The 56,281-nt window shown below is 68.6% G+C and carries 55 protein-coding genes and 1 pseudogene (1 of these 56 cut by a window edge); 33 read left to right on the forward strand and 23 right to left on the reverse strand.

All coding sequences use genetic code 11. The features are described from left to right. Positions 1-73: 73 nt before the first annotated feature. The 5 genes from ABZX92_RS02100 to ABZX92_RS02120 all read right to left on the reverse strand — a co-directional run bounded on the left by ABZX92_RS02100 (position 74) and on the right by ABZX92_RS02120 (position 5,978). Positions 74-844 (reverse strand): ABC transporter permease, encoded by a 771-nt coding sequence (locus ABZX92_RS02100; RefSeq protein WP_355552628.1) that lies wholly within the window; start codon positions 842-844, stop codon positions 74-76. Next, the gene (locus ABZX92_RS02105) at positions 841-1,794 is read right to left on the reverse strand and encodes an ABC transporter ATP-binding protein (protein ID WP_355552631.1); all 954 of its coding nucleotides are present in this window, start codon (positions 1,792-1,794) and stop codon (positions 841-843) included. Before ABZX92_RS02105 ends, ABZX92_RS02100 begins: the two co-directional genes overlap by 4 nt. Before the next feature lie 3 nt (positions 1,795-1,797). Further along, a complete protein-coding gene (locus tag ABZX92_RS02110; protein ID WP_355552638.1) occupies positions 1,798-3,237 on the reverse strand; it encodes a GuaB1 family IMP dehydrogenase-related protein in 1,440 nt (479 codons plus the stop codon). A gap of 25 nt (positions 3,238-3,262) precedes the next feature. Then, positions 3,263-4,045 carry a GNAT family N-acetyltransferase gene (locus ABZX92_RS02115; RefSeq protein WP_355552641.1) on the reverse strand — a complete coding sequence of 261 codons (783 nt, stop codon included), beginning with the start codon at positions 4,043-4,045 and terminating at the stop codon, positions 3,263-3,265. A 403-nt stretch (positions 4,046-4,448) separates the two neighbouring features. Beyond that, complete coding sequence (locus ABZX92_RS02120; protein ID WP_355552644.1) at positions 4,449-5,978, reverse strand: ATP-dependent DNA ligase; 1,530 nt, start codon at positions 5,976-5,978, stop codon at positions 4,449-4,451. A gap of 90 nt (positions 5,979-6,068) precedes the next feature. Between ABZX92_RS02120 and ABZX92_RS02125 the strand changes: the two genes are divergently transcribed. Next, positions 6,069-6,212, forward strand: coding sequence for a hypothetical protein (locus ABZX92_RS02125; protein ID WP_355552647.1), 144 nt, complete (start codon positions 6,069-6,071; stop codon positions 6,210-6,212). A 123-nt stretch (positions 6,213-6,335) separates the two neighbouring features. On the opposite strand, the gene ABZX92_RS02130 is transcribed toward ABZX92_RS02125, so the two are convergent. Then, positions 6,336-7,679 (reverse strand): PLP-dependent aminotransferase family protein, encoded by a 1,344-nt coding sequence (locus tag ABZX92_RS02130; RefSeq protein ID WP_355552650.1) that lies wholly within the window; start codon positions 7,677-7,679, stop codon positions 6,336-6,338. Between the two features lie 47 nt (positions 7,680-7,726). Here ABZX92_RS02130 and ABZX92_RS02135 point away from each other — a divergent pair, with 47 nt between their 5' ends. After that, positions 7,727-8,629 carry a DMT family transporter gene (locus ABZX92_RS02135; protein ID WP_355552653.1) on the forward strand — a complete coding sequence of 301 codons (903 nt, stop codon included), beginning with the start codon at positions 7,727-7,729 and terminating at the stop codon, positions 8,627-8,629. A 179-nt stretch (positions 8,630-8,808) separates the two neighbouring features. On the opposite strand, the gene ABZX92_RS02140 is transcribed toward ABZX92_RS02135, so the two are convergent. Genes ABZX92_RS02140 through ABZX92_RS02155 form a run of 4 tightly spaced genes read right to left on the reverse strand, consistent with a single transcriptional unit; the run spans position 8,809 to position 12,794 of the window. Then, the gene (locus ABZX92_RS02140; RefSeq protein WP_355552656.1) at positions 8,809-9,399 is read right to left on the reverse strand and encodes a hypothetical protein; all 591 of its coding nucleotides are present in this window, start codon (positions 9,397-9,399) and stop codon (positions 8,809-8,811) included. Next, entirely contained in the window at positions 9,396-10,199 is an 804-nt protein-coding gene (locus tag ABZX92_RS02145; protein ID WP_355552658.1) for a hypothetical protein, read from the reverse strand. The genes ABZX92_RS02140 and ABZX92_RS02145 overlap by 4 nt, the downstream gene beginning before the upstream one ends. A gap of 10 nt (positions 10,200-10,209) precedes the next feature. Further along, entirely contained in the window at positions 10,210-10,764 is a 555-nt protein-coding gene (locus ABZX92_RS02150; RefSeq protein ID WP_355552661.1) for a hypothetical protein, read from the reverse strand. Between the two features lie 56 nt (positions 10,765-10,820). Further along, positions 10,821-12,794 (reverse strand): thioredoxin domain-containing protein, encoded by a 1,974-nt coding sequence (locus tag ABZX92_RS02155; RefSeq protein WP_355552664.1) that lies wholly within the window; start codon positions 12,792-12,794, stop codon positions 10,821-10,823. A 55-nt stretch (positions 12,795-12,849) separates the two neighbouring features. Here ABZX92_RS02155 and ABZX92_RS02160 point away from each other — a divergent pair, with 55 nt between their 5' ends. From ABZX92_RS02160 to ABZX92_RS02175, 4 genes are read left to right on the forward strand one after another with little or no spacing between them, the layout of a single operon-like run. Further along, positions 12,850-14,187: a 3' terminal RNA ribose 2'-O-methyltransferase Hen1 gene (locus tag ABZX92_RS02160; protein WP_355552667.1), complete on the forward strand. Its 1,338-nt coding sequence runs from the start codon at positions 12,850-12,852 to the stop codon at positions 14,185-14,187. Beyond that, entirely contained in the window at positions 14,187-16,646 is a 2,460-nt protein-coding gene (locus tag ABZX92_RS02165) for a polynucleotide kinase-phosphatase (RefSeq protein WP_355552669.1), read from the forward strand. Before ABZX92_RS02160 ends, ABZX92_RS02165 begins: the two co-directional genes overlap by 1 nt. Further along, positions 16,643-17,257, forward strand: a complete 615-nt coding sequence (locus ABZX92_RS02170; protein ID WP_355552671.1) for a nucleotidyltransferase domain-containing protein — start codon at positions 16,643-16,645, stop codon at positions 17,255-17,257. The genes ABZX92_RS02165 and ABZX92_RS02170 overlap by 4 nt, the downstream gene beginning before the upstream one ends. Continuing rightward, the gene (locus ABZX92_RS02175) at positions 17,254-18,012 is read left to right on the forward strand and encodes a nucleotidyltransferase domain-containing protein (RefSeq protein WP_355552673.1); all 759 of its coding nucleotides are present in this window, start codon (positions 17,254-17,256) and stop codon (positions 18,010-18,012) included. The genes ABZX92_RS02170 and ABZX92_RS02175 overlap by 4 nt, the downstream gene beginning before the upstream one ends. Before the next feature lie 38 nt (positions 18,013-18,050). Here ABZX92_RS02175 and ABZX92_RS02180 read toward each other — a convergent pair. Then, a pseudogene (locus ABZX92_RS02180) lies at positions 18,051-18,230 on the reverse strand (hypothetical protein); the annotation flags it as partial. A 29-nt stretch (positions 18,231-18,259) separates the two neighbouring features. Next, the gene (gene mca, locus ABZX92_RS02185; RefSeq protein WP_355552675.1) at positions 18,260-19,129 is read right to left on the reverse strand and encodes a mycothiol conjugate amidase Mca; all 870 of its coding nucleotides are present in this window, start codon (positions 19,127-19,129) and stop codon (positions 18,260-18,262) included. A gap of 95 nt (positions 19,130-19,224) precedes the next feature. Here mca and ABZX92_RS02190 point away from each other — a divergent pair, with 95 nt between their 5' ends. Both ABZX92_RS02190 and greA read left to right on the forward strand, forming a co-directional pair. Beyond that, a complete protein-coding gene (locus ABZX92_RS02190) occupies positions 19,225-19,647 on the forward strand; it encodes a DUF4307 domain-containing protein (RefSeq protein WP_355552677.1) in 423 nt (140 codons plus the stop codon). A 186-nt stretch (positions 19,648-19,833) separates the two neighbouring features. Continuing rightward, on the forward strand, positions 19,834-20,328 hold the full coding sequence (greA, locus tag ABZX92_RS02195) for a transcription elongation factor GreA (protein WP_177320718.1): 495 nt from the start codon (positions 19,834-19,836) through the stop codon (positions 20,326-20,328). A 28-nt stretch (positions 20,329-20,356) separates the two neighbouring features. Here greA and ABZX92_RS02200 read toward each other — a convergent pair whose 3' ends face one another. After that, the gene (locus ABZX92_RS02200) at positions 20,357-20,827 is read right to left on the reverse strand and encodes an Lrp/AsnC ligand binding domain-containing protein (RefSeq protein ID WP_355552679.1); all 471 of its coding nucleotides are present in this window, start codon (positions 20,825-20,827) and stop codon (positions 20,357-20,359) included. A gap of 113 nt (positions 20,828-20,940) precedes the next feature. On the opposite strand from ABZX92_RS02200, the gene hppD reads away from it, so the two are divergent. Next, positions 20,941-22,122: a 4-hydroxyphenylpyruvate dioxygenase gene (gene hppD, locus ABZX92_RS02205; RefSeq protein WP_355552681.1), complete on the forward strand. Its 1,182-nt coding sequence runs from the start codon at positions 20,941-20,943 to the stop codon at positions 22,120-22,122. Positions 22,123-22,176: 54 nt separating this feature from the next. After that, a complete protein-coding gene (locus ABZX92_RS02210) occupies positions 22,177-22,425 on the forward strand; it encodes a hypothetical protein (protein WP_355552684.1) in 249 nt (82 codons plus the stop codon). A gap of 60 nt (positions 22,426-22,485) precedes the next feature. Here ABZX92_RS02210 and ABZX92_RS02215 read toward each other — a convergent pair whose 3' ends face one another. From ABZX92_RS02215 to ABZX92_RS02225, 3 genes are all read right to left on the reverse strand, one after another. Beyond that, entirely contained in the window at positions 22,486-23,631 is a 1,146-nt protein-coding gene (locus ABZX92_RS02215) for a cystathionine gamma-synthase (protein ID WP_355552687.1), read from the reverse strand. A gap of 104 nt (positions 23,632-23,735) precedes the next feature. Then, the gene (locus ABZX92_RS02220; protein WP_355552690.1) at positions 23,736-24,812 is read right to left on the reverse strand and encodes an RDD family protein; all 1,077 of its coding nucleotides are present in this window, start codon (positions 24,810-24,812) and stop codon (positions 23,736-23,738) included. A gap of 88 nt (positions 24,813-24,900) precedes the next feature. Further along, on the reverse strand, positions 24,901-26,271 hold the full coding sequence (locus tag ABZX92_RS02225) for a cystathionine beta-synthase (RefSeq protein WP_355552693.1): 1,371 nt from the start codon (positions 26,269-26,271) through the stop codon (positions 24,901-24,903). A gap of 118 nt (positions 26,272-26,389) precedes the next feature. On the opposite strand from ABZX92_RS02225, the gene ABZX92_RS02230 reads away from it, so the two are divergent. The 3 genes from ABZX92_RS02230 (at position 26,390) to ABZX92_RS02240 (ending at position 28,974) form a co-directional block, all read left to right on the forward strand. Continuing rightward, positions 26,390-27,262: an SGNH/GDSL hydrolase family protein gene (locus ABZX92_RS02230; protein WP_355552696.1), complete on the forward strand. Its 873-nt coding sequence runs from the start codon at positions 26,390-26,392 to the stop codon at positions 27,260-27,262. Between the two features lie 91 nt (positions 27,263-27,353). Next, positions 27,354-28,574 carry an acetyl-CoA C-acetyltransferase gene (locus ABZX92_RS02235; RefSeq protein WP_355552699.1) on the forward strand — a complete coding sequence of 407 codons (1,221 nt, stop codon included), beginning with the start codon at positions 27,354-27,356 and terminating at the stop codon, positions 28,572-28,574. 190 nt (positions 28,575-28,764) lie between these two features. Continuing rightward, a complete protein-coding gene (locus tag ABZX92_RS02240) occupies positions 28,765-28,974 on the forward strand; it encodes a hypothetical protein (RefSeq protein WP_355552702.1) in 210 nt (69 codons plus the stop codon). Here the strand turns inward: ABZX92_RS02240 and ABZX92_RS02245 are convergent. Beyond that, a complete protein-coding gene (locus ABZX92_RS02245) occupies positions 28,971-29,297 on the reverse strand; it encodes a hypothetical protein (RefSeq protein ID WP_355552704.1) in 327 nt (108 codons plus the stop codon). The two genes, ABZX92_RS02240 and ABZX92_RS02245, sit on opposite strands and share 4 nt — an antisense overlap. Before the next feature lie 68 nt (positions 29,298-29,365). Next, positions 29,366-30,172: a Bax inhibitor-1/YccA family protein gene (locus ABZX92_RS02250; RefSeq protein WP_355552707.1), complete on the reverse strand. Its 807-nt coding sequence runs from the start codon at positions 30,170-30,172 to the stop codon at positions 29,366-29,368. Positions 30,173-30,489: 317 nt separating this feature from the next. On the opposite strand from ABZX92_RS02250, the gene ABZX92_RS02255 reads away from it, so the two are divergent. From ABZX92_RS02255 to ABZX92_RS02265, 3 genes are read left to right on the forward strand one after another with little or no spacing between them, the layout of a single operon-like run. Further along, a complete protein-coding gene (locus ABZX92_RS02255; protein ID WP_355552710.1) occupies positions 30,490-31,878 on the forward strand; it encodes a hypothetical protein in 1,389 nt (462 codons plus the stop codon). Continuing rightward, entirely contained in the window at positions 31,863-32,567 is a 705-nt protein-coding gene (locus ABZX92_RS02260; RefSeq protein ID WP_355552713.1) for a class F sortase, read from the forward strand. The genes ABZX92_RS02255 and ABZX92_RS02260 overlap by 16 nt, the downstream gene beginning before the upstream one ends. Positions 32,568-32,624: 57 nt before the next feature. After that, the gene (locus tag ABZX92_RS02265; RefSeq protein WP_355552716.1) at positions 32,625-33,773 is read left to right on the forward strand and encodes a polysaccharide deacetylase; all 1,149 of its coding nucleotides are present in this window, start codon (positions 32,625-32,627) and stop codon (positions 33,771-33,773) included. On the opposite strand, the gene ABZX92_RS02270 is transcribed toward ABZX92_RS02265, so the two are convergent. Beyond that, on the reverse strand, positions 33,770-34,546 hold the full coding sequence (locus ABZX92_RS02270; protein WP_355552719.1) for a hypothetical protein: 777 nt from the start codon (positions 34,544-34,546) through the stop codon (positions 33,770-33,772). The genes ABZX92_RS02265 and ABZX92_RS02270 overlap by 4 nt on opposite strands. Before the next feature lie 122 nt (positions 34,547-34,668). On the opposite strand from ABZX92_RS02270, the gene ABZX92_RS02275 reads away from it, so the two are divergent. Next, positions 34,669-36,828, forward strand: a complete 2,160-nt coding sequence (locus ABZX92_RS02275; protein ID WP_355552721.1) for a hypothetical protein — start codon at positions 34,669-34,671, stop codon at positions 36,826-36,828. Between the two features lie 127 nt (positions 36,829-36,955). Here the strand turns inward: ABZX92_RS02275 and ABZX92_RS02280 are convergent, their stop codons facing one another. After that, positions 36,956-37,993 (reverse strand): PQQ-dependent sugar dehydrogenase, encoded by a 1,038-nt coding sequence (locus ABZX92_RS02280; RefSeq protein WP_355552724.1) that lies wholly within the window; start codon positions 37,991-37,993, stop codon positions 36,956-36,958. A 182-nt stretch (positions 37,994-38,175) separates the two neighbouring features. Beyond that, a complete protein-coding gene (locus ABZX92_RS02285) occupies positions 38,176-39,183 on the reverse strand; it encodes a PQQ-dependent sugar dehydrogenase (protein ID WP_355552727.1) in 1,008 nt (335 codons plus the stop codon). Between the two features lie 269 nt (positions 39,184-39,452). Here ABZX92_RS02285 and pqqA point away from each other — a divergent pair, with 269 nt between their 5' ends. From pqqA to ABZX92_RS02360, 15 genes are all read left to right on the forward strand, one after another. Continuing rightward, the gene (pqqA, locus tag ABZX92_RS02290; protein WP_355552730.1) at positions 39,453-39,575 is read left to right on the forward strand and encodes a pyrroloquinoline quinone precursor peptide PqqA; all 123 of its coding nucleotides are present in this window, start codon (positions 39,453-39,455) and stop codon (positions 39,573-39,575) included. A 96-nt stretch (positions 39,576-39,671) separates the two neighbouring features. Continuing rightward, positions 39,672-40,367 (forward strand): pyrroloquinoline-quinone synthase PqqC, encoded by a 696-nt coding sequence (pqqC, locus tag ABZX92_RS02295; protein ID WP_355552733.1) that lies wholly within the window; start codon positions 39,672-39,674, stop codon positions 40,365-40,367. Next, positions 40,364-40,642 (forward strand): pyrroloquinoline quinone biosynthesis peptide chaperone PqqD, encoded by a 279-nt coding sequence (gene pqqD, locus ABZX92_RS02300; protein WP_355552735.1) that lies wholly within the window; start codon positions 40,364-40,366, stop codon positions 40,640-40,642. The genes pqqC and pqqD overlap by 4 nt, the downstream gene beginning before the upstream one ends. Continuing rightward, entirely contained in the window at positions 40,635-41,714 is a 1,080-nt protein-coding gene (gene pqqE / locus ABZX92_RS02305; protein ID WP_355552738.1) for a pyrroloquinoline quinone biosynthesis protein PqqE, read from the forward strand. The genes pqqD and pqqE overlap by 8 nt, the downstream gene beginning before the upstream one ends. After that, the gene (pqqB, locus tag ABZX92_RS02310) at positions 41,711-42,592 is read left to right on the forward strand and encodes a pyrroloquinoline quinone biosynthesis protein PqqB (protein ID WP_355552741.1); all 882 of its coding nucleotides are present in this window, start codon (positions 41,711-41,713) and stop codon (positions 42,590-42,592) included. The genes pqqE and pqqB overlap by 4 nt, the downstream gene beginning before the upstream one ends. Positions 42,593-42,731: 139 nt before the next feature. Then, a complete protein-coding gene (locus ABZX92_RS02315; protein WP_355552744.1) occupies positions 42,732-43,550 on the forward strand; it encodes a hypothetical protein in 819 nt (272 codons plus the stop codon). Beyond that, positions 43,547-44,479 (forward strand): polysaccharide deacetylase family protein, encoded by a 933-nt coding sequence (locus tag ABZX92_RS02320; protein WP_355552747.1) that lies wholly within the window; start codon positions 43,547-43,549, stop codon positions 44,477-44,479. Before ABZX92_RS02315 ends, ABZX92_RS02320 begins: the two co-directional genes overlap by 4 nt. A gap of 13 nt (positions 44,480-44,492) precedes the next feature. Next, the gene (locus tag ABZX92_RS02325; RefSeq protein ID WP_355552750.1) at positions 44,493-45,659 is read left to right on the forward strand and encodes an O-antigen ligase family protein; all 1,167 of its coding nucleotides are present in this window, start codon (positions 44,493-44,495) and stop codon (positions 45,657-45,659) included. Next, positions 45,634-46,695 (forward strand): glycosyltransferase, encoded by a 1,062-nt coding sequence (locus tag ABZX92_RS02330; protein ID WP_355552753.1) that lies wholly within the window; start codon positions 45,634-45,636, stop codon positions 46,693-46,695. The genes ABZX92_RS02325 and ABZX92_RS02330 overlap by 26 nt, the downstream gene beginning before the upstream one ends. Then, positions 46,692-47,561 (forward strand): hypothetical protein, encoded by an 870-nt coding sequence (locus ABZX92_RS02335; RefSeq protein ID WP_355552756.1) that lies wholly within the window; start codon positions 46,692-46,694, stop codon positions 47,559-47,561. The genes ABZX92_RS02330 and ABZX92_RS02335 overlap by 4 nt, the downstream gene beginning before the upstream one ends. Then, on the forward strand, positions 47,558-47,752 hold the full coding sequence (locus ABZX92_RS02340; RefSeq protein WP_355552759.1) for a hypothetical protein: 195 nt from the start codon (positions 47,558-47,560) through the stop codon (positions 47,750-47,752). Before ABZX92_RS02335 ends, ABZX92_RS02340 begins: the two co-directional genes overlap by 4 nt. Beyond that, positions 47,749-48,981, forward strand: a complete 1,233-nt coding sequence (locus ABZX92_RS02345; RefSeq protein WP_355552762.1) for a glycosyltransferase 87 family protein — start codon at positions 47,749-47,751, stop codon at positions 48,979-48,981. The genes ABZX92_RS02340 and ABZX92_RS02345 overlap by 4 nt, the downstream gene beginning before the upstream one ends. Beyond that, positions 48,978-50,381 carry an oligosaccharide flippase family protein gene (locus ABZX92_RS02350; RefSeq protein WP_355552765.1) on the forward strand — a complete coding sequence of 468 codons (1,404 nt, stop codon included), beginning with the start codon at positions 48,978-48,980 and terminating at the stop codon, positions 50,379-50,381. The genes ABZX92_RS02345 and ABZX92_RS02350 overlap by 4 nt, the downstream gene beginning before the upstream one ends. Positions 50,382-50,392: 11 nt before the next feature. Next, complete coding sequence (locus ABZX92_RS02355; RefSeq protein ID WP_355552768.1) at positions 50,393-51,448, forward strand: glycosyltransferase; 1,056 nt, start codon at positions 50,393-50,395, stop codon at positions 51,446-51,448. Then, positions 51,445-52,500 (forward strand): glycosyltransferase family 4 protein, encoded by a 1,056-nt coding sequence (locus ABZX92_RS02360; RefSeq protein WP_355552771.1) that lies wholly within the window; start codon positions 51,445-51,447, stop codon positions 52,498-52,500. The genes ABZX92_RS02355 and ABZX92_RS02360 overlap by 4 nt, the downstream gene beginning before the upstream one ends. Here the strand turns inward: ABZX92_RS02360 and ABZX92_RS02365 are convergent. Beyond that, positions 52,445-53,860 carry a putative glycoside hydrolase family 15 protein gene (locus ABZX92_RS02365; RefSeq protein WP_355552774.1) on the reverse strand — a complete coding sequence of 472 codons (1,416 nt, stop codon included), beginning with the start codon at positions 53,858-53,860 and terminating at the stop codon, positions 52,445-52,447. The two genes, ABZX92_RS02360 and ABZX92_RS02365, sit on opposite strands and share 56 nt — an antisense overlap. Next, entirely contained in the window at positions 53,839-55,251 is a 1,413-nt protein-coding gene (locus ABZX92_RS02370; RefSeq protein ID WP_355552777.1) for an exopolysaccharide biosynthesis polyprenyl glycosylphosphotransferase, read from the reverse strand. Before ABZX92_RS02370 ends, ABZX92_RS02365 begins: the two co-directional genes overlap by 22 nt. A 268-nt stretch (positions 55,252-55,519) precedes the next feature. Between ABZX92_RS02370 and ABZX92_RS02375 the strand changes: the two genes are divergently transcribed. Beyond that, a protein-coding gene (locus ABZX92_RS02375) for a glycosyltransferase (RefSeq protein ID WP_355552780.1) crosses the window boundary here: on the forward strand, positions 55,520-56,281 show its 5' portion. 75 nt of this gene lie beyond the right edge of the window; 762 of the gene's 837 nt are visible here — the first part of the coding sequence; it begins with the start codon at positions 55,520-55,522; the stop codon falls past the right edge of the window.

The raw sequence follows: 56,281 nt of genomic DNA on the forward strand, positions 1-56,281 counted from the left end.
CAGGATCACGGCGATCTGCGTGAACGCGCGGGAAGGACCGCCGGGCAGGTCCAGGAAAGCGCCGTTCGTGGTTTTAGTCGAGCGCGCGTTTCATGAAGCCGCGCAAGCCAAGACCGCCGAAGCCCGCGATCGCGACCACGAGCACCAGCAGCGAGATCGGCAACGGGATGTGCGGCACGTCCGGCACCAGCTCCGCCCGCATGCCCTCGCTCACGTACGTCAGCGGGTTGAGCGCGCAGATCACCTTGAACCACAGCAGGTTGTCACTCAGCGACGGCCACGGGAACTGCGCGGAACCCGTGAACAGCAACGGGGTCAGGATGACCGCGAACATGATGTTGACGCGCCGCGCGGGAACCGACGTGCCGATGACCATGCCGACCGAACCTCCGGCGAGGCAACCGAGAACGATCACCAGCAGCGCGCCGGGAATCCCCTCCCACGGCCACGAGACGTCCAGCATGATGAACCCGACCGGCACCATCAGCAACGCCGCGAAGAACCCGCGGATCGCGCCGAACACGATCTTCTCGACCGCCACGAGCGGGATGGAGATCGGCGCGAGCAGCCTGTCCTCGATCTCCCGCGTCCAGGAGAAGTCGAGCACCAGCGGCAGTGTCGTGTTCTGCAGAGCGCCGAGGAACCCGTTCATCGCGATGATGCCGGGCAGGAGCACGTGGGCGAAGTTCCCCTGGACGTACCCCACGTCCCCGAGCACCTTCGCGAAGATGAAGAGGGTGAAGAACGGCTGGATGATCACCTGCGCGAGGAAGCTCGGCAGCTCGCGGCCCGTGACGAAGACGTCGCGCCACAGGATCGCCTGGAACGTCCTGAGTTGGCTCACCGCAGCTCCCTGCCGGTCAGGTGGATGAAGACGTCTTCCAGGCTGGGCTTGCCGATCGCGACGTCGCTGACGAGGACGTCGAGGTCCCGCAACACGTTCAGCACCGCGGGCAGCGTGACCGAGGTGTCCACGTCGGTGTAGACGCGGAACATGCTGCCGACCTCCTCGACGCGCTGAGCTCCGTCCACTTCGGACAGAGCTTGGGTGATCTTCGCGGGCTCGTGGCCGTTCAGGCCCACCGTGACGCTGACCGTGTTGCTGCCGGGCAGGCTCTTCGTCAGCTCGGCAGGCGTGTCGAGGGTGAGCAGCTTGCCGTGGTCGACGATGCCGACGCGGTCGCACAGCTTGGTCGCCTCGTCCATGTCGTGCGTGGTCAGCACGACCGTGACACCGTCCGCGTGCAGTGCGGCGACGCGTTCGTGGACGAAGAGCCTGGCCTGCGGGTCGAGGCCGGTGCTCGGCTCGTCGAGGAACAGCACCTTCGGACGGTGCATCAGCGCGCGGGCGATCATCAGCCGTTGCGCCTGCCCGCCGGACAACGTGTCGACGAGCGCCTTCTCGTGGTCCTTCAGGCCCATCCGCTCGAGGATGTCGTCGGCGAGCTTCTTGCGTTCCGCCGGCCCGATGCCGTGGTAGGCCGCGTGGAACAGCAGGTTCTGCTTCGCGTTGAGCGAGCGGTCGAGGTTGTTTCGCTGCGGCACGACAGCCAGCAGCTGCCGTGCGCGCTTCGAGTCGGCGACCACGTCGACGCCCTCCACGAACGCCTGCCCCGCGGTGGGGCGGACGCGCGTGGTCAGGACGCCGACCGTGGTCGTCTTGCCGGCCCCGTTAGGGCCGAGCAGGCCGAAGACCTCACCGCGGCGGACGGTGAAGCTCAATCCGTCCACCGCAGGTTTTTGTCCGGTTTTATAGACTTTGCGGAGATCTCTTACTTCTACCGCTTCGTCCATATCTCACCATCCCCCTGGGAGCGGCCTTCCCTCCGCGAATCCAGCCGCCGACTGGATGCCGAGAACCGCCTTGTCGTGGAATTCCTCCAGCGAGTTCGCACCGGCATACGTGCAGGCCGAGCGCACACCGGACGTTATCGCGTCCAGCAGATCCTCCACGCTCGGACGCACCGGGTCCAAGCGCATTTTCGAAGTCGAGATGCCTTCTTCGAAGAGGCCCTTCTTCGCCCGATCGAACGCGTTGTCGCTCCGCGTACGGGCGGTCACGGCGCGCTTCGACGCCATTCCGAAGGATTCTTTGTAGAGGTTTCCGCGCTCGTCGCGCTGCAGGTCACCGGGCGACTCGTACGTCCCCGCGAACCAGCTGCCGACCATGACGCTGCTGGCCCCCGCCGCGAGCGCCAGCGCCACGTCGCGCGGGTGCCGCACGCCGCCGTCCGCCCACACGTGCTTGCCGAGCTTGCGCGCCTCTTTCGCGCACTCCGCGACCGCGGAGAACTGCGGCCTGCCGACGCCGGTCATCATCCGCGTGGTGCACATCGCGCCCGGTCCGACGCCGACCTTGATGATGTCGGCGCCCGCCTCGACCAGATCCCGCACGCCTTCCGCCGTGACGACGTTGCCCGCAGCCACCGGGACGCTCGGATTCGCCTCCTTGACGGCCTTCAACGCCGCGATCATCTTCTCCTGGTGACCGTGCGCCGTGTCCACGACCAGCACGTCCACCCCGGCCTTGATCAGCGCTTCCGCCTTGGCCCGCACGTCGCCGTTGACCCCGACCGCGGCCGCGATGCGCAGCTGGCCGTCCTCGTCCGTGGCGGGCTTGTAGACCTCGGCCCGCAACGCCGTCAGCTCGGTCAGCACGCCGCTGAGCCGCTGCTCCTCGTCCACCCCGAGCGCGATCTTGTGCGCGCTGTGGTGGAGCTGGTCGAACACGTCCTGCGGCTTGGTGCCGAGTGGGAGCTGCAGGACGTCGGTGTTCATGACGTCGCCGAGCCGCGCGAACCGGTCGACACCCGTGAGCGCCGCCTCGTCCACGACGCCGATGGGCCTGCCGCCGTCGTCGATCACGACAACCGCGCCGTGGGCCCGCTTGTGCAGCAGGTTCCACGCGTCCGCCACCGCGTCGCCGGTGGTGAGCGTCAGCGGGGTGTCCCAGACCGGATGCCGCTCCTTGACCCACGCGATGATCTCCGCGACGGCCTCGGTGGGCACGTCCTGCGGGATGACGACGAGCCCGCCACGCCGCGCGATGGTCTCCGCCATGCGCCGCCCGGCCACCGCCGTCATGTTCGCGACGACGATCGGGATGGTGGCTCCCGTGCCGTCCGAGGTGGACAGATCAACGCCGAACCGCGACTCCACGGCGCTGCGGCCGGGGATCAGGAAAACGTCGTCGTAGGTCAGGTCGTAAGAGGGTCGATGCCCTTCGATGAACCGCACGTGCTTCCACGATACCCGCAGCGTCTCAGTTGGGCTGCCAGACGTAACCCGTGGTCGTGGTGACCTTCACGAACCCGAGCCGCTCCAGGATCGGCCGGCTGTCCTCCGAGGCGTCGACCTGCAGGTACTTGAGTCCGCGGCGGAGCGCCACCTGGGCCCGGTACGCGATGAGCGCGCGATAGATGCCCCGGCCACGCCACTCCGCGAGGGTGCTGCCACCCCAGAGGCCGCCGAACTCCGTGCCCGCCACGATCTCCAGCCGCGCGGACGACACGACGCGCCCGTCCGCCTCGGCGACCACGATGACGGTGTTCGGGTCGTCCTTCTTCTCGGTCAGGTAGGGGGTGAGGAAGCCGACGTCCTTGCCGAACGCCTCGGTCGACGACGCGACCATCCTGTGGATGTCGTCCTGGTCCCTGGTCTCCCGCAGCACGATCCCGTCGAGGTGAACGGGGGTGACCATGTCCTCGGCCAGACCGATGACCACGGTCTCCGTCTCTTCCGGCGCGAACCCAGCGGCCTTCAGCCGTTCCGGTAGCTCGGCCGGCAGGTCGTGGCTCCACGTCTTCCACTCGACGCTCTGGTCGCGCGCGGCGAAGAAGTCGCGTTGCCGCGCGACGAGCTCGTCCAGTTCGGCACCGGTGATGCCCAGGTCGGGCGCTCCGGCGACGAAACCTCGCCGACGCGGCCACGACACCCGGAACAATGGGCCGTCCCGCTCGACCGTGGCATCGGGTTCGGGGAAGGTCCACTCGGCGGAGCGAGCCTGGTCGTCGAAGGCGCGCAGCAGCGCGGCAGCGTCAGTCATTGGTGCGACGCTATTGGTGATCACCGGTGAGCCGCACGCGAATTTCAGCCTCTCCGCGCGTCCACGACCTGGCGGTGAGGCCATTTCTCGGTCAGCACGCGCTTCAGCGTCGGGTTCCTCCACCTCGATCACGCGCGCCAGTTCGCCGGTCGCTCAGGCACGGCGTTGAGCAACCTGCCCGTGAACGTGTACCCGACACAGGGGTCGCCACCCTGTTGTGCGGTTCGGACCATCGTCTCCGGGCCGCCACCGTGTGCCCGGTGTCGAGGTCGATCGGCAGGATCACGCGTGCCGCGGTGCCGTAGCCCTTGGGCGACGACGAACATCTGGCTCTCGAAGACGATCCTGGCGTCAGAGACCTCTGGTCAGGGCTCGACCACGTTGGGCAGGCTTCCAGCTGACGTCAGGCCTCGGGCTTCGGTTGTGCGGTGGGCAGAAGTGCCCGCACCTCCTCGATCGTCGTGGCCTCTGACGGGTCCTTGTCCGGGCGGTAGCGCACGACGCGGGCGAACCGCAGCGCGACGCCACCGGGATAGCGCGGCGAGACCTGCACGCCGTCCAGCTCGATCTCGATCACGAGCTCCGGGCGGACCATGACCACCCAGTCGTTCTGCTCGGTCGCGATCTCCTGCAGGGCCTTGGTCTGCCAGGTGAGCAGCTCGTCGGTGAGGCCCTTGAACGTCTTGCCGACCATCACCGGCGGGCCGCCGTCCGGGTCGCGGGCGCCCAGGTGCAGGTTCGACAGCCAGCCACGCCGGCGGCCGCTGCCCCACTCGACGCCGAGCACGACCAGGTCGAGCGTGTGGACCGGCTTCACCTTCTGCCAGGCGCGGCCACGCCGGCCTGCCGCGTACGGGGAAGCCAGCGACTTCACCATCACGCCCTCGTGGCCGGCGCCGAGCGATGCCGCGACCACCGAGGCCGCCTCCTCGGGCGACGGGTCCAGCTCACCCGGGATGACGTGCTCGCCCGCGACCTGCCGCAGGGCCACCAGGCGGTCGCGCAGCGGCTCGTCGAGCAGGTCCTTGCCGTCGAGGTGCAGGCAGTCGAAGAAGTACGGGTGCAGGAGCAGCTCGCGCTCGTCCTGCGCGCCGAACCGGCTCATCGTCTCCTGGAACGGGCGGGGTCTCCCCTCGTCGGTCAGCGCCAGCGTCTCGCCGTCGAGCACCACCGACGTGCACGGCAGGCCGCGGACCAGCTCGACCAGCTCGGGCACCGTCTTGGTGATCTCGCGCAACGTGCGCGTGAAGATGTGGACCTCATCGCCCGAGCGGTGCACCTGAATGCGCGCACCGTCGAGCTTGTGCTCCACCACGCAGCTGCCGAGCTCGGCCAGCGCCTCGTCGAGCGACTCCGCGGGCGAGGCCAGCATGGGGCGCAGCGGACGGCCGACCTCCAGCCGGAACGCCTCCAGCTCCGACGCGCCACCGGTGAGCGCGGCCACCGCGGTCTCCGGTAGTCGGCCGGACAGCATGAACGCGCGCCGCACCGTCTCGCCCGGCACGTCCGCGGCCGAGGCGATCGCGTCCAGCATCACGCCCTCCAGCGCGCCTTGACGCAGCTCGCCCGTCAACAGGCGGCGTAAGAAGTCCTGCTCAGCTTCAGTTGAACGGCCGAACAGCTCCACCAGCAGGTCGACCCGGCGCTGCGCCGAGCCCTTGCCGGACGTCGCGGCCACCTCGGCGAGCGCGGCGTCGACCTCGGCCACCGTGAGCCCGGCCTGCTCGACCGGCGGCACCGACAGGTCGAAGACCGTGCGCCAGCCCGCGCCGATGCGGCCCTGACGCGGCGTGCCTATGAGGAACGACACCACCGCGAGCACGACATCGGCCGACGCCCCGCGCAGCAACGCGGACAGCGCCTTGACCTTGGCCAGGCGCGACCTGGTCGCCGCGACGGCGGCCGACGTGTCGACTACTTCGGAAAGAAGCACGTACTCATGGTGCACCCGAGCACTGACATTTTCTGGAGTCGGCGGCTAGGCTGGCCGCGACAACCGTTCTGCCTGGGGGTTTACCACGCCATGCGTGCTTTCAAGATCATCGCTGCTGCCCTGCTGTTCGCTGCCGTCGCGGCGCTGACCGGACCGGCCATCGGCGAGGCCCGCGAACACATCCTGGGCGCGGCGGACGTCGACACCAACGCCATGCGCGAGCACATCCTCTGACAGTTGCCTCCCAGGCGTTGGCTCTGTCGGCGTCTGCAAGTACCGCCAACTCTTGATCAAATCGCCGCTGACCACACCCAACCAGCCTGGAACCGGCGCGGCGCGGCCAGCCGAATCAACCGGCTAGGCCGCTGCGATCTCCCGGACCGCCTCGCGCAGGCGGTCCGGCGTGAGCGCCGCGTAGCCCAGCACCAGCCCGGGCCACATCGGCGTGCGCGTGTACTGCGCCAACGCCCACACGTGCACCCCACGTTCCTCAAGCCTGCCCTTCAGCGCGAGGTCGTCCGTCCCGTCCGGCATGCGCAACACGACGTGCAACCCGGCCGCAACGCCGATGGGCTGCCACGCAGGCAGGTACTCCGCCACTGCGTCCAACAGCGCGTCCCGACGCTTCCGGTAGAGCGCGCGCGTACGGCGCAGATGGCGGTCGTAGCCACCTGTCCGCAACAGGTGCGCAAACGCCGCCTGCGGGATCGTCGCGGTGCCCATGTCGTTGTACTTCTTGCGGTTCACGATGCCCTCGCGCAACCGCTCCGGCACCACCAGCCACCCGAGCCGCAGCGCCGGCGCCAGCACCTTGCTCGTCGTCCCCTGGTACACGACGTGCTCCGGCGCCAGCGCCTGCAACGCCCCGAGCGCGGGCCGGTCGTACCGGTGCTCGGCGTCGTAGTCGTCCTCGATGATCAGCCCGTCCCGTTCGCGCGCCCACTCCACCAGCGCCCGCCGCCGTTCGGGATGCAGCACCACGCCCAGCGGAAACTGGTGCGCCGCGGTGACCAGCACCGCCTGACAGTCCGTTTTGGACAGAAGGTCGACCCGGATCCCCTTGTCGTCCACCGGAATCGGCACGGTCTTTAGCCCGTGAGACCGCAACATGTCCTCGCCGCCGAAGTGGCTGGGCTCCTCGATCGCGATGCTGCCCGTGAGGAGGCGCGCCGTGAGCTGCAACCCGTCCGCCGCGCCGTTGGTGATCACCGCATCCCGCGCGACGACCGCCCGCACCCGCGCCAGGTAGTCGACGATCTCCTTGCGCAGTCCCACAAAACCAGCCGGGTCCGGGTAGGCGAGGTCGTCATCCGGCAACTCCGCGAGCGCCGCCCGATGCGCGGCGACCCATTCGGCACGCGGGAAGGCACCCAGCGCCGGCAAGCCGGGCCGCAGGTTGAACCGCCACCGCTGCGGCGGCTCCGGCACTCCGCACACCTCGGCGGGCCCGAGGCTCGCGACCGTGGTCCCCGAACCCTTCTTGGTGGTGAGGAACCCTTCCGCCACCAGCTGCGTGTAGGCCGACGTGACAGTGCCGCGCGCGACCCCGAGCTGCGCCGCGAGGTCCCGGCTCGACGGCAGCCGCGTCCCCGGCGTGAGCCGCCCGTCCCGGATGGCCCTGCGCAGCTCGACCTCCACCCCACGCCGCCGCTGGTGCCCCGGCAACAGCAGCTCGCGAAAAGTGGTCCAGTTCGTAGTCATCGAAGTGGAGCTTAAACCTGGACCAGTTCGGCGCGAGGCTCTTGGTCATGAAACTCGGGGTGGCCGCGGGAGCGACAGCGGCAACGATCGTCGGCGCGTCGGTCCCGGTGACGGGAATGCTGGAGGGCTACCCGGTCCTGACCGGCCAGGCCATGCGCTATCTGCTGGGTGCCGCTGTGCTGCTGCTCGTGGCCCGCCGTCTGCCCATGCCGTCGTGGCGCGACATCCCGCCGTTGCTGGGCGTCGTCGCCACGGGCATGCTCGGCTTCAACGCCGTCCTGCTCGCCGCCCAGCAGTACGCCGAACCGGGCTTCGTCGCCGCCGTGATGGGTGGCGCCCCGATCGCCTTGGCCCTGCTCTCCCGCCAACGCACCACGTCCGCCGTTGTCGGCGCGGTGGTGGTGGCAGCGGGCATCGTGCTGTTGTCCGGCGGCGGCTCGTGGCACGGACCAGGCCTCGCACTGGCGTTGCTGACGATGGCCGGCGAGGTGTGCTTCACCCTGTTCGCCGTGGGTGTGGTTCGCCGCCTCGGAGTGCTCGGCGTGGCCACCTGGACCTGCCTGCTGGCCTCGGGGATCGGGGCGGTGCTCGGCACGTTCTTCGGCGGCTGGCGGGTGCCGGACGCGCGGCAGAGTTTCGCCTTGGCGCTGCTCGCGGTGGTGGTGACAGCGCTCGCGTTCGGGCTCTGGTACTTCGCCGTGAACCGCCTCGGGTCTGACCGCGCGGGGGTGCTCATCGGGCTGATGCCGGTGTCCGGCCTGGTGACGTCCGTGTTGTTGGGCGCTCAGGAGCTCACTCTCGTGTCCGCTCTCGGTGCTGCCACGGTCGCACTCGGGTGCGCCATCGGCCTGCGTAAGAGCGCCCACCACACACACGACGCGGGCCGGGTTCCCCCAAAATCAACAATAGCGAGTGGGTCTGACGCTGCGGCGGAAGTCGTTGCGCCGTAAGGGCTTGACTTCCGAGAGCAGGTCTTCGCGGGTTTCCGGCGAGGCAGGACGATCCAGAACTCATACGAAACCACAACCGCCGTGCACCTTGACGGCAACGACCACGCCAGGTCGCGCGGTTGACGGGGTCGGTGAGGCGAACTTCCCGCGAAGACCGGATTCGAGCACGACCGCGGCGATCAGGCGTTACCGACGACGACCGCCATCTGCCGCAGGACGTACAGCGAGTCCCGCAGCTCGCAGTACGTCTGGAAGTCACGGGTGCCGTCCACCGCGGCGAACCGTGCGACTCGGTCGGCACGCACCAACTCGAACATCGACCGCTGCACCGAGGTGAACCGGCCGCGCTGCACCAGCGCCGCAGCGAGAGCATGCACATCGATGTCCGCGGACGCGCCCTTCGAGTACCAGAACCAGACGGCATGAGAGGCGGCCTCGCGCGGAGCGCCGTACCAGTGCGAGGGCCGGTTCGGGTTGGGCGCCAAGGGATGCGGCACGCGGAGTCCGAGTTGCTTGGTACACAGGCGGAGTACGCCGTACGCGCGGAGATCGGCTTGCCAGGCGGCATGGCTGGTCGTCAGCAGGTCCAGTGCCAGGAGCAGGGCCGCTGGGTCCTCGCGAACGTTGCCCGCCAACGACTTCAGGAAGCTGAAGGACGCGTCGAAGCCGATCGGGCGGTAGTGCCGCAGACAGCAGCGGAGGGCGAGCACGCGGGTGGACAGGGGAAGCGACTCGTCCCGCACCCGCCGAGCCTCACGAGCAAAACTCACGACTTCACCTTGGCGAGCCAGGAAGCGGTCTCGTCGGCGGACAGCTCCCGATTCACGTCGACCATCGGCGTCATCAGCGGGTAGAGGCGGCCCGCGTTCCACGACCGCGCGTAGGCCGGCTCGCCCAGCACGACCACGCGAACGCCGTCCAGCAAAGGGATGTCCGCCGGGCGGCCCTCGTTCCAGATCGTCTCGCCGAACGCGTCGGAAAGCTCGAACTGGCCCTGAATCCCGCCCGCGGGCTCCAGCTCCTCCCCGACAGACGCGGCCTCCACCCAGGCCTGAAGAGGCGGCTCGCCCGGCAGGAACGCGGGAATCAGGCGGTAGGCGAGCAGCGTGTGGAGCTGGAAGTTGTCGCCGAGGCCGCCGATCGTCACCTCGAAACCGTTGCCGCTCAACGGGTGCAGCACCACCAGCGTCTCCAGGTCCACCACCTGCAGCAGACCGTGCAGCCACGAGTCCGAGGGGACGAGCTCCATCAGCCGTGAGCGATGTGGCAGGCCGTGGCGGACGTCCTCGTCCTGCATCGGCAGCACCAGAGTGCTTTCCCACTCGTCGAAGTCGCCGCGGCCCAACGCGTCGAGCACGCGCAGCACCAACGGTTCCAGAGCCGGTGTGGCGCCGACGTAGTAGAGGAGGTTGCCGAGCAGCCGGTTCACCTCGATGTCGTCGGAGGACGAAAGAACCAGGGCCGCCGCCGACACTTCGTCGGACGGGCGACCCTGGACCTCTGCCACGAACCTCTCGAACGCTCCGGGCTCCAGCGCGACAACGGACGCGGCGATGTCAGTCAGCTCCACGCCGCGCAGGTTACGACAGATCCGGTCCCTGCGAACGGAGATCGTCCACCTTCGACATCGCATCGCGCAGCTCGCCGAGCCACGAGTCCGCGTGCTCGCCCACGAGCCGCACGGCCCACGCCAGGGCGTCCGCGCGGGAGCGGGCGACACCGGCGGCGACCAGCGTGTCGAGCACCTGGCGTTCCGGCTGGCGCAGGCGCGTCATCACCGGCACGGCCAGGTGCGTGAACAGCTCGCGCGTGTCGCCCAGCACGGCGCCCCAGGCCACCTTGCGGCCGTAGCGGTGCTCGGCCTGGCGGGCGATCTCGATGCGCTCGTCGCGCGTCTCCTCGCGCCACCTGGCGATGCGGCCCGACTCGGCCGCGGAGCGCGAGGCGTCGTCGAACTCGCCTTCCAACGGCGAAAGCGTGCCGATGACCGTGATCTCCTCGCGGTCGACGATCACCTCGGGCGCGCCGGTGAACCAGCCGTCGGGCAGCCGGCCCGCGAACCAGGCCGCCGCGTCGTCGGCCGACGGCAGGTCAGCCTGCTGCCAGCCGCCTCTTCCTCGCCATCCACGTCCCATTTCAACCACCCCTGATTACATGATTACGTCATTACTGACGTTACGCCTGCAATCAGCTAGCGGGTGTTCGCCGACAGCGAAGTGACCAGCGCGTCTGCCGAAACCACAGGCCTGTCGCACACGTAGCCACGGCACACGTAGGCAGCGGGAGCCTCGTCGACCAGCGGACGGTCCTCCAGCAACGGGGCGCTGCCCGGCTCACCGGCCACGACGACGCCGCCACCGGGCACATGAGCGACCGCCGCCGCCCACAACGACGCACGGCGCGTGTCGTCCACACCAACGACAGCCACCTGCAACGGGCCGGCCACCAACGTCTCAGCGACAGTCAGCCAGTGCCCGGCGAACCGAGGTGCCCGCGCAGCCAGCAGACCAGCGCGCGTCACGGCCTCCGAAGCAGCCGTGTAATACCCAGCCGATCGGTCGGCGCCGGCCAGCAGAGAAGCCGTCAGCAAGGCCGAGGCCAGCGACGACGCACCGGAAGGCGACGCGTTGTCGGTCGAGTCGGCCGGGCGGCGAACCAACACCTCAGCATCATCAGCGGTGTCGTAGTAGGCACCAGGAGAACCCGGTACGGCGAACCGCGAGAGTGCGGTGTCCAACAGGCCGCACGCCAGGTCGAGCCACCGGATCGAGCCGGTCACCTGGTGCAACGCCAGCAACCCATCAGCAAGGCAGCCGTAGTCCTCCAGCACCCCGAACGACGGCCCGGCCGCACCGTCACGCGACGTCCGCAGCAACCGGCCCTCGACCAGGTGCACCGAGGCCAGCAACGACGCCGCCTCCGCAGCCGCCTCGATCCAGGACGGCTCACCGAAGAACGCCCCCGCCTCGGCCAGAGCCGCGATGGCCATGCCGTTCCACGCGGCGACCACCTTGTCGTCCCGCCCAGGCTGCGGCCGCGCGGCACGCACTGCGAGCAACGACGCCCGCACGTCCTCCCCCGGCTCCGACACGAACCGCAGCGTCGACTTGCCGTCCTCGAAGTTCGGCTCCTCCGAAACCCCGAACGCCGCGGCAGCAGAACCCAGTTCCTCGAAAGACCACACGTAGGTCAGACCCTCGACGCCATCGGTGTCGGCGTCCAGCGAAGCCGCGAACCCGCCCTCGGCCGTCCGCAGCTCCCGGAGCAGGAACGCAGCCGTGTCCCGAGCCACCCGCGCATACCGTTCGGACTCGGTGACCCGCGCCAGATGCGTGTAGAACCGGAGCAGCAAAGCGTTGTCGTACAACATCTTCTCGAAATGCGGCACCACCCACGACGCATCGACGCTGTACCGCGCGAACCCACCGCCGAGCTGGTCGTACAGGCCTCCGTTGGCCATCGCGTCCGCCGTCGACGTCGCCATCGAGATCGCCTCGACCGAACCAGTGCGTTCGTAATGGCGCAGCAGGAACTCGCACACCATCGACGGCGGAAACTTGGGCGCACCACCGAACCCGCCGTTGCGGCGATCGAACTCGCCCAGCAACGACACCACCGCACCGTCCAACGCGTCAGCGTCCACAGCAGACGGAGGCAACGGCGCCGAGTTGCGCGAAATCTCCTCCACCACAACGGAAGCAGAATCCAGGATCTCGGCACGCCGCAACGTCCACGCCGACGACACGGCCTCGACGAGCTGCGTGAACGAAGGCATGCCAGGACGAGGTGAAGGCGGGTAGTACGTCCCGGCGTGGAACGGACGGGCGTCCGGCGTCAGGAACACCGTCATCGGCCACCCGCCGTGCCCGGTCATGGCCTGCGTGACCTCCATGTACACGGCGTCCACATCCGGACGTTCCTCGCGATCGACCTTCACCGGCACGAAGTTCTCATTCACCAGCGCTGCCGCCGAAGCGTCCTCGAAAGACTCGTGCGCCATCACGTGACACCAGTGACAAGCCGCGTACCCGACGGACAGCAACACCGGGACGTCGCGCCGGCGCGCCTCCTCGAACGCCTCCGGGCTCCACGGCCACCAGTCGACCGGGTTGTCAGCGTGCTGCAGCAGGTAAGGGCTGGTCGCGTCCGCGAGCCGATTGCTCATGCGATCCACACTAAATCAGCAGCGCAGAGACCGACTCTCGATCAGACTCGACCTCGTGCTGCTCACCATGACCACCACCCACCAGCCGGCGACCGATCTCGGTCACCTGCTGCACAAACACCCGGACCGGGCGCAGTCCTTCACGACGAGCTCGGGCGTCGCGCACGTCTTCTACCCGAAGGCGACGAACGAGGAGTGCACGGTCGCGCTGCTCCTCGAAGTCGACCCCATCGCGCTGGTGCGAGGTCCCGGCAGCACGCTCACCCAATACGTCAACGACCGGCCGTACGCGGCGGGCTCGTTGCTCACGGTCGCGCTCGGCAGCGTGTTCCGCACCGCGATGAACGGTCGCAGCGAGAGCTACCCGGAACTCGCGCAGACCCCGATTCCGCTGGTCGTCCGCATCCCCGCGCTGCCGCACAAGCTCGCGGAACGGCTGTTCACGCCATTGGGCTGGGAAGTCCGGATCAACGAGCACGGCGACTCCCGCTACGGCGACGTGACGCTGACCGGCACGAACAAGCTCAGCGACGCCCTCAAACACCTCTACGTGCTGCTGCCCGTGCTCGACGGCGGCAAGCACTACTGGGTCGCCGCCGACGAGGTCGACAAGCTGCTCAAGGCCGGTGACGGCTGGCTCGCGACGCACCCGGACAAGGAGCTGATCACCACCAGGTACCTGGCCCGCAAGCGCCCGTTGGTGCTGTCCGCGCTGGAACGCCTCGCCGAGGTCGACGAGGTGGAGCCTGAGGAGCTGGACAACGCGCTCACCGAACCCAAGATCTCCCTTGCCGCACAGCGCAAGGAAGCCGTGATCAAGGCGCTGAAGGAGGCCAGGGCCAAGCGCGTGCTCGACCTCGGCTGCGGTGGTGGCGCGCTGCTGCGCGAGCTCATCACCGTGCCGGAGTTCACCGAGATCCACGGCGTCGACGTGTCCGCGAAGGCGTTGCAGGAGGCCGCGCGCAAGCTGCGGCTCGACCGCATGCCCGACCGCACGCGCGAGCGGATCACGTTGCGGCAGTCGGCTTTGACCTACGCCGACACCGAGCTGGCCGGCTACGACGCGGCGGTGCTGATGGAGGTCGTCGAGCACGTCGACCCGTCCCGCCTGCCCGCGCTGGAGCACTCGGTGTTCGCGGTCGCGCGGCCGGCGACGGTGCTGGTGACGACGCCGAACGTCGAGTACAACGCGCTGTTCGAGACGTTGCCAGCGGGCCAGCTGCGCCACAACGACCACCGTTTCGAGTGGACTCGGGCGGAGTTCGCGCAGTGGGCGGAGGGCGTCGCGGGGCGGCGTGGCTACCGCGTGAGGTACGTGGGGATCGGGCCGGAGGACGCCGAACGCGGCGCGCCGACCCAGATGGCGGTGTTCAGCTCGGGGGACGAGAACTGATGGACCTGAAGATTCCAGACCTGTGCCTGGTGGTGCTGATCGGCGCCTCCGGTTCCGGCAAGTCCACGTTCGCGCGCAAGCACTTCCTCCCCACGCAGGTGCTGTCGAGCGACTACTTCCGCGGACTCGTGTCCGACGACGAGAACGACCAGTCGGCGTCCGCTGCGGCGTTCGACGTGCTGCACTACGTCGCGGCGAAACGGCTGGAGGCAGGCAAGATCACCGTCGTCGACGCGACCAACGTGCAGGCGCCGGACCGCGCCAAGCTGATCGAGGTCGCGAAGAAGGCCAACGTGCTGCCGGTCGCGATCGTCCTCGACACCCCGACGGACGTGTGCCTCAGGCGCAACGCCCAGCGCCCGGACCGCGACTTCGGCGCGCACGTCGTCAAGCGGCACCGCGCGGCGTTGCAGCGGTCGTTGAAGTTCCTCGGCAAAGAGGGCTTCAAGCGTGTGCACGTGCTGCGCTCGGAGTCCGATGTGGACAGTTCGGTCATCGTCTACGAGAAGCTGCTCAACGACCTCAGGCACGAGACCGGCCCGTTCGACGTGATCGGTGACGTGCACGGCTGCCGTGCCGAGTTGGAAGTGCTGCTCGCCGAGCTGGGCTACGAGATCCAGCGCGACGAGGAAGGCCGCGCTGTCGACGCGATCCCGCCCGGCAACCGCAAGGCGGTGTTCGTCGGCGACCTCGTGGACCGCGGCCCGGACACGCCCGGGGTGCTGCGGCTCGCCATGGGCATGGTCGGCAACGGCCATGCCCTGAGCGTGCGCGGAAACCACGAGGAGAAGCTCGTGCGGGCGTTGCGCGGGCACAAGGTGACGGTCCGGCACGGGCTGGAGAAGTCGCTGGAGCAGCTCGCGCACGAGACCCCCGAGTTCCGGCGCGCCGCGGAGAAGTTCTGCGACGGCCTTGTCGCCCACTACGTGCTGGACGGCGGAAACCTCGTCGTCGCGCACGCCGGCCTGCCCGAGCGCTACCACGGTCGCGCGTCGGCGAAGGTCCGCAGTTTCGCTCTGTACGGCGACACGACCGGTGAGACCGACGAGTACGGACTACCGGTGCGCCTGCCTTGGGCGAACGACTACCGCGGCTCGGCGATGGTGCTGTACGGGCACGTGCTGGTGCCCGAGGCGGAGTGGATCAACAACACGATGTGCCTCGAAACCGGTGTGGTGTTCGGCGGCAGGCTGACCGCGTTGCGCTACCCGGAGAAGGAGCTCGTCTCCGTCAAGGCGCACCAGACCTGGTACGAGAACGAATGGCCGTTCCCGCCGCCGGTCGTGGAACGCGCGCCGGACGTGCTGGCGTTGACCGACGTCACCGGACTTCGCCGGATCGAGACCTCGGTGATGGGTGCCGTGACGATCCGCGCCGAGCAGTCGGCGTCAGCGCTGGAGGTGATGAGCCGGTTCGCGATCGACCCGCACGACCTGCTGTACCTGCCGCCGACGATGGCGCCCACGGCCACCTCGGCGCGCGACGACGTGCTGGAGCACCCCGACGAGGCGTTCGCGGAGTACGCGGCTGCCGGTGTCTCACAGGTGATCTGCGAGGAGAAGCACATGGGGTCGCGTGCGGTGCTGTTGGTGCGCAAGGAAGGTGGCGCGATCTACACGCGCACCGGACGGGCGTTCTTCGACGGCGCGCTGGGCGACGAGTTGCTGGACCGCGTGCGGGACGGCGCGAAGCCGTTGTTCGACGAGCTCAGCACCGACTGGCTGCTGCTCGACGCCGAGCTGATGCCGTGGAACGCCAAGGCTTCCGGCCTGATCCGCGAGCAGTACGCGGCAGTCGGCGCGGCAGCCGTCGGCGCGCTTCCAGTGGCTCAGAACGCGCTCGAGATGGCCGCAGCTCGTGGTGTCGACGTCTCGGAACTGTTGGTGCGCACCGCGAACCGGGCTGCCAACGCCGAGGCCTACCGGAAGGCGTACGAGCGGTACTGCTGGCCGACCGAGGGACTGGACGGCGTGCGGATCGCGCCGTTCCAGCTGCTGGCGGCCGAGGGGCGGACGTTCCACGACCGCTCGCACCTGTGGCACCTGGAAACGCTCGGCAAGCTCGAAGGACCGTTGTTCCAGCAGACCCGGCACCTCGTCGTCGGCACGGCGGATCCCGCGGCCGGCGTGAAGTGGTGGGAGGAACTGACCGCAGAGGGCGGCGAGGGCATGGTCGTGAAGCCGCTGCAGAACCTGACCGGCCGCGCGCAGCCGGGTGTGAAGGTGCGCGGGCGGGAGTACCTGCGGATCATCTACGGCCCGGACTACACCGAGCCGCAGAACCTGCTGCGGCTGCGCAAGCGGAGTCTCGGCCGCAAGCGCGGGCTGGCGTTGCGCGAGTACGCCCTGGGCATCGAGGCGCTGGAACGCGTCGCGCGCGGCGAGCCGTTGTGGCGCGTGCACGAATGCGTTTTCGGTGTGCTGGCCCTGGAATCGGAACCGGTGGACCCACGACTGTGATTCTCGAAGCGATCATCGGATCGCACGCCTACGGGCTGGCGACCGAGGAGTCCGATGTGGACAGACGAGGTGTGTTCGTCGCACCCACCGAGGAGTTCTGGCGCCTGGACAAGCCCCCGACGAGCGTCGAGGGCCCGGAACCTGAACGGCTCAGCTGGGAGGTCGAGCACTTCTGCAAGCTGGCGCTGAAGTCGAACCCGACCGTGCTCGAAACGCTGGTGAGCCCGCTGGTCGAGATCTGCACGCCGCTGGGAGAGGAACTGCGGGCGCTGCTGCCCGCGTTCCTGTCCCGGTACGCGGTGCGGGCGTACACGCGCGCGACGGAGATGCAGCTGTCGCGCGCGGGCCGCAACCTCAAACCGAAGCAGCTCATGCACGTCGTGCGGCTGCGGCTGCTAGGTCTGCACCTCGTGCGCACGGGCGAGCTCGACATCACGGCTGACCGCGCGCTCCTCAAGATCCGAAACGAAGAGATGCCCTGGGACGACGCGGTGGGGTGGGCACATCGGCTCGGCGACGAGCTGGCGAACGCTGAAGGACCGCTGCCGGAAGACCCGGACCGGGCGCGGGTGGACGATTGGCTGGTCTCGGTGCGCAGGAGGGCGTTGTGAGCTACGAGGTTCCGGACCTGAGCGCGGTCGTGGCGGAGCAGTCGCACGACCTGCTCTTCGCGACCGTGTCCGGCGCGCACCTGTACGGCTTCCCGTCGCGCGACTCGGACGTTGACCTGCGCGGCGTGCACATCCTGCCGCTCGCCGAGGTCGTCGGGCTGAAGCACGGCCCGGAGACCAAGGAGCGCATGTGGGTGCGCGACGGCGTCGAGATCGACCTGGTCACGCACGACGTGGAGAAGTTCTGCCGCCTGCTCACCCGCCCCAACGGCTACGTGCTGGAGCAACTGCTCTCACCTCTCGTGGTGCACACCACCGAAGGCCACCGGAAGCTGGCCGCGCTCGCCGCGGGATGCCTGACCTCACGGCACGGGCACCACTACCGCGGGTTCGCCGTGACGCAGTGGCGGCTGTTCGAGCGGACCGGCGAGATCAAGCCGCTGCTCTACACGTTCCGCGCGCTGCTGACCGGCGTGCACCTGCTGCGCACCGGCGAGGTCGTCGCGCACCTGCCGACGTTGCTGGACGAGCTCGACGGCCCGGACTACCTGACCGCGCTGATCGAGGCCAAGATCCTCGGCGAGCACCGGGCGCTGGCGGGGGTTCAGCAACGGCCGGCGCCCGAACGGCTGGAGGCGGACCTCGCGCACTGGCAGGAAGAACTGCAGGTGGCGCGAACGACGACCGACCTGCCCGAGCAGCCGCCCGCGTTCGAGGCGGTGCACGAGTTCGTGGTCGCGACGAGGCTGGGTTAGTCCTTCTTCTCTTCCACGACCGGCTTCTCGTCGGAAGCCGGCTCGTCGAACGACGCGGGCACCCGCTTGAGGTGCTTGTTCATCGACTTGACGAGGAAGAAGACCGCGATGAAGAACACGATCAGCAGCACGAGGCCGACCGGGGAGGACTTGCCGAAGTCCTCCCCCTGACCGCCCTTGTCGTTCTCGTTCGAGTTCGACGGCTGCACAGCCACGATCGCGACGGTGTCGTACCAGGGGTTCACCCCTAGACCTTAACTCCGGCGAACAGGTCGTTCTCCGGCAGCGTCGAGTCGACGGCGGAGCGCACGAGCTCGTACTCCTCGGTCGGCCACACCTCGCGCTGCAGGTCCTGCGGGATCGCGAACCAGCGGCTCGTCGGGTCGATCTGGGTGGCGTGGGCCTTCAACGCCTCGTCGCGCACGTCGAAGTAGTCGGCGCACTCGACCTGCGTGGTCACCCGGTCCATCACGTCGGGACGGTTGGCGTCCCAGTTCGCGAGCCACTCGGTGTAGGGCGACTCGAGACCACGAGCCTCCATGGCCTCGTGGAACGCCGAGAGCTTGGCGCGCGAGAAGCCGTGGCCGTAGTAGACCTTCTGGACCTCCCACGCCGAGCCGAGCGACGGGTCGAACGAGGGATCCGCGGCGGCGTCCAGCGCGGCCATCGAGATCTCGTGCGTGCGGATGTGGTCCGGGTGCGGGTAGCCGCCGTTCTCGTCGTAGGTGACGAGGACGTGCGGGCGGAAGTCGCGAATCGCCTCCACCAGCGACGGGACGGACTCCTCCAGCGGCACCAGGGCGAAGCAGCCCTCGGGCAGCGGCGGTTTCGGGTCGCCCTCCGGCAGGCCCGAGTCCTTGAAGCCCAGCCAGCGGTGCTGGATGCCGAGGATCTTGGCCGCGCGGGCCATCTCCTCGCGGCGGATCTCGATGATGTTGTCGAGCACGTCCGGCCGGTCCATCGCCGGATTCAACACACTGCCCGCGCCACCGTCGGTACAGGTCACGACCATCACGTCGTGCCCTTCGGCGATGTAGCGGGCCATCGTGGCCGCGCCCTTGCTCGACTCGTCGTCGGGATGTGCGTGCACTGCCATAAGGCGCAGCTTGTCGGCCATGACCCCCGTGGTCCTCCTGTGTGAACGGTCCTGCGACACTCAACAACTGAACGTCAGGCCACATTGTTCCCCAGCGGGTCAGGAGGCGCGGGAAAGTGTCGCAACGCGCGCTCCCCGAGGGGCGGTACGGCAACAGCACGCGCAAGCCGCTCAACAAGTGGGCGCGCTGGCTGTTACTCGCTGTAGCCGTGGCCGTAGGTGCCGTGGTCGCCTTCGTCGGTTACCGAAATCTCGGTACAAAGCCGATCGAGGCGAAGCAGACGACGTTCATCCTCCTCGGCGACGACAGCGTGAAGGTCAGTTTCGAGGTTTCCCGAGATCAACCGGAGCGAGCAGCCGTCTGCATCATTCGGGCCCGATCCAAGGACGGGGACGAAGCGGGCAGGCGCGAAGTTCTGGTTCCGCCAGGGAATTCCGTCGTCGTCGAGACAACAGTTGTCCGCACCTCGAAGCCGCCGGTCACCGGCGAGGTGTTCGGGTGCTCCTACCAGGTTCCCCCCTACTTGTCCACGAGCTAGCGGCCAAGCGGGTGATCTGCGGTTTAAACGGCGAGATGGGGAACAAATCGCCGTCGCTGAACGTTGTCTCCGTGTTACTATTACCGCTCAAGCACGGCCCCGGCGCGGGCCGTGTTTTTCCGTTCCGGGCCCCCGGCCCGGGAACTATCTGGTGACACGTGTGCACCGGAGCAAGACGAGGAGTTGGTGACCGTGAGCGACACCCAGGTGACCTGGCTGACCCAGGAGGCCTACGACCGGCTCAAGGCTGAGCTGGACGAACTCATCGCGTACCGCCCGGTCATGGCTGCAGAGATCAACGCCCGCCGCGAGGAGGGCGACCTCCGCGAGAACGGTGGCTACCACGCGGCGCGCGAGGAGCAGGGCAAGCAGGAGGCGCGCATCCGCCAGCTGCACGAGCTGCTCCAGGCCGCGAAGGTCGGCGAGGCCCCCACCACCAAGGGTGTCGCGGCGCCGGGCACGGTGCTGACGATCCGCTACGAGGGCGACGACGAGGCCGAGACCTTCCTGCTCGCGACCCGCGAAGAGGGCGCGCACGGCGAGATGGAGGTCTACTCCCCGCTTTCGCCGCTCGGCAAGGCTCTCAACGGCGCGAAGGACGGCGAGACCGTCTCCTACGAGCTGCCGAACGGCAAGCAGCAGAAGGTCACCCTGATCTCCGCGGTGCCCTACCAGGCGTAGTCACGCCACAAAACGTGCGAAGGGCCGGTCACCTCGGTGGCCGGCCCTTCACGCGTTCCAGGAGAGGCCGCACGCGTGGGGGCACGGGTGTGGAGAGCGCGATGGACGTCGACAGGCGGCGCACGTGCGGTACGTCCACGACGTGATCGACCACTCGCTGCAGGTCCGCGTTCGACCTCGCGACGATGCGCATGAAGAGGTCGCCCTGCCCGGTCGTCGCGTGCACCTCGCACACCTCGGGGATCGCGGCCAGCCCTTCGCACACCTCGGCGCGTCGTCCCTGCGCGATTTCCACCACCGCGAACGCCGTCAGCCCGTACCCCATCGCGCCCAGATCGAGTGCCGGAGGGAACCCGGTGAGCACGCCGCGTTCGACCAACCGGTCCAATCGCGCCTGCACGGTTCCACGAGCGACACCGAGCCGGCGGGAGCATTCGAGGACGCCGAGGCGGGGCTCGTCCGTGAGCAGCAACAACAGCCTCGCGTCCAGTTCGTCCACGGGCTGGTCAGAGTGCTCACTCTGCTGGTCATTGGCCACAGATCACTATACAAAATGTCCAGCAAAATCGCGGACTGTTGCTCACCCTGCTAAGCCGTTTCATGCTGTGAAGCATGACGCAGCAGCTTGACGACGTGAGCTACGACCAGCTCCGGCAGCTCGTGGGCTTGGTCGACTACGACGCGACCAAGGACCCCTTCCCCGTGCGCGCCATGGACGCCGTGGTGTTCGTCGCGGGCAACGCCACCCAGACCGCGTGGCTCTACCAGGTGGCGTTCGGCATGGAGCTCGTGGCCTACGCGGGCCCCGAGACCGGCCAGCGCTCGCACAAGTCGTTCGTGCTGAAGTCGGGCTCGGCCCGCTTCGTGATCCACGGCGGCGTCCTGCCCGGCTCCGAGCTCCTCGACCACCACCGCCGCCACGGCGACGGCGTGATCGACCTGGCCCTGGAGGTCGGCGACGTCGACCAGTGCATCAAGCACGCCCGTGAGCAGGGCGCGACCGTGCTGGAGGAGCCGCACGACGTCTCCGACGAGCACGGCACCGTCCGCCTCGCGGCCATCGCGACCTACGGCGAGACCCGCCACACGCTGGTGGACCGCTCCCGCTACTCCGGCCCGTACCTGCCGGGCTACGTCGCCCGCACCTCTACCGTGAAGCGTCCGGAAGGTGCGCCGAAGCGCCTCTTCCAGGCCGTCGACCACTGCGTCGGCAACGTCGAGCTCGGCAAGATGGACTACTGGGTCGAGTGGTACAACCGCGTCATGGGCTTCGTGAACATGGCGGAGTTCATCGGCGACGACATCGCCACCGACTACTCCGCGCTGATGTCCAAGGTCGTCTCCAACGGCAACCACCGGGTCAAGTTCCCGCTGAACGAGCCGGCCGTCGCCAAGAAGAAGTCGCAGATCGACGAGTACCTCGAGTTCTACGAGGGCGCGGGCGTGCAGCACATCGCGCTGGCGACCAACGACATCATCCGCACGGTCACCGCCATGCGCGACGCCGGTGTCGAGTTCCTCGAAACTCCGGACTCCTACTACGACGACCCGGAGCTGCGCGCCCGCATCGGCGAGGTCCGCGTCCCGATCGAGGTCCTGAAGGAACACCGCATCCTGGTCGACCGCGACGAGGACGGCTACCTGCTGCAGATCTTCACCAAGCCGATCGGCGACCGCCCCACCGTCTTCTACGAGCTGATCGAGCGCCACGGCTCGCTGGGCTTCGGCAAGGGCAACTTCAAGGCCCTTTTCGAGGCGATCGAGCGCGAACAGGAGCGACGCGGCAACCTCTGATGGCGTTCCCCCGGTATGGTGCTTTACGGGGGATACACATCGTGGGGAGGTGGCATGGCACTCGTACGACGCGTGGCCGCGGTGATTCCGCTGGTCGGAGCCGTGACCACGGCTGCGGCACTGACCGGAGCGGCGTTCCTGACCGTGGCGCACGCCGGCTGCGACGAGGCCGGCCGCTTCGTCCGCACGGGCGAGTCGATCGAGTTCGTCGGCGGTTGTGTCAACGGCGCCGACCTCCCGTCGGCGCCGACGGCTGACAACGCCGAGAACGTGGACAGGTTCGGCGGCTCCAAGAAGCCGTAGAAAAAGTCACGCGGGGGCCCCACATTTCCTTCAGGGAAACGTGGGGCCCCCGCGTGCATCTCAGCCCAGGGCTTCGAGCAGGTCGGCCACCAGGTCGTCGCCGGACTCGATGCCCACCGAGACGCGGACCAGGTCCGACGGGACTTCCAGCATCGAACCGGCCGTCGAGGCGTGCGTCATCTTGCCGGGGTGCTCGATCAACGACTCGACGCCACCCAGCGACTCGGCGAGCGTGAACAGCTTGGTCCGCGCGCACACCTCCAGAGCCGCCTCTTCGCCGCCGTCGACGAGGAACGACACCATGCCGCCGAACCGGCGCATCTGCTTGGCCGCCACCGCGTGGTTCGGGTGCGACTCCAGGCCGGGGTACAGCACCTTCTTCACCTTCGGGTGCCGCAGCAGAGCGTCGGCCACCAGCTCGGCGTTGTCCGAGTGCTTCTCCATCCGCAGCTCAAGAGTCTTGAGGCCGCGCAACGTCAGGTAGGCGTCGAACGGCCCGGGCACCGCGCCGGCACCGTTCTGCAGGAACCCGAACGCCGCGTCGATCTCCTCATCAGAAGTGATCAGCGCACCGCCGACGACATCGGAGTGCCCACCGACGTACTTGGTGGTCGAGTGCAGCACGACGTCCGCACCCAGCTCCAGCGGCGTCTGCAGCGCCGGCGAGGCGAACGTGTTGTCCACGACGAACTTGGCGCCCGCGGCGTGCGCCACCTCGGCGATGGCGGCGATGTCGCCGATGTTCAGCAGCGGGTTCGTCGGCGTCTCGATCCACACCAGCTTCGTCTCAGGACGCACTGCCGCGCGAATCGCGTCGACGTCCGAGACCGGGGCCGGCGAGTGGGTGACGCCCCACTGCGAGAAGACCTTGTCGATCAGCCGGAACGTGCCGCCGTACGCGTCGTTCGGGATGACGATGTGGTCGCCGGGCTTGAGGAACGTGCGCAGCGCCGCGTCGGTCGCACCCATGCCGGAGGAGAACGCGCGGCCGTAGCGGCCCCGTTCCAGCGACGCGAGGGCGGTTTCCAGCGCGCGGCGGGTCGGGTTGCCGGTGCGCGAGTACTCGAAGCCCTCCCGCAGACCGCCCACGCCGTCCTGCGCGTAGGTCGACGTCGCGTAGATGGGCACGTTCACCGCACCCGTCGTCGGGTCCGGGTCCTGGCCGGCGTGGATCGCCCTGGTCGCGAAGCCGTAAGGGGTGCTCATCACCCAAGGGTACTCACCCGTCTGGCGGTCGACGGCATTAGTCCAACCAGTGAAAAGAGCCCCCGGCCATGGAGGCCGGGGGCTCTTCTGGACTGCTTGAGGGCCTACCAGCCCTGCTGCTGACCGCCGTAACCCTGCTGCGGCGGCTGGCCGTAGCCACCCGGCTGCTGCTGCGGGTAACCACCGGTGCCCGGCTGCTGCGGGTAGCCACCGGTACCGGGCTGCTGCGGGTAACCGCCACCGCCGTAGGGCGAAGCGGTCTCCGGGGCGTTGATCACGATGGACTTCATGATCTTGTCGGCCCAGGTCTGCTTCTTGGGCTCCCACAACGGGGCGAAGAAGCCCGCGTAGCACGGCAGGCCGTCGACGATGTGGCACAGCTGGCGCACGAACGTCGTACCGCCGCCGAGCGGCTGCATGGTCTCCTCGGAGACCAGCTTGATCTTCGCGACCTTCTTGCCGATCGACTGGCCCGTCTGGCCCTGCTTGATCACCGTGTTCCAGATGATGAAGCCGAGGTTCGCGAGCCACACGATGACACCGAGGAAGAGCAGGCCGGGAGCGTCAGCGCTGACCGCGATCCCCAAGATGATGTAGTACAGGATGATCGTCACGACGGTCGGAGCCGCGATGTCGATCAGGTAGCCGACGAAGCGCGAGCCCCACTCGGCGTAGCCCGTGGGAGGCGGCGGCGCCATCGCGGGCATGCCGTAGCCGGGCTGGCCGTAAGGCTGCTGCGGCTGGCCGTACGGGTTCGACTGCGGTGCACCGTACGGCTGCTGCGGCTGACCGTAGGCCGGCTGCTGCGGCTGGCCGTACGGGTTCGACTGCGGAGCGCCGTACGGCTGCTGCTGCGGAGCCCCGTAGGGCTGCTGCTGCGGTGCGCCGTACGCGGGCGGCTGCTGGGCGGGGAACCCGCCGGAGCCGGGTCCCTGCGCCGGGAAGCCACCCGAACCGGGAGCTGCCGACGGCACCTGCCCGGGGCTGACGACCTGGGTGGCGTCCGCGTTCTGCTGCGGTGCTGCGGGAACCTGACCAGGCGAGACGACCTGCGTCGCGTCCGGGTTCGGGTTCGCCGCGGAGGGCGAGCCACCTCCCGGGACGATCTGCGTGGCGTCCGCGTTGGGCTCCTGCTGCGGCTGACCGCCGTACTGGTTTCCTGGCGGCTGCGGAGCGTTCATCCGGTTTCCAACCCCCTTGGCTGGGCCGTGTGTGGTTACAGACTGATGATCTGGGGCGTCACGCTATCGGACGCACCGGGCTCCACGCTCAGCGACCAGCCAAGAACCCCAGAATGTCCTGCCGAGTTACGACTCCGGCAGGCTTGCCGTCCTCCAGGACGAGGGCCGCGTCCGCGTTCGAGAGCGCGTTCATGGCGATGCCGACGGGCTCACCCGCGCCGAGCGTGGGCAGCGGCGGCGACATGTGCTTGTCCAGGCGGTCCGACAGCTGGGCCTTGCCGGTGAACAGGGCGTCGAGCAGGTCGCGCTCGTTGACCGCGCCCGCGACCTCGGCGGCCATGATGGGCGGTTCGGCGTTGACGACCGGCATCTGCGAGACGCCGAACTCGCGCAGGATCGCGACCGCGTCACCCACGGTCTCGTTCGGGTGCGCGTGCACGAGGTCGGGGAGCATGCCGCCCTTGCGCCGCAGCACGTCGCCGACGGTCGCGCCGGTCGAGTCCGGCGGGAGGAAGCCGTAGGACGCCATCCAGCGGTCGTTGAAGACCTTGGACAGGTAGCCGCGGCCGCCGTCCGGGAGGATCACGACCACGACGGCGTCTGCCGGCAGGTCCTTCGCGATGCGCAACGCCGCCGCGGCCGCCATGCCGCAGGAGCCGCCGACCAGCAGGCCCTCCTCGCGGGCGAGGCGGCGGGTGATGTCGAACGAGTCCGCGTCCGAGACCTCGACGATCTGGTCGCAGATGGTCTTGTCGTACGCCTCCGGCCAGAAGTCCTCGCCGACGCCCTCGACCAGGTACGGACGGCCGGTGCCGCCGGAGTAGACGGAGCCTTCCGGGTCCGCGCCGATGACCTGCACGGCGCCGTCCGAGACCTCCTTGAGGTAACGGCCGGTGCCGGAGATCGTGCCGCCGGTGCCGACGCCCGCGACGAAGTGCGTGATCTTGCCCGCCGTCTGGCGCCAGATCTCGGGGCCGGTCTGGTGGTAGTGGCTCGCCGGGTTCTCGGGGTTCGAGTACTGGTTCGGCTTCCAGGCTCCGGGGATCTCCCGCACGAGCCGGTCCGACACGTTGTAGTAGGAGTCCGGGTGCTCCGGCGCGACGGCGGTCGGGCACACCACGACCTCGGCGCCGTAGGCCTTCAGGACGTTGCGCTTGTCCTCGCTGACCTTGTCCGGGCAGACGAAGACGCACTTGTAGCCCTTGCGCTGGGCGACCAGCGCGAGCCCGACTCCGGTGTTGCCCGAGGTCGGCTCGACGATCGTGCCGCCGGGCTGCAGCTCACCGGACTTCTCCGCCGCTTCGACCATGCGCAGCGCGATGCGGTCCTTCACGCTGCCGCCGGGGTTCAGGTACTCGACCTTCGCCAGCACGGTGGCCTTGATCCCCGTGGTCAGGGAGTTGAGCTTCACCAGCGGCGTGTTGCCCACCAGGTCGACGACGTGCTCGACGTACTCCACCGGTATCTACTCCCCACTCCCACTCTCCGAGATAGCGAAACGAAGCCTAGCTCTAGTGGCTGCGGAGGTTAATTCGAACAGCGGTACCGACGATTCATCTGGAAAGGGGGTGTTGCGGATGATCGGACTGAGGACGCTGCGAGCGGTGGCGATGACCGCCGCGACGCTCGGCGGACTGTCGGGGGCGCTGGTCGGGTTGCTGACCGAGCAGGGCAGACGGGCCCGGCTGGCCATCGGGGTGCTGGAGCACCTGTGGCCCGCGCCGGACGGCGTCTACCGCGACGACGGCCGCGACCCGCTGCGGCTGGCACTGCTCGGCGACTCGATGGCGGTGGGCGTGGGTGTGACACATCCCTCGCAGATGCCGGGCGTGCTGCTGGCCCAGGCACTGGCCGAGGAAGCCGAACGGCCGGTGCGGCTCTCCACCTACGCCATCAGCGGTTCGACGACGCGGGACCTGGTGCCGCAGGTCGACGCGGCCGTGCTGGGCTCCCCGCAGGTGGCGTTGATCATCATCGGCGCGAACGACGTGACGTCGCGGCTGGGCGTGCGCGAATCCTCGTTGCTGCTGGCCGAACAGGTGCGCAAGCTGCGCGCCATCGGTTGTGGCGTGGTCGTCGGCACGTGTCCCGATCTGGGGACCGTGCGGCCGATTCCGCAGCCGTTGCGGTTCGTCGGGCGGCAGTACAGCCTGCGGCTCGCGGCGGCGCAGACCGCCGAGGTGCGCCGGGCCGGTGGCGTGCCGGTGTCGTTGTCGAACCTGTTGTCGCCGGAGTTCATGGCGCGGCACCTCGACATGTTCAGCTCCGACCGCTTTCATCCCAGCGCGGTCGGCTACGAGGCCGCGGCCGGCGTGCTGCTGGCGCCGTTGTGCCAGGTGGCGGGGCTGTGGCCGGGCTGGGCTCCGGCTGCTTTGCCGGTGCGGTCGGCCGCGGCTCTGGCGCTGCGGCAGTCGAGGGTCCCGGCGTGGCTGCAAAGACGGCACGCGTGAGTTCCGGAATTCTCGTCACGTGCGCTGGCCGGGGTGAGCGGGCGTTAACTAGGCTCGACGGCGACCTTGACTCTCAACGAGGAGTTTCGTGATGCCTGAGGCCGTGATCGTCTCCGCTGCCCGCTCCCCCATCGGTCGTGCGGGCAAGGGTTCGCTGAAGGACGTCCGCCCGGACGACCTCGCCGCGCAGATGATCAAGGCGGCGCTCGACAAGGTGCCGCAGCTCGACCCCGCGCAGATCGACGACCTGATGCTCGGCTGCGGCCTGCCCGGTGGTGAGCAGGGCTTCAACATGGCGCGTGTGGTCGCCGTGCTGCTCGGCCACGACTCGCTGCCCGGCACGACCGTCACGCGGTACTGCGCCTCGTCACTGCAGACCACGCGCATGGCCCTGCACGCCATCAAGGCGGGCGAGGGCGACGTGTTCATCTCGGCCGGTGTCGAGACGGTGTCGCGGTTCGCCAAGGGCAGCTCCGACTCGTGGCCGGACACGCACAACCCGGTTTTCGGTGACGCCGAGGCGCGCACGGCCTCGGTCGCCGCATCGGGCGCTTCGTCGTGGGAGGACCCGCGCGTCTCGGGCGTCGTGCCGGACATCTACATCCCGATGGGCCAGACCGCCGAGAACCTGGCCCTGCTGAAGGGCGTCTCGCGGCAGGAGATGGACGAGTTCGGCGTCCGCTCGCAGAACTTGGCCGAGAAGGCGATCGCGGACGGCTTCTGGGCGCGCGAGATCACGCCCGTGACGCTGCCGGACGGCACTGTCGTGTCAGCTGACGACGGCCCGCGCGCCGGTGTCACCTACGAGGCCGTTTCGCAGCTGAAGCCCGTGTTCCGCCCCGACGGCCGCATCAACGCCGGCAACTGCTGCGCCCTGAACGACGGCGCCGCCGCTCTCGTGATCATGTCGGACACCAAGGCGCGCGAGCTCGGCCTCACGCCGCTGGCCCGGATCGTTTCCACCGGCGTCTCCGGCCTGTCGCCGGAGATCATGGGCCTCGGCCCGGTCGAGGCTTCCAAGCGCGCACTGGCTCTCGCCGGTCTGTCGGTCTCGGACATCGACCTCGTGGAGATCAACGAGGCGTTCGCGGCCCAGGTCATTCCGTCGTACCAGGACCTCGGAATCGATTTGGACCGTTTGAACGTGAATGGTGGCGCTATTGCCGTCGGCCACCCGTTCGGCATGACGGGCGCGCGGATCACCACGACCTTGATCAATTCCCTGCAGTTCCACGACAAGCAGTTCGGTCTCGAGACCATGTGCGTCGGCGGTGGCCAGGGCATGGCAATGGTGATCGAGCGCCTCAGCTGATCTGGGCTTTCCTGGGATCTCCCCATAGTTTTGTGCTCAAGATCTGCAATTTGACGCTTGCAAGTGGCTCCGCTTCACCCGAACGGAGCTACTTGCCTGCCACCTTTCTGCCGATGAGATGAATCGTCGCGCAACGGCGTCATCAGGCGAGGGGGAGTCCGTCCCTACCGATGAGTAAGGAGGGTCGGACATGCCGTACGTGTGGTGGCAAAGCGAATACGACCTGCAATGCCATGCTTTCTCTCTCGATCAAGCCGATGGGCCTCGCAGCTTTTACGAGGCCGTCTGCGAGCACTCGGTGCCCGATGAACGGGTGTCGCGCGCGCAGGCAGGCGCTCTGTGCACGAACTGCCTGATCAAGGTGGGCACGGAGATGCCGGACGTGCGCTGGCGGGCCTAGTCCTCACCGTTCGCCCGATCTCGGTAGAGCGCGGTGCGTGCTTCCTTCGTGTCGAGCACCACCAGCCCGTGCACCGCGTACCCGCGCAGGTCGTCATCGACCAGGTGCTGTACCAGAAGCGGCAACGCTTTCGAGTCGCGCGCTGCCGCGATCAGTTCGAACAACCACGCCCTGAGCCCGCGGTCCTGCTCCTCGCGAAAAGCCTCGATCAGCTCGTCCAGGTGTTCGGCGGCGTGCGGCTCCAGCACGCCAAAGCCGTCTTCCTGCATTTGAGGGTCGCGGTGGCGCATCATCCGCATCGCCTCTTCGAACCGCTTGGTCATTCCATTCCCCCGGAAACGACGAAGGGCGCCCCGCCGAAGCGAAGCGCCCTCCTGACGTGGCCCTCGGATCAGTCCGAGTTGAAGTACGACAGCAGGCGCAGGATCTCGGTGTACAGCCACACCAGGGTGACCGTGAGACCGAACGCGATCTGCCACGCGTACTTGGCGGGCACGCCGGCCCGGATCGCCTGGTCCGCCGCGTCGAAGTCGATCAGGAAGCTGAACGCCGCGAGACCGATGCAGACGAGGCTGAAGATGATCGCGAGCGTGCCACCGTTGCGCAGGCCGAGGCCGCCGACGGTGAAGAAGCTCATGATCAGGTTGAACAGCATCAGGACGGCGACGCCGATGATCGCGCCGGTGATCCACTTGGTGAACTTCGGCGTGACGCGGATCGCGCCCGTCTTGTAGACCACGAGCATGCCGGCGAAGACGCCGAGCGTGCCGATGATGGCCTGGCCGATCACCACGACGCCCTGGCCCGGGACCAGGGTCCAGCGGTCGATCAGCTTGCCGATGATGCCGCTGAACGCGCCGAGGAAGACGCCCTCGACGGCCGCGTAGGCGATGACGAGCGGCGGGCTCGGGACGCGCTTGAACGAGATGATCAGGCCGAGCACCAGACCGATGATCGCGGCCGGGAAGAGCAGATTCGACCACTGCATGAGGTAGGTGACGACCGCCGTGACGGCCACCACGGCGAGCGTGATGCCCGTCTTGGTGACGACGTCGTCGATCGTCATCGGCCGCTCGCTGGTCAGCGGTGGCGGGGCCTGCTGGTAGCCAGCCTGGTCTGGCTGGCCGAAGCCTGCGTAGCCTCCGTACCCGCCGCCGGTCGGCAGGTTACGGAAAGCCGGGTTGCTGCTCGAGCGCACCTGGTCCTCCTGGGGCGTTGCTTTACGCCGTCACGGGTACAACGAGCACGCTCGGTGCCCGGTTCCCGTCGGTAAAGACGACTTTACCCCCGACGACGATCACACGTGCGCAAATACTGCGCTAACTCCGGAGCGTAGTGAGACAACGGCGTGTCGCGGCGTGTCACTCCCGAAGTGCGTAAGCCGCGTCACATTTCAATCACGTTCACACCCAGAGTGACGACACACTTCCCCCTCGTGGCGGCTTGTCCCCGGTGTGGGGTACCGACAGGCTCGCACGCGGAATTACCACAGGTCAGAGGGGACCAAGATCCAAAATGGGCTGGAAACGTCTCGCCGGCGTGGCGGTGGTCTCGGGGCTCGTGCTCCTGACCACGACCGCGACGGCGACAGCAGTCGGCGTCAAGGGCATCGGTCACAACGCGTCAGAGCGCCAGTCCCACGCCGTGCCGGGCAGCGAGTGGCACGGCTCATACATCTACCAGGACAAGCAGGTGTGGTGCGTGCAGTACGCACTGCCCGCGCCGGACAGCAGCGTCCCCTACAAGGAGGGTGACTCGCTGCGGACGAAGGCGGGCAAGGAGCTTGCGCCCGACATCGCGGCGAACATCTCCTACCTGCTGCTGCGCTACTCCACGACCAAGTCGCCGGACGAGGCCGCCGCGCTCGCGCACCTGCTGCACACCTGGACCTCCCCGGTCGACGGCCCAGTGCGGCTCGACACCGACGACCAGAAGTTCCTCGCCTACGACAGCGCCTTCTACGCCTCGAAGCTGCCGGCGTCGGTCATGGACACCGTCGCGCGCCTCAAGGCCGACGCCGAAGCGAACCGCGGCCCGTGGGCGCTCAGCGCCACCGCGCCCAAGGAACCGCTGATCATCGGCACCGAGTCGAGCTGGACCGTGTCGCTGGTCAAGGCCAACGGCCAGGGCGTCCCGAAGGCCCCGATCAACTTCACGCTCGTCGACGCCACGCTGGTCGACGGCAGCGTCGGCGGCAAGGTCGAGACCGGCGCCGACGGCGGGCCGGCCACCATCAAGATCGTCCCCACCGGCCCGAAGCCCTCGGTCGCGGCCGTGGCGGACTCCCCCGCCGACAAGCCGGTCGTGCACCAGCCGATCCCGACGGACAACATGCAGCGCATGGTCACCACCGGCGGCGAGAAGAAGCTGAACGCGAACGCCACCGGCCAGGCCAAGACCGCTCCGGGCGCCGTGAAGATCACGAAGATCGACTCGGAGACCAAGAAGGCCATCGCCGGTGTCGCGCTGAAGGTCACGGGCAAGGACCAGACGTCGCCTGCCAAGAAGCAGGACGACAGCGACCTGGTCGGCACCGACGGCAAGCCGATCGTGCTGCAGACCGGCGCCGACGGCACGGTCGAGGTGCCCGGCCTGCGCACCCCGCAGGAGATCTGCCTCGTCGAGGTGGCCGCTCCCAAGGGGTACGAGGAGTTCTTCGACCCGAAGGCGCCGCCCGCCTCGTGCGGAACGGTCGCGGCAGGACAGACGCTCGCGCTCGAACTGGTGAACAAGCCGAACAAGCCGGTGGTGCCGAGCACGATCCCGGCCGGTCAGGACGGCAACACGCCGGTCGCGACCGCGTCGTTCGACACCCAGCTGCGTCCGGGTCTCATGCTCGCGGTGGGCGGTCTGGTGCTGCTCGGTGCCGCACTGGCAGGCTTCCTGGTGTGGCGCAGGCAGTGAGTCCGAGGGCTTTTCTGACCGGCGTGCTGGTGGCGGGAATCGCCGCCACCAGCGTGCTGGTCACCACGTCCGAGACCGAGGTCCTCAAGGGACGCGCGCTCGCGGACGAGGTTCCCGTGGTCGGCGCCGGCCCGGTCGCGGACAGCCTGAGCACCGGCCGCGGCGCCGACCTCACCGGACTGATCGGCGGCGCGAACACGGCCAACGCCAAGCCAGCCGACCCGACCCAGCAACAGCCCGCGCCACCGAAAGCGGGTCCGGGCTCGGTCAAGCTCCCCGCGGGCGGCACGGCCACGCTGGTCCGCCGCGAGGTCAAGGACGGCGTGCTACCCGTGCCGGACGGCATCGGCGAGGCGACCTGGTGGGGCACCGAGCTGGCGGGTGCCGAGGGCGCGACCGTGCTGGCCGGGCACGTCGACTGGAAGGGCGCCAAGGGGCCCTTCGCCGAGCTGTGGCAGGCGCAGAACGGCCGCGAGATCGTGATCGCGGACAGTGCCGGGAAGCAGTTCACGTTCCGGATCACCCAGATCGAGACTGTCCGGAAGGACGAGCTTCCCGCGCGCGCCGTCGAGTTCTTCGGCCCGCGCGGCCCGCACCGGTTGGTGCTGGTCACCTGTGGTGGCACCTGGATCGGCGGGCAGCAGGGTTACGAGGCGAACCGAGTGGTGATCGCCGAACCCGTTGGGTGATGAAGCAACCCCTTCGGGTGACCATCCGTCTCCTTTAGTGTGAAACGGTGGGGATGGTTGACCACGGGCGTGGCACTCGCGCTGGCCCTCGTGCTGGTGATGACCCTGGGTCCGCACAAGGACCAGGAGAGCCAGGCGGACTCCGGCCCCTTGCCGATGGCGCCGCGACTGCCCGCCCCCAAAGACGTCGGCCCGACGCCGACGGTGCCCGCTCCCACCGCCGCCCAGCTGCAGAAGCAGCCGTGGATGCACAAGCTCGCGCCCGGTGAGAAGCCGCCGCAGTTCGTGCTGTTCTCGTTCGACGGCGCGGTGTCCAAGCAGCACTGGGACAAGGTCCTGCCGATCGCGAAGCAGAAGAACGCGCACGTGACGGGTCTGCTGTCCGGCGTGTACATGCTGGCGGACCAGGACGCGAACCAGTACCAGCCGCCGGCCGGGCTCAAGCGCGGCGCGAACGACATCTCGTTCGGCGGCAGCAGGCAGGACATCACCGCCCGCATCGGCTACCTCAACCAGGTGCTCGACGACGGGCACGAGATCGGCACGCACTACAACGGCCACTTCTGCTCCGGCGGCACGCAGCCGTCGGTCGACAAGTGGAACACCGCGGCGTGGAACCAGGAGCTCGACCAGTTCAAGCAGATCGTGGACCAGGCGCGCGCCGCCGGGTTCAAGCTGCCGGCCGACGCCGTCCGGGGTGGACGGACGCCGTGCCTGGAAGGCGTGTGGGACCAGGCTTTCCCGGCGATGGCCGCGCACGGGCTGGTCTACGACACCAGCAAGGTCGCGCTGGGCGTGCAGTGGCCGTCCGTCCAAAACGGAGTCTACGAGTTCCCGATGCCCGAGGTGAGGGTTCCCGCGCTGGGCAAGCAGGTCGTCATGATGGACTTCAACCTCTGGTACTCGCTCAACGGCGCCCAGGAGCAGCCGGAGCGCGCACCCGAGTTCACCCAGATCGTCTTCGACACCTACAAGTCGGTGCACCAGGCGGCGTTGAACGGCAACCGCGCGCCGCTCGTGATCGGCAACCACTTCAACGAGTGGAACGGATCGGCGTTCTCCAGCGCGATGGAGCAGTTCCTCGGGTACGTGTGCGACAAGCCGGAGACGGTGTGCGCCACCTACACCGAGGTGATCCAGTGGATGCAGCTGCAGGATCCCGCGGTCCTGGACCAGCTCCGCAGGATGCCCGCCGCGCGCAACTAGCGGAACCGCGCGAAGCGGTCGCGCAGGATGCCGGGCTCACCGAGCCGGACAGCCGTCTTCAACATGGAGATCGGGACGTCGGCGTGACCGTCCGGATGGTTCTGGTCCACGTAGGGACGGTTGGCGTAGGCATCGCCGGTGACCGCGTAGCCGAGCTCGTCCACGTGGTACTTCCACCGCGCACCGCGGTGGCGGACGGCGACCTCGCCGAGATACCAGACCGCGCCTTCCACGAACTCGTCCGACGACAGACCGTTCGACCCGACCAGCTTCTCCAACGCTTCCAACGACTCCGGCGTGAAGTCCCACGGCCCGGGGTGGTCGACCGTCCACTGTGGAAATGCCTCGGCGCGGGCAGCCAGCCAGGACACCAGCCACGGGTGCTGGGGATGAGCGGAGTCGTCGATCCAGTCGACCGCGGGAGTGTGCTCCTTCACCGGTGACCACCCGGGGTCGCGGTCCCGGAACGCCGCGACCGTCCGGGTGATCTCGTCGTGCGCTTCGACCGACCTCGCGACCAGGTCCAGCACCGCCAACGGCGGCAGCTCCAGAGCCGGGTCGAAGTGGACGACCGGACCGGCATCGGTCATCTCCCAACGACCACCGGCCACTCGCATCAACGCCTCGCCGAGGTAGCCGGCGGCCGCGAGCGCGAGGTGCGGTTGCTCGGCGACCATCACTTCCAGGCGGGCCAACGAGTTCTGGGAGAAGTCGAGTGGAATTCCCAGTCCGGCAAGCCTCGGTTGCATCTCCTCGCGCCACGCGCTGGTCATCAGGTCATCCCTTGTTCTGGGGCGCAACGGGCTGAGCCATTCAGAGGATCTTTGCGGCTATCCGCCCACCGCCACTTTACGGACGTGCCACGGTGCGTGAGTCGAGTTTCTAGGGGGGAAACATGACTCGCGTCCGAGCCTTGGTGGCCGCCGCCCTGCTCGTCCTGCTCGTCAGCGCGACACCACTCGCGCCCGCGCAGGCTCAGTCGGCGAAGCGGTGCGCCGACATGTTCAACATCACGAAGCCGGTGCCCGCGAGGAACCAGCTGCCCGGCTTCGGCAACGGAGTCCCGCCGCCCGGCAAGGGCGGGCGCTACAACTACGAGAACCCCGGTGAGAACGCGCGGGGACTCAAGCTGCCGGACGACCCGGACGAGCTGCCCGGCTACGGCGTCGACACCACCGGGAAGACGCCCGGCACCAAGGAACACGCGTACGCGGCGTGGAACCGGTACGTCGCGCGCAAGCAGAAGGAGCTCGACGACTGGAACGCCAACCCGGTCGGGAAGAAGCCCAGCGCGCAGCTCGCGTACGGTCGCTGGCTCAACAGCTACATCCCCAACATGGGCAACGACTTCAAGGGCACGAGCTTCGAGAAGTTCATCACCGAGGAGATCGGGCTCGGCGGGAACGACTGGATCTGCCAGGACCAGCTCCGCGACGCTCAGGGCAAGCCGGTGGCCGGTCGCTTCTACGACGCGATCAACCACAAAGAGAAGATCATCTACGAGTTCAAGGCCGGCAAGACGATCGACCCGGTGCAGCTGGCCAAGGACGCGCAGTTCGCGAAGCAGCACGGCTACCGCATCCAGTACCTCTTCGGCCAGCAGCCCAGCAAGAAGACGATCGAGGCGATCAAGGCCGCTGGCCTGGAGGAGCCACAGGTCCGCAAGGCCAAGGGAGTCGGGACGATTCCGGTCAAGCCGACCCCTGGCCCGTCGACGAAGTTGTTGAACCCCAACCCGAACGTGCCGGCCAAGGGCGCCGCGAACGACATGTTCGACCGGGCCGGCCGCAACCCGGCCGAGGCGAGGTCGGTGCAGGACGCGGACGACGACTTCCAGCGGCGGTCCGCCAGGCCGGACGGCAAGGTGGACGGGGCGCCGCGCAGGCCGGGCGGCATCGACTTCTCCACGATGGAACTGCGGTATCTCTCCGACTCACCGGACGGCGTGCAGTACGCGTTCGAGGCCGACGACAACCTCGACGAGGAGGAGAACCCTTCATCCGGCGGACTCGAGACCGCCGAGCTGACGTCCGACGCGCTGTTCACCTGGCTCGCGCTGCCGGTGCAGTCGTTCTGGGTCAACCTGAACCCGGACCAGCCGGACAAGATCGTCGACCCGCAGCTCGCCAAGACCGATGCGGGACGTGTGCTGCTGCAGGCGGACCTGCGGATGAAGCGCACGATGTCCAAGATCATGGTGCCGGACAACCCGGTAGGCAAGCGGTTCTGGGACTCGTTGCAGCACGTCAACGGAGCGCCTTGCTGGGTCAGCCACCGCGTGTGGGCGGAGGCGGCACCGGCATCGGTGCGGGAGAGCGGCGGTGAGCTCTACATCCTCGACGCGCCGCTGAAGATCCAGGCGGAGCCGCTGGTGATCACCACGCCGTCGGGACCGCCGTGCACGCAGCCGAAAGCCGTGCAGGAGCACAACTTCGACCTGATCAAGACGATCATCATCCCCGAGGTGGAGAAGGCGGTGAACACCGCGCCGGAGTACCAGGACCTGCGCAGCGTCTACCACAGCCGGGTCGCCGCCGAGTGGATCAGGCAGCGCAACGAGCTCAGGCCCGGTGCGTACGCGAAGATCATCGGCAGCGGCAACGCCGACCAGTGGCCCGCGCGCACGCCCTGGAAGCCGGAGGACGTCTTCACCGAGTACCTGAAGTCGTACAAGGAAGGCGACTTCAAGTTCGAGCGGAAGTACGAACAGGACGGTGAGGAACTGATCTTCACCTTCCACCTCGGTGGCGTCATCCTCGACAAGGCACCGAAGACGCCGATGCCCGAGGCGCAGTTCACCCAGCAGTACCCGACGTTGCCCGACACGGTGGCCGACTCGCGCGACGAGGCGATCACCTACGAGGACACCGACGTGAGCTGGCTCGGCGGTGACAACAACGAGCTCAAGCAGCAGCCGAACCCGCCCCAGGCGCCACAGGCGCCGAAGCCGCCGCTGGCCGTCACCGGCGCCACGCCGCTCGGCCTGCTCGCCCTAGGCGTGCTGCTCGTCTTGAGCGGCACCACGCTGGTGGCCTGGAAGCGCCGCCGAGCGTAACCACAACCAACACCACCGGTCACCCATCCGTGTTTGCTGACCGCACGCGGGGACCCCGCGTACCGCCGAAGTGACCGCTGAGGATCCCTGCGTGCGGATCAAGCAGCGCTCGATCGGGTGGCTGGCTTTAGCCGTCGGTGGAGAGGATGCGGTCGTCGGTGGCGCCCGGTGAGCCGTTGTTGTCCTGGTTGGACGTGCTCAGCCACAACGTGCCGTCCGGGGCTGCGGCGACGGCGCGGACGCGGCCGTAGCCGGTGAAGACGGACTGCGGAGTGCCGAGCGAGGTGCCGTTCACCGGGATCTTCCACACGCGCTTGCCGGTGACCGCGCCGATGTACAGCGCGCCCTTGTACAGCGCGATGCCGGTCGGGCCGGCCTCCTTGTTGCTCCACGTCTTGACCGGGTTGGTCATCCCGGCGACGTTGCAGGTTCCTTCACAGGTGGGCCAGCCGTAGTTCTTGCCGGCCTCGATCTTGTTGAGCTCGTCGGTCTTCGCGTCGCCGAACTCGGTGGCGTACGCGGTGGTGCCGATCCAGGTGATGCCCTGGACGTTGCGGTGCCCGATCGAGTAGACGATGCTGCCGGCGCGAGGGTTGCCGGCCGCGGGCTTGCCCGCGGTGTCGAAGCGGAGAACCTTGCCGCCCAACGAGTTCCAGTTCTGGGCGTTCGGCTTGTTCTGGCCGTCACCCGTGGTCGCCCACAGGTAGCCGTCCGGACCGAACTCCAGGCCACCGCCGTTGTGGTAGGTGTTCTTCGGAATTCCGGTGACGATCGGCTCCGGCGTGCCACCGATCTTCATCTTGGCGACGCGGTTGTCGTTCGCCGTGGAGTAGTAGATGAAGACCGTGTTGTCGGTCGCGAAGGACTTCGACAGGGCGAGACCGAGCAGGCCTCCTTCACCACCGGTTCCCTGGGCCTGTTCCACGGTGTCCAGCGTGGTCACGGTGGTGCCCTTGATCTTCTTGATCTTCTTGGTGTCCCGCTCGGTGAAGATGCCGCTGCCGTCCGGCGCGAACTCGATGTCCCACGGGATGTCGAGCTTCGTGGCGAGGGTCCGCACGGCCTGGGCGCTCGGCCCGTCCTGGGCGGAAGCGCCGGGGATGAAGCACAGGGATGCGGTCACAGCAGTACAGGCTGCCGCCACCGCGATACGACGAGCACGCATGTGTGCTCTCCTTTGGGTCCGCTCGTTTTTTAGTCTGCGGCGGCGGGGTTGCAGGGCGTATTTACCCAATCACACATCGGAGTAACCCACAACGGTCATCGGATGTCTCAGAGACGTCCCTCGCCTCCGAGCGGGTGAGGCGAGGGACGTTCTCAACTACCCGAGGTAGCCGAGCTTCCTGATCAGCTGCCGTCGGCGATGTGAATGCCGCCGGGCGTGATCACCCAGAGTGAACCGTCGGGACCCGCGACCTCGTCCCGCGTGCGGCCGAGGTTGGTGTAGATCTTGCCGCCGTTGCCGCTGGTGTCGAGCTTGTACGTGCCGCCCTTCAACGACGCCATGTACAGCGACCCCTTGTAGGTCGTGAGGCCCGACGGAGTGGCGGACGAGGTCGGCCACTGCTTGACCGGGTTGGTCATGCCGGCGGTGTTGCAGGAGCCCTCGCACTTCGGCCAGCCGTAGTTCTTGCCGGCCTCGATCTTGTTGAGCTCGTCGACCTTGCTGGCGCCGATGTCGGAGACGTAGAGCTGGCTGCCGACCCAGGTCAGGCCCTGCACGTTGCGGTGGCCGTAGGAGTAGACGAGCGAGTTGAACGGGTTGCCGGGCGCGGCCTTGCCGTCCTTGGTCACGCGCAGGACCTTGCCGCCCAGGGAGTTCTTGTTCTGCGCGTTGTCACCGTTCTGACCGTCGCCGGTGCCGGCGTAGAGGAAGCCGTCCGGACCGAACTTGATGCGGCCGCCGTGGTGGAACTGGTCGCCGCGCGGAATTCCGGTGACGATGGGCTTCGGGGCGGCGTCACCGATCTTCCAGGTGCCGATCCGGTTGTCGGAACCGGTGGTGTAGTAGAGGAACAGCGTCTTGTCCGCGGCGTACGAGGGCGACACCGCGATGCCGAGCAGGCCGGCTTCCTTCGTCACCGAGACGCCGGGGATGTCCCCGACCTTCGTGACCTTGCCGTCCTTGGTGATGGTGGAGACGGTCTTGGCGTCCTTCTGCGTGAAGACGCCGGTGCCGTCCGGCAGGAAGTCGATGCTCCAGGCCTGCTTGAGGCCACTGGCGATGGTCTTCACGGCCATCGTGCCGACTTCACCACTCTGTGCGCCGCTCTCGGTCGCGGACGCCAGCGTGCCGCTGGACAGTCCCACCGCAAGTGCGAGGACGCCGACGTAAGCACTTCGACGAGCATCCATTGTGCTGACCCCTCAACTTTCGCGTCGTGCGGCGACGGCGAGCCCGAATCGGAGTTTTCGGACTTGGGGGCCTCTCGATACAACCACGGTGCGTAGTCGGGAACGCATCCGCCAACCGGGTCACCCATCCGATGACTTTAGGTAACTTTATGTACGGTCTAGACCTTGACCGGTGAGAAGACATACCGTGTGGTTCGCCGCCGCGCCCCACGGAAGTGCCGCGCGCCCAGTCGTTTGGGCTCGCAGCTCAAGACCCGAGGAGTTGCGCCATGAACGTTGTCGTCACCACCACCGAGCAGAAGCTTCCCGAGGTCAAGCGCGAGTGGGTCAAGCCCGACTTCCGCGACTTCGAGACGCCGATGGAGGTCACCGCCTACGCGGCTCGCAGCTGACGTCGGCTTTCGCCGGGGTTCCTGGTCACGGCCAGGAACCCCGGCACCACAACGCCTCGCCGCGTGTCTTCCTGGTTGACCGAGGAGTGTCCGCCCATGTCTGCCGTGCCCGCCGAGGAGTTCGTCGCCGAGCTCCGCGCCCTCGCCCCCCGGTACTGGGACAGCCATCCGTTCCACCTGCGCATGCACGCGGGCCAGCTGAGCAAGCACGAACTGCAGGCGTGGGCCGCGAACCGCTGGTACTACCAGCGTTGCATCGCGCAGAAGGACGCCGCGATCCTCTCCAACTGCCCGTTGCCGGAGATCCGCCGCCAGTGGCGGGAGCGGATCATCTGGCACGACGGCACGCAGCCGGGTGAGGGCGGCGCCGAGAACTGGATCCGCCTCGCGGAAGCCGTTGGGCTGACGCGGGAAGAGGTGCTCGACGAACGCCATGTGCTGCCTGGCACGAGGTTCGCGGTCGACGCCTACGTGAACTTCGCGCGCACGCAACCGTGGGTCATCGGGATCGCGTCCGGTCTGACCGAGATGTTCTCCGGTGCGTTGATGCGCAAGCGTTTGGCAGCTCTGCGGGAGCAGTACCCGTGGATCGCCGAGGAGGGCTTCGCCTACTTCACCAACCGCATCCAGGCGGTCGCCGGTGAGGGACGGGCCACTTTGGACATCGTGGTCGAGCACTCGCTGACCAGGGAGCAGCAGCTGGCGGCGGTCGCGGCGCTGTCGTTCAAGTGCGACGTGCTGCGGGCCGTGCTGGACGCCGTCGACTACTACTCGGGCAAGGGCAAGCCGTGACGTCCGTGGTCGCGCTGGACGCCGTGCCGTACATCAGGCGCGGCGTGAAGTGCACTTACGACCAGATTCGCGAGTCGCACGTCGTGTTGTTCCCCGAGGGTGTGCTCGTGTTGAACGAGACGGCTGCTTCCGTGGTGGCGCTTTGTGATGGCGTGCGGTCGGTCGGGGAGATCGCGTTGTCGTTGGGCGATGTGTACGCGGGCGTGGAGCCGGAGGACATCGCCGAACTGGTGGCACGACTCGTTGAGCGGAGGGTGGTGGACGTCAATGGCTGAGGCACCTTTCGGCCTGCTGGCCGAGCTGACGCACCGATGCCCGTTGCAGTGCGGCTACTGCTCGAACCCTCTGGAGCTGGTGAAGCGCAACGCCGAGCTGGACACCGAGTCGTGGCGCCGGGTTTTCGACCAGGCGCGGGCGTTGGGCGCGCTGCAGATCCATCTGTCCGGCGGCGAACCGTTGCTGCGACCGGACCTGCCCGAGCTGGTGGTGCACGCGAACAGCCTCGGCTGTTACGTCAACCTGGTCACGTCGGGAGTGGGGCTCTCGCGGGACCGGTTGCGGGACCTGGCTGCGCGCGGTGTCGACCACGTGCAGCTCTCCCTGCAGGACGCGACCCGTGAGGGCAACGACCGGATCGCGGGCATCAAGGCGTTCGACCGGAAGGTGGAGGCCGCCGCGTACATCCGCGAAGAAGGCCTGCCGCTCACCGTCAACACGGTGCTGCACCGGCAGAACCTCGACAACATCGCGGGGATCATCGCGATGGCCGAGGAGATGGGCGCGGAACGGCTGGAGCTGGCCAACACCCAGTACTACGGCTGGGCTCTGCGCAACCGGGCCGTGCTGCTGCCCACCCGCGAACAGCTTTCGGTGGCGGATCCGATCGTCGCCGCGGCGCAGGAACGTCTGCGCGGGCGGATGGAGATCGTCTACGTCATCGCGGACTACCACGAGGCTCACCCGAAGCCGTGCATGTACGGGTGGGGCGCGCGGCAGCTGACCGTGGCACCGAACGGCGACGTGCTCCCCTGTCCGGCCGCCACGGTGATCTCGTCGCTGAAGATCGAGAACGTGCAGGACTCGTCGTTGCACGACATCTGGCACAACTCGTCGTCGTTCAACGCATTCCGCGGCTTCGAGTGGATGAAGGACCCGTGCCGCTCGTGCCCGCGCAAGGAGATCGACTTCGGCGGGTGCCGGTGTCAGGCGTTCCAGCTGACCGGTGATGCCGCGAACACCGACCCGGTGTGCTCGTTGTCCCCTGATAGGTCCACTGTGGACCTGATTCTGGAGACCGAGATGATGCCTTCGGTCGTGCCCGCGATGGCCATGAGGAAGATGAGTTGAAAGCGGTTCTGCTCGGTACGACGGCCGGTGGCGGTTTCCCGCAGTGGAACTGCGCGTGCGGTCTGTGTGTGCGTGCTCGTTCCGGTTCGTTGCCGGCGCGGTCGCAGGACTGCCTGGCGATCAGCGGCAACGGCACGGACTGGTGGCTCGTCAACGCGTCGCCGGACATCCGCACGCAGATCGCCGGCTGTTCCTCGTTGAACCCCGGTCCTGGGCCGCGGGACACGCCTCTGCGCGGCGCTTTGTTCACCGATGCCGAGCTGGACCACACGCTGGGACTGCTGACGTTGCGTGGCGGGGCCGGGTTGACGGTGTGGGCGCCGGGGACGGTGCTGCACGCGCTGCAGGACCAGTTCGACCTGCGCACGGTGATCGACGGGTATGCGCCCGTGACGTGGCGGCAGGTCGAGCCGGACCAGGCGTTCGACGTCGGCGGGCTGCAGGTTTCCGCGATCCCGATCAGCGGCAAACGGCCGAAGTACGCCCGTTCGTCCACTGTGGATGGTCATTGGGTGGTCGCGTACCGCTTCTACGATCCGGTGACCGGCGGTGTGCTGGTCTACGCGCCGTGCCTGGCGTCGTGGCCGGATGGTTTCGACGACGTCGTGGCCGAGGCGGACTGCGTGCTGCTCGACGGCACGTTCTACGCGGCGTCGGAGATGGGATCGGCGACCGGCAGCTCGTCCGGCCAGGCCGCGATGGGCCACCTGCCGATCACCGCGAGCCTGCCCGAGTTGCGGCGGTTCCCCGAAGTTCGGCGGATCTACACGCACCTCAACAACACGAACCCGGTGCTGGATCCAGAGTCGCCGGAAGCTCTGAAGCTGCGCGAGGCCGGCGTCGAGGTGCCCTTGGACGGCACGGTCATCGAACTCTGATCACTCTTTCGAGTAGCTTTTCTCCTCTTTAGAGCGAATATCCAACCGGTAATTCTTGCTATGAGTTGTTGATATCCCTCTAATGGGGATCGCCCTCGCGGCTCCGTATTCTTCGGAGCCTTGACGAGGGAGGTCCTGCGTGTCCGGATACCTTGAGCTCGTTGTCTCCACCACGCTCTACGGCCTGGGCATCGTGGCCCAGACGGTGGCGGCGCAGCGGGCGGACCGGCGGCCCGGAACCGGGATGGGCCTGCTCGCGCGACTGGCCAAGGACCGTCTTTACCTGTTCGGTTTCGCGGGCCAGGTGGGTGGTTTCGGGTTCGCTTTTCTCGCGCGCGCCGAGCTGCCGCTGTACTTGGTGCAGGCGGGTTCTTCGTGTGCCGTCGGACTGGCCACGACGTTCGGCCTGCTGGTGCTGAAGTGGCACGTGCGGCCGGTCGAGATCGCGGTGCTGGTCATGATGGCGGCCGGGCTCGTCCTGCTGGTCACCGCGTCGGAGCCGTCGGTCGCGAAGGACATCCCGACCGTGCCCGGGCTCATCCTGCTCGGCCTGCCGCTGCTGGTGGTCGTGTTCGGGACGAGGGCCCTGCAGAACCCCGTGATGGTCTCGGTGCTCGCCGGGACCGCGTTCGCAGTGGTGGCGATCATCGGCCGCGCGATCGCGGACTCGTCGCTGGTGGACCTCCTGCTGAACCCGTTGACCTGGTTGATGGTCGTGGCGGCGTTGATCGGCCAGTCGCGCCTCGCGGTGGCGTTGCAGCGCGGCACGGCCACGTCGTCGGTGGCGGCGATGGACGCGACGACGGTGGTGCTCACGTCGATCGTCGGCATCGGGATGCTCGGCGACCGGATCACGCCGGGCTGGGAGTGGGCGGTCGGGTTCGGGATGACGCTCGTGGTCGCCGGAGTGCTGACCTTGGGTGTGCCCAGCCAGGTGGCCGCTGGAGCGACCACGTGAGAACCGCGAGCGTGTCGCTGGACCTGGACAACCTGTGGGCCTATCTGAAGACCCACGGCGACCCCAGCTGGGAGAGCCGGCCGAGTTTTCTCTCTGCCGCGGTGCCGCGGTTGCTGGACGTCTTCGGTGAACATCAGCTCACCACAACGGTTTTCGTCGTCGGGGCGGATGCCGAGCGCGACGATGGAGCACAGGCCGTTCGTGATGTCGTGGCGGCGGGGCACGAGGTGGCGAACCACTCGTGGGGGCACGAACCCTGGCTGCACCGGTACTCCCGGACCGAGCTGGAAGCCGAGCTGACCAGGGCTGAGGACGCTCTCGTCGCCGCTGGTGCGCCACGGCCCGTCGGGTTTCGCGGTCCTGGGTACAGCGTCACGCCTGACTTGCTGGAGATTCTGGCTTCGCGTGGTTATCGCTACGACGCGAGCACGTTGCCGACCTGGATCGGGCCGCTGGCTCGGGCTTATCACAACCGCACGGCACCTGGTGATGCTGCATCGGAGCTGTTCGGCGGCTTCGGCAAGGTGCGCTCGCCGAACGTGCCGTTCCGGTGGGGTGCCACCGGTCTGGTCGAACTGCCGGTGACCACGATGCCGTTGCTGCGAGTGCCGATCCACGGCGCGTACTTGTTGCAGCTGCACCAGATCTCGCCGCGGCTGGCGCGTGGGTACTTCCGCGCCGCTCTGCGGTTGTGCTTGCTGACCAGCACCGCGCCGTCGTTGCTGCTGCACCCGACCGATGTGCTGAGCGGTGCCGAGGCGCCGGGGATGGAGTTCTTCCCGGGCATGGCGGTGCCGGGTGCGCAGAAGGTGGCGTTGCTCGGCTGGGTGCTTTCGCTGCTGCGGCGGCATTTCGACGTGGTCGGCACCGGTGAGCACGTCGATCGGTTGTCCTTGCTCCGCGAACGCCGGACGGAGCTGTGCGGATGACAGGGCTGTTCAAATGACAGTGCTGCTGCGCGTGCTCGCGTGCGCGACGGTTCTGCTGGCTCCGCTGGAGGGCTACCTGCAGGAGGTGCACCCGCACCTCGCCAAGGTGGCGCCGGGGCTGCTGATCGTGTCGTGGGTCGCGCAACGTGTACGTCAGCGTCGTTGGCCCGCACCGCATCCGTTGCACGCGTTGCTGGCTCTGTTCGGCGTGGTGCTGCTCGCGTCGTCGGCCGTGCACGCCGGTGATCCGTTCACGCTGGACTACGCCCAGCGGTTCCTGCCGTTCCTGGTGATCACCGCCGTGCTGGTCGACGTCGTGGCGCGTGAGGTGCCGGTGCGGGCGGTGCTCGGGGCTGCCGTCGGTGGCGCCTTGTTCGCGGCTTTGGGTGCGTTGTACAGCCTTGTGTTCGAGGGTGAGCCACGGGCGACCGGTCCGCTGGAGGACCCGAACGACCTCGCCTACTTCTTGGTGGTGGCACTGCCGTTGCTGATCGCGTTGCCGGCGCGGAAGTTCCTGCTGCCGGTGGGCGCGGTGCTGGCGGCTGGTGCGGCTGCCACGTTCTCGCGTGGCGGTGGGATCGCGCTGGCGCTGGCCGCGGTGTGGCTGGTGGCGCGGCGCGGGGTGTCGATGCGCGCGGTGGCGGCGACAGTGGGTGGGCTCGCGGTGATCGGGCTCGGTGCCGTGTTGTTCGCGGGGCCGGTGCTGGACCGGGCGCTCGACGAGAAGAAGTACATCGCCGCGACCAATGTGGACACTCGTGAGCTGCGCTGGCAGGCCGCCGCCCGGATGCTGGCGGCGAATCCCGCGTTCGGTGTGGGCCCTGGTGGGTTCCGCAGTTCTTATGCCGCCGCGTCGCGCAACGCCGAGATCGACGAGCAGCAGCCGGTGGCGCACAACATCTACTTGGAGATCGGCGCGGAGCTGGGCCTGCCCGGTCTCGCCTGTTTCCTCGGCGCGGTCGCGCTGGCGTTCGTGGCAACGGAACGCGTGCTGCGGGTGAGCTCCGATCGGCGGCCGATGCTCGCCGTTCAGGCCTCGCTGATCGCCGCGCTGACCGCGTCGACCTTTCTTTCCGAGCAGTACTACCTGCCGATCTGGTCGCTGGTCGCGGTGGCGATCGCGGCTCAGGTGCGTGTTGAGGAGCGTGAGCGCGATGCGTGTGTTGCACGTCATCAGTGAGATGGGTGCGGGAGGGGCCGAAGCCGTCGTCGCGGGCATGGTGCGGTCCGGCTCCGACTTCGGCTGGGAGTCGGGGGTCGCGAGCGGGGGCGGGCATCGAGCCGAAGCCTTGCGCGCACAGGGCTTCTCGACTTCGTTCGTTCCTGTGGTGCGACGTCGGGCCGTTGGCGTGCTTCGAGCCGTTTCCGCCTTGCGGTCGGCGGTTCGTGCCTTCGCGCCGGACGTCTTGGTGGCGCACAACGTCTCCGCGTCGCTGGTGGCTCGGCTGGCAGCGCGGGGAAGGCCCGTGGTGACCGTGTTCCACGGCGTTGCCGAGGCGGATCTTTCCGGTGCCGCGCGGGTGTTGCGGCGCACCTCGCGCGCGGTGGTGGCGGTGTCGTCGGCCAGCGCGGATCGGTTGCGGGTCGGTGGTCTGGCGGTCGAGGTGATCCCGAACGCGGTGTTCGCGGAACCGCCGCGGGTGCCACGGGCCGCGGTGCGCGGGGTGCTCGGCATCGGCGCCGACGTGCCGGTGGCGTTGTGCCCGGCCCGCCTCGAACCGCAGAAGCGGCACGACGTGTTGCTGGAGGCGTGGACCAGGGTCGCGGGCGCCGTGCTGCTGCTGGCCGGCGACGGCAGCCTCCGCTCGGACCTCGAACACCGCGCCTCGGAACTCGGGGTGGCAGACCGCGTGCGCTTCCTCGGCACCCGCTGCGACGTCCCGGATCTGCTGGAGGCGGCAGACGTGGTCGTGCTGACCAGTGACTGGGAGGGCATGCCGATCGCGGTGTTGGAGTCCCTGGCTGCCGGACGTCCGGTCGTGGCGTCCGATGTGGACGGTGTGCGCGAGGTCCTGTCCGGTGGCGGCGGCGTGCTCGTGCCCCGTCGCTCACCCGAGGCGACGGCGACCGCGCTGGCCTCGTTCCTGTTCGACGCGCGGGCGTGCGCCTCTGCCGGTGCGGCCGGCCAGGCCGCCGTCGAGCGCGACCACGACCCGCACACCTTCATGAAGTCCTACGACGAACTGCTCCGAACCTATGTGGGAGAACGACGGTGAACAAGCGCACGCTGCTGGAGGCGACGGCGGTGGCGCTGGTCGTCGCGGTGCTCGTGCTGGCGGTGACCTCCTTGCGCGGCGAGCAGTACGAATCGCGCGTCGCCGTGCTCGCCGTGCCCTCCGCCCAGACCGACTCCGCCGCCCAGTACGGCGAAGTCGCGTCCTTGGCGATGCCGGCGATCGTCCAGCTGGTGCACAGCCCGACCGTCCTGGACGCCGCCGCAGCCGCCTCGGGCAGCACCACGAGTGAGATCGCTTCAGGTGTGGGCGTGGAGCTCATTCCCGCGTCCGGCCTGGCGCGGCTGTCCGTGCGCACGGGTTCGGCTGCCTCCGCGTCGGCCGCCGTGACCGCCGTGGCCAAGGCCGTGGCGGACGCCAACCTCCTCGCTCCAGCCGGCCGGTTGCGCGTGCTGGACGAACGCCCCGACACCACCCGTGTCGCTCCGGACTGGAAGCTGGCGGCGGGACTGGCTCTGGCCGCCGCACTGGCCGCGGGCATCGCCGCCGCCGCGGTCCGGACGTTGCGACGCCCCCGCACGGGAGAGGCCGCCGTGCGCGCTGCTGTTGCCGCAGCTGGGGTGCGCCATCCGGTGGCGCTGGTCCGCGAGGACGACCCGGACGTGCTCGACCGGCTGACCGCGTTGTGCGTGGCGGCCGCGCGGCCGGTACGGGTGATTCCGGCGGACCACGGCCTCACCGCGCAGGCCGAGTCGCTCGCGGACTCCTTGCCGGACAAGGCAGGCGAGCCCGGTGACGGCACTGCGGTGATCGCGGTCGCCGACGCGGAGAGCGAGCCGGGTGATCTGGCCGCGGCGCTGGCGGTGCTGCCCGCGTCCGCGGTGCTGGTGGCGGTGGTGCTGACGTGACCGCCGAAACCGAAGAGGTGCCGGAAGACTTCGTCGACATCTCGATCGTGCCGCCCACGCTGTTGGTGTCGGTGTGGGCGCCGCCCAGCAACGGGATGAGGCCCCTGGCGGTCCCGCCCGCAGCAGGGATCAGCGAGGCAGGGCGGACTCTCGCCGTCCCCTCCTCCCTGGTCGCGGAGGCACTCGCGTGATCACCACGACGAAGCCCGACACCCGCGCGATCATCACCGTCGCGGTCGCCGTCCTCGGTGCGCTCAGTGCGGCTCGTGCGCTCCGCCCGTCCTGGGAGGTCCCCAGCCCCACCGAGGCCAACCTCGCCGAGGAGCGGCTGCAGGACTTCCGGGACGCGACCTACTTCCCGATCCGCGAGTTCCTGGCGGGCGGCAACCCGTACGACCCGGCGGCGATGTTCGACCACTGGCCGGTGCGGCAGAACTTCAACCTCTACCAGCCGTACCACCTGGTGCTGCACCTGCCGTTCGCGTTGCCCGACTACCGGATCGGCGCGATCGCGTTCACGCTGGCATCGCTCCTCCTGTTGACCGTGCTGGGTTTGCTGGCCGCGCGCCAGGCGAAGCTGCCGCTCGTGCTCGGCACCGTGGTGATCGGCGCGCTGCTGGTGACGAGCCAGGTGGGCAAGGCGCAGCTGTACGTCGGGCAGGTCAACCCCCTGATCGCGGTGGGTGCGGCGGCGGCGTTGACGGCGCGGTCCAGCCATCCGCGGGTGGCGGCGCTCGGGCTGGCGGTGGCCTGGTTGAAGCCGCAGTTCGGGTTGCCCCTCGCCGTGCTGCTGTACGCGCGTGGGTCGCGCAGGGTCGCGACAGGCGGCACGGCCATCGCGGCGATCGCGAGTTTGCCCGTGGTGGGACTGCTCATCTTCCGCGGTGGTGGGGTCGGGGCCTTCCTCGACGTGATCAAGGCGAACCTCGCGCACGCCAGCCACACGGACTACGGTGCGGTCGACTCCCTCGCCGCACAACGGGTCGACGTCGCGGCGGTGTTCTTCCGAAGCACTGGCTGGCTGCCCCCCGCGGCCGAACTGCTGGCGCTGCTGGGAGTGCTCGCCGCGACCGCGTTGCTCGCGCGGAAGCTCGACCGCGGCGACGAGGACAGCCGTTCGGTGGCGGACCTGATCACCTGCGTCGGTGCGGTGGTGGCGTTGGTGCACCAGCCCGGCGACGTGCTGATCGCGGTGCCCGCCATGGCCGCGGTCGCGGTGGTGTGCTGGCGGCGCCGGAAGGACTGGCAGCTCACCGGCGCGGCACTGCTCGCGCTCGCGGTTCCGTTCGTGCACCTGTACTTCGTCAACAGCGCGATCGTCGGACTGTTCGGGAGCCGGACGGACGTGACGGTGGACGGCGTGGCGATCGTGGTGGCGTGGGTGCTGCTGGTGGTCGTAGCGGCCAGGAAACGCGCGTGACGAACCAGGTCGGCGCGCGGGCGGTCCGGGGGTCGTTGTGGCTCTTCGCGGTCAACGTGATCAGCAAGGGCTGCCAGGTAGCGGTCACGCTGGTGCTCGCGGCGCTGCTCACCGAGGACGGCCTCGGCGCGGTGTCGATCGTGGTGTCGCTGGTCAACATCGGCCAGGTCGTGCAGTCCGCCGGCGTCTACGACGTGATCAGCCGGACGAACCGCGATCCACAACGGCTCGCCGGCACGGTGCTCACGATGAGCATCGCCGGTGGCACGGCACTGGCCGCGGCCCTCCTGCTCACCGCAGACCCGATAGCAGCAGCTCTGGGCACACCCGCGCACCTCATCAGGATCGCCGCGCTCAGTCTGCCGTTCACCGCGGTCGGCGGCGTGCAGATGGCGGTGATGCACCGCGAGCTGAACTTCCAGAAGCGCATGCTGCCCGACGCGGGCGGGATGGTGCTGGGCGCGGGAGTCACGATCGCGCTGGCGGCAACGAACGTCGGTCCACTCGCGATGGCGGTCGGACTGCTGTGCACGGCCGTCGCCCAACCGGTGCTCGCAGTAGTGGCAGGCGCACGAGTACGCCCGCGCTGGGACAGGGCCGACGCGAGAGAAGCCCTGGGCTGGACGGCCGTCGTCGGTCCGGGAGCCGTCGTCGCCACCCTGCTGATCAACGTCGACTACCTGACGATCGGGCACGTGCTCGGCCCGTCGGCGGTCGGTGTGTACTCGCTCGCCTTCCGCATCGCCTGGATGCCGTACATCCTCGTGGCGGTCGTGCTGGGCGGCGTGCTGTTCCCGGTCTGCACCGAGCTGGTCCGAAGTGGACAGACGGTGTCCGGAGCCTTGCTGAGGTTCACCAAGGCGACGCTGCTGATCACCGGCGGCCTCTACACCGTCACCGCGCTGCTCGCGGACCACATCGTGCTGTTCGGTGAGCGCTGGGCGCCCGCGGCACCGGTGCTGGCAGCGTTGTGCGGCTACGGACTCGGGCTCGGCCTGCTGCACACGTGGTACCAGGTCATCCGCGCCGCCGGGCACGCCCGCTGGTACCTGGCGCTCGAGGTCACGCATCTGGCCGCACTGCTGACAGCGCTGGCGCTGACCACACGACACGGCGTGCTGGCCGTGGCTGGAGCCCAGGCGGCGATCGTCTGGCTGCTCGTCCCGCTCACGTGGTGGGTGCTGACGAAGCACGGACTCGCCTTCCCGCTGGCAGAACTGGCCCGCACGGTGGCCGGCCTGCTCGCCGGTGCCGTGGCCTGTGCCTTCGTCGTACAGGTCCTGCCGGCTGACGGAATCGCCGGCGCGGTGCTCTGCGGCCTCGTGCTGCTCGGCGTCTACGCGGCGATCGTGCTGCCCCTCAACCGCGAAGCCGTCCGGGAACTGCGAGGAAACCTGTGAAGGTCGTGCACGTGACGCAACCGGTCGAGGCCGGCGTCGCGAAGGTCGTGCTGGATCTGGTGAACGCACAACGGGCCGTGGGCTGGGACGTGCACGTGATCTGTCCCCCGGACGGTTGGCTACCCGACCAGCTGAACGAGATCCATCCGTGGCGAGCCTCCCGCTCCCCGAAAACGGCCCTGCGAGAAACGTGGCGGCTGCGGAAACTCCTGCGCGAGCTGCGTCCTGACGTCGTGCACCTGCACAGCTCCAAGGCCGGGCTCACCGGCAGGCTGGCGATCCGCGGGAGGACTCCGACGATCTTCCAGCCGCACCTGTGGTCGTTCCGCCTCTCCGACGGCCTGCTGCAGAAGGCTTGCACTCACTGGGAAGCCTTCGCCTCCAGGTGGACGCACCAGCTGGTGTGCGTGAGCGACGACGAGCTCGAATCCGGCCGCCGAGCAGGGGTGACCGCGCCGGCCGAAGTCGTGTGCAACGGCGTCGACACGGCGAAACTCCGCCCCACGGACCGCACCACCGCACGACGCCGACTGAACCTCGCGGAACGACCGACCGCGGTGTGCGTCGGCAGGCTGGCACCTCAGAAGGGCCAGGACCTCCTGCTCGCCGCGTGGCCTGCCGTGCTCGCAGACGTCCCGGACGCGCAGCTCGTCCTGGTCGGCGACGGTCCGATGAGGACGGTCTGGCAGCAGGGTCAGCGGGCAGTGCTGTGGTGGGGCCACAGCGACGACGTCGAGTCGTTCTACGCGGCAGCTGACGTCGTCGTGCTGCCGTCGCGCGCCGAGGGCATGGCCCTGGTGCCGCTGGAAGCCATGGCCTGCGGACGTTCCGTGGTCGCGTTCAACGTGGACGGCGTCAAGCAGAGCCTCGGGCCGGCAGGCGTCGTCGTGCCGGAAGAGGACATCACCGCCCTCGGACGAGAGCTCAGCGCACGCCTCGCCTACCCGTCGCTGGCGGATCACGAAGGCCTCACGGGACGGCGGCGCGCCGAGACGTTGTTCGACCGGGGCCGCATGACCGACCAGATCATCACGCTCACCGAGAAGCTCGAAGGAGAAGCCCGATGAGGGTCGCGTTCCTGCTCACCCAGGACCGGGGCGGCCCGGTCGACGTCACCGTCCGGCTCGCCGCCGCGCTGCAGGCCTCCACCGAGGTCAGGGTGTTCGGCCCGAAACCGGCCAGGGACGCGCATCTGATCGACCACCAGGAGATCTCCGTGCCCCGCAAGGGAGATCTCAAGGCGAGCCGCGAGGCACGTGCGGCGATCAAGGCCTGGCGACCGGACGTGGTGCACGCACAGGACCGCCGCAGCGGACTCGTGTGCGCCGGTCTGGGCGACATCCCGGTCGTGCACACCTATCACGGCGTACCGGACGACGTGAGCGAACAGTGGTTCCGCGCCGCAAGGCCGCCCAGGCCGTCGATGTACACGATGACCGTGCTGGCCGCGGACGCCCTGGTCGCACGCAGGGTCGCCCGCACGATCGTCCCGGCACCGGCGATGGGCAGGTTCCTCCGCGAACGGCTGCGCGTGCCGGCCCAACGGATCACGCACATCGACAACTGCGTCACGATCGGCGACGCCGAGCCTCCCACCACCCCGGTGCGGCGACTGCTGTTCGTCGGCCTGCTCACCGAACGCAAGGGCTTGCCCGTCCTGCTGGAGGCCCTGCGCGGCGCACTGCCCCGCGACGTGACGCTCACCGTGGCAGGCGACGGCCCACTCCGCGCCAAGTGCGAAGAGCTCGCCCAAGGCCTGCCCGTCGAGTTCCTCGGCTTCCGCACCGACGTGCCCGAACTGATCGGCAAGCACGACGCGTTGGTGTTGCCGTCCACAATGGAGCAGCAGCCGCTGGTGATCGCCGAGGCCATGGCCGCCGGAAAGCCGGTGGTGGCAACGGACACCGGCGGCGTGGCGGACATGCTCGACGTGCCGGGCACCGCACTCCGCCTCGCCGCCCCGAACAACCCGGCGTCACTCGCCAAGCAGCTGCGCGCGCTCTTCGCTGATCCGGATCCCGCCATCACAGGCCGGTTGCTGGCGAAGAACGCCCGCGAGCGCTTCAGCTCGGAAGTGTGTGCTCAGCGCCACCTGGAGCTGTACCGGGAGCTGAGCTAGCCGGCTTGGGAGGAATCGGCGGCAGTGGCTTGGTCGTGGTCGTCGGCGGGGTGATCGGCACCGTCGGCGGCTTGATCGGCGGCGACGTCGGCCCGGCCTTCGGCTTCACCAGCACCTTCGCGTCCGCACCGGCCAGCTCGAACGGCAGCGTCGGCGCCACCCCGTTGATGTCGACCAGCCCGGCCGGCGGCGTCACCTGGACCGCGGTGCTCGTCGGGTTCACCACCACCCACCCGTTGCTGTACGCACGCGTCCACAACCCGTTGGGCATCCGGTTCGCCGCCTCGACCGCCTCTCCCAGCCCCGCCTCCTGGTACTGCGACCACGAGGGGTTCTTGTAGTCGGGCGACGCGCCGTTCCAGCACGTGTACGGACCCGCGAGCAGCGCTGCCGTCGCATATCCGACCCGTTCCTCGCGCGGGCTCGCGGTGTGGGTGACCAGCAGCAGCCACGACTCGCCGAGCGCTGCCTGCGCGCGCAGCTCCTTGAACTCGTTGCCGCGGAACGTGAGCAGCTCGGCGCCGCCGCCGTCGTCGCGCAGCCCGAAGTTCTCCTCCATCGCGCCGTCGTAGCGGGAGTGCGCGGTCCACCGGCCGGGCCGCAGGTGCGACTCGGACACGTTGGGCACCAGCATCTTCCCGGCCTTCTGCAGCTCGTCGCCCGCGATGCCGAGGAACGAGTCGTAGCCGTCGCGCAGCAGCCGGTCGGTGGCCTCGACGTCCGCGGTGCCCTTGAGCACGGCCGGGGAGTAGAACCGCAGTGAGCTGAAGTCGTTGTCCGCCAGCACTCCGTCCCAGCCCTCGCGGACGACCTCGTCGACCACCGACTTCGTCCAGGCGCGCTGGTAGGCCTCGGTCCACACCGTCATCTGCCAGTGCTTCTCGTAGCCGGCCCACTCGATCCGCTTGTCCGCGGTGTCGAGGGCGAACCAGTCAGGGTGGGCCTTCTCGGTGGCCGCGAACCCCAGCCCGGTCGGCAGGTACGTCGCGTCGACGCCGTTGTCGACGGTTCCCGGGTAGTTGCGCGTGCTGGAGAAGTCTTTGTACACCAGCACTTTCACCTTGGGGTTCAGCTGGCGCAGACGACGCAACGCCCCCGTCTCCCACGCGTTGAGCACCACCAGGCTGTAGTGCTCCGCGGCGAACTTGAGCTGCAACGACGTCGGCTTCGCGCCGATGCCGTACCACCAGGCGCACGGCGCGAGGGGTTTCGGGTGAGGACCGCTGACGATCGAGGGATCCGGCGGCGCGAGGCTGTCCTGCGCGGCCCTGTCGGAGACCGGCAGGTAGGTGCACGCGCTCGCGGTGAACACGAGCAGCACCGCCAGCAGACGACCCGTCAGCGATTCCTTCGGCAACACAGCTCACCCACCGTCAAGAGCACGATTTTGACGTCCAGCCACAGCGACCAATTTGCGATGTAGTAGTTGTCGTACCGAGATCTGTCCACGATCGAGGTGTCCCCTCTCAATCCGTGGACCTGGGCGAGCCCGGTCAATCCGGTGGGTACCCGATGGCGCGCCCAGTATAGTTCGTGGATCGCCGAGAACTGGCGAACGAAACCCGGCCTTTCGGGGCGTGGCCCGACAATGCACATGTCGCCGCGCAACACGTTCCACAGCTGCGGGAGTTCGTCGAGCGAGGTTCTGCGCAGGAACGCGCCGACCGGCCCGACCCGCGAGTCGCCCTCGACCGACCACCGGACGTCCGAGTCGTCGAGGCCCGTCTGCCGGACGCTGCGCAGCTTGAGGATCACGAACTTCCGGTCGTCCATGCCGACGCGGACCTGCCGGAAGATGATCGGCCGGCCGCTCTCGAACAGCACCGCCAGTGCGCACAACGCGATGACCGGCGAGAGCAGGACGAGGGCCAGCAACGCCAGCGACCGCTCCACGAACCGCTTGATCCACCAGGTCGGCCTCATCGTCGGTGCCGTGCTCAGCCGCAGCAACGGGTAGCTGCGCAGCCGTTCGACGTCCGGCCCGTCCTGGTGCAGCTCGAACATCCGCGGCACGACGAGCGTCGAACACCCGAGCCGGTGCGCGGTGACGGCCGCGTCGACCAGCGGTGAGTCGACGGCGTGCGAGAACGCGATCACCACCGTGCCGACGCCGAGCCGTTCGATCGCCGTGGCCAGGTCCTCGTGCAGCAGATCGACGGGCAGCTTCCGGTCGCTCAACGGCTCCGGGTCGATGAACCCGACGGGACGCAGGCCGTACTCGGGGTGGCGCAGCATGACCTCGGCGAGGTCCGTGCCGACCTGACCGGCGCCGATCACGATGGCCCTGTCGCAGCGGTCGAACCGACGCCGGCACCACCTGCCGAACCAGAACACCACCAGCCGGATCGGCTCGCCCACGACCGTGAACGCCACCGCGCCCGCCAGGAGCTGCGGAAACACCTCCGGCTCCCACCCTGCCGCCAACGCCGCGACACTCACGACGGCGAACGCGATCGCCGTCGTCGCGAGCGAGCGCGGCAGGTCGTACAGCCACGACAGCATCAGGCGCCGGCGGTAGATCCGCCCCGACGCCCTGGTGCCCAGCAACGCGCACGACAGCACGAACGCCCACCCGGCCGGCACGCCGGACTTGGACGTCATCACGAGCAGTGCCGCCGCATCCACCAGGACGAGCAACACCGCCACTCCGTTGACCCGGCCGAGCAAGCCGCGCGGACGCACCTCGTCACGCACCGGCGCCATCGGCGCCGTCAGCTCGCCGGCGAACCACTCTTCCAGGGGAAGACCCACCCTTGACCCCGCCTCAGCGCTTTGTCTCATTCGAGATCACCCGATCGAGATCATCTGGGAGGAAAATGTTCCGAGAATGACGGCAGCGAGCCCCGTCGTCACCCGTTCGAGGAACACTTGTACCCCTTTCGAATTACATCCGGAATCAGTTCGGCCTTCCGCTCCCCTGTTGCCGAGCAGAAGTCAGCCAGGGGTGGCCCGAAATTTACTGCCGGGCGTGCGAATAATTCTCGCCGCCGCTCTGAGACAACTTGAAATGGGGTGCCGCATGACAGTCGACGGACGTGAGGTCCGCACCTCGCCGACGCCCGGCCCAAGACCCGCGACGGCGATCGCGACCCCGGTCCGGGGGCGCGCGCACTTCGTGCTGCCCGCGTACAACGAGGCCGCCTCGCTCCCGTCGTTGCTGCGCCGCATCGCCGACGTGGCCCGCACCGAGCAGATCACCGTGTGGGTCGTCGACGACGGGTCTTCGGACGGAACGGGCGACGTGGTGGAGGGCCTGACCGACCTGGCAGGGCTCGACGTCCGGCTGGTCCGCCACCCGGTGAACCTCGGCCTCGGTCAAGCCGTCCAAACAGGACTGAGGACCGCGCTCGGCGACGCCGGCGAGGACGACTTCATCGTCGTCATGGACGCCGACGACACGCACGACCCCGCGCTCGTCACCAGGCTGGGCAACGAGATCCTGGCCGGCGCCGACGTGGTGATCTGCTCCCGGTTCGTCGCCGGTGGTGACGACAAGACCGCCCCGCTGTTCCGCCGGATGCTCTCGCGCGGCGCCGCCGTGCTGTTCCGCCGCGTGCTCGGGCTGGTCGACGTGCACGACTTCACCAGCGGGTTCCGCGCCTACCGGGTCAGCCTGCTCACCCGCGCTTCGAGGCACTGGGGCGAGCGGCTGGTCGAGGAACGCGGGTTCGCCTGCATGGTCGAGCTCCTGCTGAAGCTCCGGCACTGCCACCCGGTGATCACCGAGGTGCCGCTGGAGCTGCAGTACGACCGCAAGCAGGGCCCGAGCAAGCTCAAGCTG

Source organism: Lentzea sp. NPDC006480, assembly GCF_040611995.1.
Lineage (GTDB): Bacteria > Actinomycetota > Actinomycetes > Mycobacteriales > Pseudonocardiaceae > Lentzea.

What these genes read in the sequence shown, in the direction of transcription:
- ABZX92_RS02105 (WP_355552631.1), bottom strand. Translation starts at nt 1,794, where the DNA reads ATGGACGAAGCGGTAGAAGTAAGAGATCTCCGCAAAGTCTATAAAACC.
- ABZX92_RS02115 (WP_355552641.1), bottom strand. Translation starts at nt 4,045, where the DNA reads ATGACTGACGCTGCCGCGCTGCTGCGCGCCTTCGACGACCAGGCTCGC.
- ABZX92_RS02125 (WP_355552647.1), top strand. Translation starts at nt 6,069, where the DNA reads ATGCGTGCTTTCAAGATCATCGCTGCTGCCCTGCTGTTCGCTGCCGTC.
- ABZX92_RS02130 (WP_355552650.1), bottom strand. Translation starts at nt 7,679, where the DNA reads ATGACTACGAACTGGACCACTTTTCGCGAGCTGCTGTTGCCGGGGCAC.
- ABZX92_RS02135 (WP_355552653.1), top strand. Translation starts at nt 7,727, where the DNA reads ATGAAACTCGGGGTGGCCGCGGGAGCGACAGCGGCAACGATCGTCGGC.
- ABZX92_RS02150 (WP_355552661.1), bottom strand. Translation starts at nt 10,764, where the DNA reads ATGGGACGTGGATGGCGAGGAAGAGGCGGCTGGCAGCAGGCTGACCTG.
- ABZX92_RS02155 (WP_355552664.1), bottom strand. Translation starts at nt 12,794, where the DNA reads ATGAGCAATCGGCTCGCGGACGCGACCAGCCCTTACCTGCTGCAGCAC.
- ABZX92_RS02165 (WP_355552669.1), top strand. Translation starts at nt 14,187, where the DNA reads ATGGACCTGAAGATTCCAGACCTGTGCCTGGTGGTGCTGATCGGCGCC.
- mca (WP_355552675.1), bottom strand. Translation starts at nt 19,129, where the DNA reads ATGGCCGACAAGCTGCGCCTTATGGCAGTGCACGCACATCCCGACGAC.
- hppD (WP_355552681.1), top strand. Translation starts at nt 20,941, where the DNA reads ATGACGCAGCAGCTTGACGACGTGAGCTACGACCAGCTCCGGCAGCTC.
- ABZX92_RS02210 (WP_355552684.1), top strand. Translation starts at nt 22,177, where the DNA reads ATGGCACTCGTACGACGCGTGGCCGCGGTGATTCCGCTGGTCGGAGCC.
- ABZX92_RS02215 (WP_355552687.1), bottom strand. Translation starts at nt 23,631, where the DNA reads ATGAGCACCCCTTACGGCTTCGCGACCAGGGCGATCCACGCCGGCCAG.
- ABZX92_RS02220 (WP_355552690.1), bottom strand. Translation starts at nt 24,812, where the DNA reads ATGAACGCTCCGCAGCCGCCAGGAAACCAGTACGGCGGTCAGCCGCAG.
- ABZX92_RS02230 (WP_355552696.1), top strand. Translation starts at nt 26,390, where the DNA reads ATGATCGGACTGAGGACGCTGCGAGCGGTGGCGATGACCGCCGCGACG.
- ABZX92_RS02235 (WP_355552699.1), top strand. Translation starts at nt 27,354, where the DNA reads ATGCCTGAGGCCGTGATCGTCTCCGCTGCCCGCTCCCCCATCGGTCGT.
- ABZX92_RS02240 (WP_355552702.1), top strand. Translation starts at nt 28,765, where the DNA reads ATGCCGTACGTGTGGTGGCAAAGCGAATACGACCTGCAATGCCATGCT.
- ABZX92_RS02245 (WP_355552704.1), bottom strand. Translation starts at nt 29,297, where the DNA reads ATGACCAAGCGGTTCGAAGAGGCGATGCGGATGATGCGCCACCGCGAC.
- ABZX92_RS02255 (WP_355552710.1), top strand. Translation starts at nt 30,490, where the DNA reads ATGGGCTGGAAACGTCTCGCCGGCGTGGCGGTGGTCTCGGGGCTCGTG.
- ABZX92_RS02270 (WP_355552719.1), bottom strand. Translation starts at nt 34,546, where the DNA reads ATGACCAGCGCGTGGCGCGAGGAGATGCAACCGAGGCTTGCCGGACTG.
- ABZX92_RS02275 (WP_355552721.1), top strand. Translation starts at nt 34,669, where the DNA reads ATGACTCGCGTCCGAGCCTTGGTGGCCGCCGCCCTGCTCGTCCTGCTC.
- ABZX92_RS02280 (WP_355552724.1), bottom strand. Translation starts at nt 37,993, where the DNA reads ATGCGTGCTCGTCGTATCGCGGTGGCGGCAGCCTGTACTGCTGTGACC.
- ABZX92_RS02285 (WP_355552727.1), bottom strand. Translation starts at nt 39,183, where the DNA reads ATGGATGCTCGTCGAAGTGCTTACGTCGGCGTCCTCGCACTTGCGGTG.
- pqqA (WP_355552730.1), top strand. Translation starts at nt 39,453, where the DNA reads ATGAACGTTGTCGTCACCACCACCGAGCAGAAGCTTCCCGAGGTCAAG.
- pqqC (WP_355552733.1), top strand. Translation starts at nt 39,672, where the DNA reads ATGTCTGCCGTGCCCGCCGAGGAGTTCGTCGCCGAGCTCCGCGCCCTC.
- pqqE (WP_355552738.1), top strand. Translation starts at nt 40,635, where the DNA reads ATGGCTGAGGCACCTTTCGGCCTGCTGGCCGAGCTGACGCACCGATGC.
- ABZX92_RS02325 (WP_355552750.1), top strand. Translation starts at nt 44,493, where the DNA reads ATGACAGTGCTGCTGCGCGTGCTCGCGTGCGCGACGGTTCTGCTGGCT.
- ABZX92_RS02330 (WP_355552753.1), top strand. Translation starts at nt 45,634, where the DNA reads ATGCGTGTGTTGCACGTCATCAGTGAGATGGGTGCGGGAGGGGCCGAA.
- ABZX92_RS02360 (WP_355552771.1), top strand. Translation starts at nt 51,445, where the DNA reads ATGAGGGTCGCGTTCCTGCTCACCCAGGACCGGGGCGGCCCGGTCGAC.